Origin of the sequence: Citrobacter amalonaticus, from assembly GCF_002918555.1 — a bacterium.
In the GTDB taxonomy this organism is placed as follows: Bacteria; Pseudomonadota; Gammaproteobacteria; order Enterobacterales; family Enterobacteriaceae; genus Citrobacter_C; species Citrobacter_C amalonaticus_A.
Map to the genome: position 1 here is coordinate 115344 of NZ_PQMB01000005.1, position 57671 is coordinate 173014.

50 protein-coding genes (1 of these 50 only partly in view) are annotated in these 57671 nt (G+C 54.0%); 16 read left to right on the forward strand and 34 right to left on the reverse strand.

Features of this window, described 5'->3' with window-relative positions; all coding sequences use genetic code 11:
- Window positions 1–553 precede the first annotated feature (553 nt).
- Window positions 554–3259: an HTH-type transcriptional regulator MalT gene (gene malT / locus C3432_RS20450; RefSeq protein WP_103778376.1), complete on the forward strand. Its 2706-nt coding sequence runs from the start codon at window positions 554–556 to the stop codon at window positions 3257–3259.
- 66 nt (window positions 3260–3325) lie between these two features.
- On the opposite strand, the gene C3432_RS20455 is transcribed toward malT, so the two are convergent.
- From C3432_RS20455 to glpE, 3 genes are all read right to left on the reverse strand, one after another.
- Window positions 3326–4084: a DeoR/GlpR family transcriptional regulator gene (locus tag C3432_RS20455; RefSeq protein WP_103778377.1), complete on the reverse strand. Its 759-nt coding sequence runs from the start codon at window positions 4082–4084 to the stop codon at window positions 3326–3328.
- A gap of 15 nt (window positions 4085–4099) precedes the next feature.
- Window positions 4100–4930 (reverse strand): rhomboid family intramembrane serine protease GlpG, encoded by an 831-nt coding sequence (glpG, locus tag C3432_RS20460; protein WP_103778378.1) that lies wholly within the window; start codon window positions 4928–4930, stop codon window positions 4100–4102.
- Window positions 4931–5100: 170 nt separating this feature from the next.
- Window positions 5101–5427: a thiosulfate sulfurtransferase GlpE gene (gene glpE / locus C3432_RS20465; protein ID WP_103778379.1), complete on the reverse strand. Its 327-nt coding sequence runs from the start codon at window positions 5425–5427 to the stop codon at window positions 5101–5103.
- A gap of 188 nt (window positions 5428–5615) precedes the next feature.
- Between glpE and glpD the strand changes: the two genes are divergently transcribed.
- Window positions 5616–7124: a glycerol-3-phosphate dehydrogenase gene (gene glpD / locus C3432_RS20470; protein WP_103778380.1), complete on the forward strand. Its 1509-nt coding sequence runs from the start codon at window positions 5616–5618 to the stop codon at window positions 7122–7124.
- A gap of 91 nt (window positions 7125–7215) precedes the next feature.
- Here glpD and glgP read toward each other — a convergent pair whose 3' ends face one another.
- The 6 genes from glgP to asd all read right to left on the reverse strand — a co-directional run bounded on the left by glgP (window position 7216) and on the right by asd (window position 18004).
- Window positions 7216–9663 (reverse strand): glycogen phosphorylase, encoded by a 2448-nt coding sequence (glgP, locus tag C3432_RS20475; RefSeq protein ID WP_103778381.1) that lies wholly within the window; start codon window positions 9661–9663, stop codon window positions 7216–7218.
- Between the two features lie 19 nt (window positions 9664–9682).
- Window positions 9683–11116, reverse strand: a complete 1434-nt coding sequence (gene glgA, locus C3432_RS20480; protein ID WP_103778382.1) for a glycogen synthase GlgA — start codon at window positions 11114–11116, stop codon at window positions 9683–9685.
- Entirely contained in the window at window positions 11116–12411 is a 1296-nt protein-coding gene (gene glgC, locus C3432_RS20485; protein ID WP_103778383.1) for a glucose-1-phosphate adenylyltransferase, read from the reverse strand. The genes glgA and glgC overlap by 1 nt, the downstream gene beginning before the upstream one ends.
- A 13-nt stretch (window positions 12412–12424) precedes the next feature.
- The gene (gene glgX, locus C3432_RS20490) at window positions 12425–14404 is read right to left on the reverse strand and encodes a glycogen debranching protein GlgX (protein WP_103778384.1); all 1980 of its coding nucleotides are present in this window, start codon (window positions 14402–14404) and stop codon (window positions 12425–12427) included.
- Window positions 14401–16587 (reverse strand): 1,4-alpha-glucan branching enzyme, encoded by a 2187-nt coding sequence (gene glgB / locus C3432_RS20495; RefSeq protein ID WP_103778385.1) that lies wholly within the window; start codon window positions 16585–16587, stop codon window positions 14401–14403. Before glgB ends, glgX begins: the two co-directional genes overlap by 4 nt.
- Window positions 16588–16897: 310 nt before the next feature.
- Complete coding sequence (gene asd, locus C3432_RS20500) at window positions 16898–18004, reverse strand: aspartate-semialdehyde dehydrogenase (protein ID WP_103778386.1); 1107 nt, start codon at window positions 18002–18004, stop codon at window positions 16898–16900.
- A 190-nt stretch (window positions 18005–18194) separates the two neighbouring features.
- Between asd and yhgN the strand changes: the two genes are divergently transcribed.
- Window positions 18195–18788 carry an NAAT family transporter YhgN gene (yhgN, locus tag C3432_RS20505; protein ID WP_042998459.1) on the forward strand — a complete coding sequence of 198 codons (594 nt, stop codon included), beginning with the start codon at window positions 18195–18197 and terminating at the stop codon, window positions 18786–18788.
- A 78-nt stretch (window positions 18789–18866) separates the two neighbouring features.
- Here the strand turns inward: yhgN and gntU are convergent, their stop codons facing one another.
- The 5 genes from gntU to C3432_RS20530 all read right to left on the reverse strand — a co-directional run bounded on the left by gntU (window position 18867) and on the right by C3432_RS20530 (window position 23819).
- Window positions 18867–20207, reverse strand: a complete 1341-nt coding sequence (gntU, locus tag C3432_RS20510) for a gluconate transporter (protein WP_103778387.1) — start codon at window positions 20205–20207, stop codon at window positions 18867–18869.
- Window positions 20207–20737, reverse strand: coding sequence for a gluconokinase (gene gntK, locus C3432_RS20515; RefSeq protein ID WP_103778388.1), 531 nt, complete (start codon window positions 20735–20737; stop codon window positions 20207–20209). Before gntK ends, gntU begins: the two co-directional genes overlap by 1 nt.
- A gap of 139 nt (window positions 20738–20876) precedes the next feature.
- Window positions 20877–21872, reverse strand: a complete 996-nt coding sequence (gntR, locus tag C3432_RS20520) for a gluconate operon transcriptional repressor GntR (protein ID WP_103778389.1) — start codon at window positions 21870–21872, stop codon at window positions 20877–20879.
- Between the two features lie 92 nt (window positions 21873–21964).
- Window positions 21965–22660, reverse strand: coding sequence for a pirin family protein (locus C3432_RS20525; protein WP_103778390.1), 696 nt, complete (start codon window positions 22658–22660; stop codon window positions 21965–21967).
- 121 nt (window positions 22661–22781) lie between these two features.
- Window positions 22782–23819 (reverse strand): oxidoreductase, encoded by a 1038-nt coding sequence (locus C3432_RS20530; protein ID WP_103778391.1) that lies wholly within the window; start codon window positions 23817–23819, stop codon window positions 22782–22784.
- A gap of 461 nt (window positions 23820–24280) precedes the next feature.
- Here C3432_RS20530 and yhhY point away from each other — a divergent pair, with 461 nt between their 5' ends.
- Together yhhY and C3432_RS20540 are read left to right on the forward strand one after the other, a co-directional pair.
- The gene (gene yhhY / locus C3432_RS20535) at window positions 24281–24769 is read left to right on the forward strand and encodes an N-acetyltransferase (RefSeq protein WP_103778392.1); all 489 of its coding nucleotides are present in this window, start codon (window positions 24281–24283) and stop codon (window positions 24767–24769) included.
- A gap of 46 nt (window positions 24770–24815) precedes the next feature.
- Window positions 24816–25760 carry a hypothetical protein gene (locus tag C3432_RS20540; RefSeq protein WP_103778393.1) on the forward strand — a complete coding sequence of 315 codons (945 nt, stop codon included), beginning with the start codon at window positions 24816–24818 and terminating at the stop codon, window positions 25758–25760.
- A gap of 124 nt (window positions 25761–25884) precedes the next feature.
- Here C3432_RS20540 and ggt read toward each other — a convergent pair whose 3' ends face one another.
- On the reverse strand, window positions 25885–27621 hold the full coding sequence (ggt, locus tag C3432_RS20545) for a gamma-glutamyltransferase (protein ID WP_181012960.1): 1737 nt from the start codon (window positions 27619–27621) through the stop codon (window positions 25885–25887).
- A gap of 121 nt (window positions 27622–27742) precedes the next feature.
- On the opposite strand from ggt, the gene C3432_RS20550 reads away from it, so the two are divergent.
- Window positions 27743–28120, forward strand: coding sequence for a DUF2756 family protein (locus C3432_RS20550; protein WP_103779092.1), 378 nt, complete (start codon window positions 27743–27745; stop codon window positions 28118–28120).
- Here the strand turns inward: C3432_RS20550 and ugpQ are convergent.
- The 11 genes from ugpQ to livK all read right to left on the reverse strand — a co-directional run bounded on the left by ugpQ (window position 28104) and on the right by livK (window position 38636).
- Window positions 28104–28853: a glycerophosphodiester phosphodiesterase gene (ugpQ, locus tag C3432_RS20555; protein ID WP_103778395.1), complete on the reverse strand. Its 750-nt coding sequence runs from the start codon at window positions 28851–28853 to the stop codon at window positions 28104–28106. The two genes, C3432_RS20550 and ugpQ, sit on opposite strands and share 17 nt — an antisense overlap.
- Window positions 28850–29920: a sn-glycerol-3-phosphate import ATP-binding protein UgpC gene (locus tag C3432_RS20560; protein WP_103778396.1), complete on the reverse strand. Its 1071-nt coding sequence runs from the start codon at window positions 29918–29920 to the stop codon at window positions 28850–28852. The genes ugpQ and C3432_RS20560 overlap by 4 nt, the downstream gene beginning before the upstream one ends.
- Before the next feature lie 8 nt (window positions 29921–29928).
- Window positions 29929–30774, reverse strand: coding sequence for a sn-glycerol-3-phosphate ABC transporter permease UgpE (gene ugpE / locus C3432_RS20565; protein ID WP_103778397.1), 846 nt, complete (start codon window positions 30772–30774; stop codon window positions 29929–29931).
- Window positions 30771–31658 (reverse strand): sn-glycerol-3-phosphate ABC transporter permease UgpA, encoded by an 888-nt coding sequence (ugpA, locus tag C3432_RS20570; RefSeq protein ID WP_103778398.1) that lies wholly within the window; start codon window positions 31656–31658, stop codon window positions 30771–30773. The genes ugpE and ugpA overlap by 4 nt, the downstream gene beginning before the upstream one ends.
- A gap of 104 nt (window positions 31659–31762) precedes the next feature.
- Window positions 31763–33079, reverse strand: coding sequence for a sn-glycerol-3-phosphate ABC transporter substrate-binding protein UgpB (ugpB, locus tag C3432_RS20575; RefSeq protein WP_103778399.1), 1317 nt, complete (start codon window positions 33077–33079; stop codon window positions 31763–31765).
- Between the two features lie 189 nt (window positions 33080–33268).
- Window positions 33269–33529 carry a hypothetical protein gene (locus C3432_RS20580; RefSeq protein WP_258041636.1) on the reverse strand — a complete coding sequence of 87 codons (261 nt, stop codon included), beginning with the start codon at window positions 33527–33529 and terminating at the stop codon, window positions 33269–33271.
- A gap of 150 nt (window positions 33530–33679) precedes the next feature.
- Window positions 33680–34393 carry a high-affinity branched-chain amino acid ABC transporter ATP-binding protein LivF gene (gene livF, locus C3432_RS20585; protein WP_103778401.1) on the reverse strand — a complete coding sequence of 238 codons (714 nt, stop codon included), beginning with the start codon at window positions 34391–34393 and terminating at the stop codon, window positions 33680–33682.
- A gap of 1 nt (window position 34394) precedes the next feature.
- Window positions 34395–35162: a high-affinity branched-chain amino acid ABC transporter ATP-binding protein LivG gene (gene livG / locus C3432_RS20590; protein ID WP_103778402.1), complete on the reverse strand. Its 768-nt coding sequence runs from the start codon at window positions 35160–35162 to the stop codon at window positions 34395–34397.
- The gene (gene livM, locus C3432_RS20595) at window positions 35159–36436 is read right to left on the reverse strand and encodes a branched chain amino acid ABC transporter permease LivM (RefSeq protein WP_103778403.1); all 1278 of its coding nucleotides are present in this window, start codon (window positions 36434–36436) and stop codon (window positions 35159–35161) included. The genes livG and livM overlap by 4 nt, the downstream gene beginning before the upstream one ends.
- The gene (gene livH, locus C3432_RS20600; RefSeq protein WP_103778404.1) at window positions 36433–37359 is read right to left on the reverse strand and encodes a high-affinity branched-chain amino acid ABC transporter permease LivH; all 927 of its coding nucleotides are present in this window, start codon (window positions 37357–37359) and stop codon (window positions 36433–36435) included. The genes livM and livH overlap by 4 nt, the downstream gene beginning before the upstream one ends.
- A gap of 167 nt (window positions 37360–37526) precedes the next feature.
- On the reverse strand, window positions 37527–38636 hold the full coding sequence (gene livK / locus C3432_RS20605; RefSeq protein ID WP_103778405.1) for a high-affinity branched-chain amino acid ABC transporter substrate-binding protein LivK: 1110 nt from the start codon (window positions 38634–38636) through the stop codon (window positions 37527–37529).
- 423 nt (window positions 38637–39059) lie between these two features.
- On the opposite strand from livK, the gene panM reads away from it, so the two are divergent.
- The 3 genes from panM (at window position 39060) to C3432_RS20620 (ending at window position 42236) form a co-directional block, all read left to right on the forward strand.
- A complete protein-coding gene (panM, locus tag C3432_RS20610) occupies window positions 39060–39443 on the forward strand; it encodes an aspartate 1-decarboxylase autocleavage activator PanM (RefSeq protein WP_103779094.1) in 384 nt (127 codons plus the stop codon).
- A 197-nt stretch (window positions 39444–39640) separates the two neighbouring features.
- Window positions 39641–40183 carry a LemA family protein gene (locus C3432_RS20615; protein ID WP_103778406.1) on the forward strand — a complete coding sequence of 181 codons (543 nt, stop codon included), beginning with the start codon at window positions 39641–39643 and terminating at the stop codon, window positions 40181–40183.
- Between the two features lie 4 nt (window positions 40184–40187).
- Window positions 40188–42236: a DUF2207 domain-containing protein gene (locus C3432_RS20620; protein WP_103778407.1), complete on the forward strand. Its 2049-nt coding sequence runs from the start codon at window positions 40188–40190 to the stop codon at window positions 42234–42236.
- 196 nt (window positions 42237–42432) lie between these two features.
- Here the strand turns inward: C3432_RS20620 and livJ are convergent, their stop codons facing one another.
- The 6 genes from livJ to ftsY all read right to left on the reverse strand — a co-directional run bounded on the left by livJ (window position 42433) and on the right by ftsY (window position 49499).
- Complete coding sequence (livJ, locus tag C3432_RS20625; RefSeq protein WP_146050944.1) at window positions 42433–43536, reverse strand: branched chain amino acid ABC transporter substrate-binding protein LivJ; 1104 nt, start codon at window positions 43534–43536, stop codon at window positions 42433–42435.
- Between the two features lie 184 nt (window positions 43537–43720).
- Window positions 43721–44986, reverse strand: a complete 1266-nt coding sequence (locus C3432_RS20630; RefSeq protein WP_103779096.1) for a 4-aminobutyrate--2-oxoglutarate transaminase — start codon at window positions 44984–44986, stop codon at window positions 43721–43723.
- A gap of 223 nt (window positions 44987–45209) precedes the next feature.
- Entirely contained in the window at window positions 45210–46064 is an 855-nt protein-coding gene (rpoH, locus tag C3432_RS20635; RefSeq protein ID WP_103778409.1) for an RNA polymerase sigma factor RpoH, read from the reverse strand.
- 252 nt (window positions 46065–46316) lie between these two features.
- A complete protein-coding gene (gene ftsX / locus C3432_RS20645; RefSeq protein WP_103778410.1) occupies window positions 46317–47375 on the reverse strand; it encodes a permease-like cell division protein FtsX in 1059 nt (352 codons plus the stop codon).
- Window positions 47368–48036 carry a cell division ATP-binding protein FtsE gene (ftsE, locus tag C3432_RS20650; protein WP_103778411.1) on the reverse strand — a complete coding sequence of 223 codons (669 nt, stop codon included), beginning with the start codon at window positions 48034–48036 and terminating at the stop codon, window positions 47368–47370. Before ftsE ends, ftsX begins: the two co-directional genes overlap by 8 nt.
- A 2-nt stretch (window positions 48037–48038) precedes the next feature.
- Window positions 48039–49499: a signal recognition particle-docking protein FtsY gene (gene ftsY / locus C3432_RS20655; protein WP_103778412.1), complete on the reverse strand. Its 1461-nt coding sequence runs from the start codon at window positions 49497–49499 to the stop codon at window positions 48039–48041.
- A 449-nt stretch (window positions 49500–49948) separates the two neighbouring features.
- On the opposite strand from ftsY, the gene rsmD reads away from it, so the two are divergent.
- Together rsmD and C3432_RS20665 are read left to right on the forward strand one after the other, a co-directional pair.
- Complete coding sequence (rsmD, locus tag C3432_RS20660; RefSeq protein ID WP_103778413.1) at window positions 49949–50545, forward strand: 16S rRNA (guanine(966)-N(2))-methyltransferase; 597 nt, start codon at window positions 49949–49951, stop codon at window positions 50543–50545.
- Window positions 50535–50804 carry a DUF1145 family protein gene (locus C3432_RS20665; protein WP_103778414.1) on the forward strand — a complete coding sequence of 90 codons (270 nt, stop codon included), beginning with the start codon at window positions 50535–50537 and terminating at the stop codon, window positions 50802–50804. The genes rsmD and C3432_RS20665 overlap by 11 nt, the downstream gene beginning before the upstream one ends.
- A 65-nt stretch (window positions 50805–50869) precedes the next feature.
- Here the strand turns inward: C3432_RS20665 and C3432_RS20670 are convergent, their stop codons facing one another.
- Complete coding sequence (locus tag C3432_RS20670) at window positions 50870–51229, reverse strand: DUF2500 domain-containing protein (protein WP_103778415.1); 360 nt, start codon at window positions 51227–51229, stop codon at window positions 50870–50872.
- 279 nt (window positions 51230–51508) lie between these two features.
- Here C3432_RS20670 and C3432_RS20675 point away from each other — a divergent pair, with 279 nt between their 5' ends.
- The 3 genes from C3432_RS20675 to tcp all read left to right on the forward strand — a co-directional run bounded on the left by C3432_RS20675 (window position 51509) and on the right by tcp (window position 56293).
- A complete protein-coding gene (locus C3432_RS20675) occupies window positions 51509–52135 on the forward strand; it encodes a lysoplasmalogenase (protein ID WP_103778416.1) in 627 nt (208 codons plus the stop codon).
- Window positions 52136–52211: 76 nt separating this feature from the next.
- Window positions 52212–54410 (forward strand): Zn(II)/Cd(II)/Pb(II) translocating P-type ATPase ZntA, encoded by a 2199-nt coding sequence (zntA, locus tag C3432_RS20680; RefSeq protein WP_103778418.1) that lies wholly within the window; start codon window positions 52212–52214, stop codon window positions 54408–54410.
- Between the two features lie 239 nt (window positions 54411–54649).
- Entirely contained in the window at window positions 54650–56293 is a 1644-nt protein-coding gene (tcp, locus tag C3432_RS20685; protein WP_103778420.1) for a methyl-accepting chemotaxis citrate transducer, read from the forward strand.
- Between the two features lie 135 nt (window positions 56294–56428).
- Here tcp and tusA read toward each other — a convergent pair whose 3' ends face one another.
- Complete coding sequence (tusA, locus tag C3432_RS20690) at window positions 56429–56674, reverse strand: sulfurtransferase TusA (RefSeq protein WP_103779098.1); 246 nt, start codon at window positions 56672–56674, stop codon at window positions 56429–56431.
- A 217-nt stretch (window positions 56675–56891) separates the two neighbouring features.
- On the opposite strand from tusA, the gene C3432_RS20695 reads away from it, so the two are divergent.
- Together C3432_RS20695 and C3432_RS20700 are read left to right on the forward strand one after the other, a co-directional pair.
- Window positions 56892–57557 carry a 7-cyano-7-deazaguanine/7-aminomethyl-7-deazaguanine transporter gene (locus C3432_RS20695; protein WP_103778422.1) on the forward strand — a complete coding sequence of 222 codons (666 nt, stop codon included), beginning with the start codon at window positions 56892–56894 and terminating at the stop codon, window positions 57555–57557.
- 72 nt (window positions 57558–57629) lie between these two features.
- A protein-coding gene (locus C3432_RS20700) for a DcrB family lipoprotein (RefSeq protein WP_103778424.1) crosses the window boundary here: on the forward strand, window positions 57630–57671 show its 5' portion. It continues 516 nt past the right edge of the window; the window shows 42 of its 558 coding nt (coding positions 1–42); its start codon is at window positions 57630–57632; its stop codon lies beyond the right edge, outside the window.

Here is a 57671-nt window from a genome sequence, read left to right on the forward strand (position 1 = left end):
GTGTAAAAGTGTGATCGCTGCCACTAAAGGATAGCGTATCAGCAAATAACGGGGACCGCTTTATACTCGTCATACTTCAGGTTGCAGATACGTTGGCTTTGTTACTCGCCCCTGCGGGGCCAGCGCAAGCGCTGTTCAAAACGACTACGCGTTTTTGTCCTGCAACTCGAATTATTTAGTGTAGAGATATATGTAAACAGCGAGACAGTTTCTAACCTGAAATATTTAAGCCATGTCGGGTTATCCCTGGAAAAAAGAATATCCTCACAGAGGAACGACTCATTTTTATTATAAAAACCAATAACATTACAAAATAAAAGGTTATTTTTATCCCTCGTTAATTACGGGCTTAAGCCAGTCTTCATGCACCTTCAGTGCTGTTAAACAGCATTTTTGCAACAGATATTTGGAATTGTGACAGAGTGCAAATTCAGACACACAAAAAACCCGCTTAGCTTGCATTAAACCGGTTTCTGTCCGAACTTATAATTCATTAATTACGAAGCGCAAAAAAAATCGAAGATCCCCATTTCCCACAGTGAAGTATTTAACTATGTTGATTCCGTCTAAATTAAGTCGTCCGGTTCGACTCGACCATACGGTGGTTCGTGAGCGCCTGCTGGCTAAACTTTCCGGCGCGAACAATTTCAGGCTGGTTCTGATCACAAGTCCTGCGGGTTATGGAAAGACCACGCTCATATCACAATGGGCGGCGGGAAAAAGTGAACTGGGTTGGTACTCGCTGGATGAGGGCGATAACCAGCAGGAGCGATTCGCCAGCTACCTGATCGCCGCAGTGCAGCAGGCAACCGGGGGACACTGCACCACCAGTGAAGTGATGGTGCAAAAACGCCAGTATGTCAGCCTGACGTCGCTTTTCGCTCAGCTGTTTATTGAACTGGCGGAGTGGCATCGCCCACTGTATCTGGTTATTGACGATTATCACCTGATTACCAATCCGGTAATCCACGAGTCCATGCGCTTCTTCCTGCGCCATCAGCCGGAAAATCTCACCCTGGTCGTACTATCGCGGAATCTGCCGCAGTTGGGCATCGCCAATCTACGTGTACGCGATCAGCTGCTGGAAATCGGCAGCCAGCAGCTGGCCTTTAATCACCAGGAAGCAAAGCTGTTTTTTGACCGCCGTCTCTCGTCCCCTATCGAAGCCGCAGAGAGTAGCCGGATGTGCGACGACGTGGCCGGCTGGGCAACCGCACTTCAGCTCATCGCCCTTTCCGCTCGCCAGAACAACAATCCTGCCCATCTGTCGGCACGCCGTCTGGCAGGAATCAATGCCAGCCATCTGTCCGATTATCTGGTAGATGAAGTTCTGGACAGCGTCGATCTCAGTACCCGACATTTTCTGCTCAAGAGCGCTATTTTGCGTTCCATGAACGATGCGCTGATCGTCCGCGTGACCGGTGAAGAAAACGGGCAAATGCGTCTGGAAGAAATTGAGCGCCAGGGGCTGTTCCTGCAACGTATGGACGATACCGGCGAATGGTTCAGCTATCACCCTCTGTTTGGTAACTTCCTGCGCCAGCGCTGTCAGTGGGAACTGTCAGCCGAGCTGCCTGAGATTCATCGCGCCGCCGCGGAAAGCTGGATGGCGCAAGGCTTCCCCAGCGAAGCAATTCACCATGCGCTGGCGGCGGGCGATCCCCATATGCTGCGCGACATCCTGCTGAATCATGCCTGGGGCCTTTTTAACCACAGCGAACTGGCGCTGCTCGAGGCGTCGTTAAAGGCGCTGCCGTGGGAAAGTCTGCTGGAAAATCCGCGTCTGGTACTGCTGCAGGCCTGGCTGATGCAGAGCCAGCACCGCTATAGCGAAGTGAATACCTTGCTGGCACGCGCCGAGCAAGAGATCAATGGCGTAATGGACGGCACGCTGCATGCGGAATTTAACGCTCTGCGCGCTCAGGTGGCGATCAACGATGGCAATCCGGATGAAGCGGAGCGTCTGGCAAAACTGGCGCTGGACGAGCTGCCAATCGCCTGGTTCTACAGCCGCATTGTGGCGACCTCCGTACATGGCGAAGTGCTGCACTGTAAGGGCTACCTCTCACAATCCCTGACGCTGATGCAGCAGACCGAGCAAATGGCGCGCCATCACGACGTCTGGCACTACGCGCTCTGGAGTCTGATCCAGCAAAGTGAAATCCTGTTTGCCCAGGGTTTTTTACAAGCCGCATGGGAGATTCAGGAAAAAGCGTTCCAGTTGATTAAAGATCAGCATCTTGAACAATTGCCTATGCACGAGTTCCTGGTGCGTATCCGCGCACAGCTGCTGTGGGCCTGGTCTCGCCTGGATGAGGCGGAGTCCTCAGCGCGTAGCGGGATCGACGTGCTTTCCTCTTTTCAGCCTCAGCAGCAACTCCAGTGTCTGGCGCTGCTGGTGCAGTGTTCGCTGGCGCGCGGCGATCTGGATAATGCCCGCAGCCTGCTTAACCGTCTGGAAAACCTGCTCGGCAACGGCCAGTATCACAGCGACTGGATCTCCAATGCCGATAAAGTCCGCGTGATTTACTGGCAGATGACCGGTGACAAGAAGTCGGCAGCTAACTGGCTGCGCCACACGCCGAAACCCGAGTTTGCCAATAACCACTTCCTGCAAGGCCAGTGGCGCAATATCGCCAGGGCGCAGATCTTGCTGGGCGAATTTGAATCGGCCGAGATCGTGCTGGAAGAGCTGAATGAGAATGCGCGTAGTCTGCGCCTGATGAGCGACCTGAATCGTAACCTGTTGCTACTTAATCAGCTGTACTGGCAGGCGGGGCGGAAAAATGATGCCCAGCGCGTTCTGCTTGATGCGCTGCAGTTAGCCAATCGTACCGGTTTTATCAGCCATTTCGTCATTGAAGGCGAAGCAATGGCCCAGCAGCTGCGCCAGCTGATTCAACTTAACACGCTGCCGGAGCTGGACCAGCATCGCGCACAGCGTATTCTTCGTGAAATTAACCAGCATCATCGGCATAAGTTTGCCCATTTTGACGAAGGTTTCGTTGAGCGTCTGCTGAATCATCCGCAAGTGCCCGAACTGATCCGCACCAGCCCGCTCACCCAGCGCGAATGGCAGGTGCTGGGGCTTATCTATTCCGGGTACAGCAACGAGCAAATCGCGGGTGAGCTGGCGGTGGCGGCAACCACCATCAAAACGCATATCCGCAATTTGTATCAGAAACTCGGCGTGGCGCACCGCCAGGATGCGGTACAGCACGCGCAGCAGCTACTGAAGATGATGGGCTACGGGGTTTAACCAACCAGACGGTATCCCCTTGCAGGTCGGAAGCCGGAGAGGCAAAGCTGCTATCCGGCCATTTCCCTAGCACAATTCCAGCTGAATATGATGGTCAGCGATCACCTGCAATATCCCTGTGGGCGGCAGCGTGTCGGTATAAACCGCATCCACCATGCTGATGCTGCCCATATTAACCATCGCGTTACGACCAAACTTCGAGTGATCGACCACCAGCATGACGTGGCGAGAATTCTCGATGATGGCACGTTTGGTGCGCACTTCGTGGTAATCAAACTCCAGCAGTGAGCCGTCGGTGTCGATCCCGCTGATCCCCAGGATGCCGAAGTCCAGGCGGAACTGGGAGATAAAATCGAGCGTCGCTTCCCCAATGATGCCGCCGTCACGGCTACGAAGTTCGCCGCCCGCGAGAATAATGCGAAAATCCTCTTTTACCATCAGCGTATTTGCGACATTGAGATTGTTAGTCACAATACGCAGATTGTTGTGGTCCAGCAGCGCGTGGGCGACAGCTTCCGGCGTCGTCCCGATATCGATAAACAGCGTTGAACCGTTGGGGATCTGCGTGGCAACCTTACGCGCAATGCGCTCTTTTTCCGCCGTTTGTGTGGCTTTACGGTCGTGCCACGGCGTATTCACCGAGCTGGACGGCAACGCCGCACCGCCATGATGGCGCAAAATCATGTTTTGATCGGCGAGATCGTTAAGGTCCCGGCGAATGGTCTGCGGGCTGACGGAGAAATGTTCCACCAGCTCCTCCGTACTGACGTATCCCTGTTTTTTTACCAGTTCAATGATCGCGTCATGTCGTTGTGTTTGTTTCATTGCTGTTCCCTGGAATTATGTTCGTTTTCGCGTATTGAGCGTATCAACCCATGCCATAGCCAAACCTACACCTAATCCGGCGATATGCGCGCCGTTAGCCATAGACATCCCAAATACATCAAGCCACCCGGCAACGATCCAAACCAATGCAAAGATAATTAAACCGCGCTGGAGGTAAATACCACTTTGCGGGTCGCGCTCACCGCGCAGCCACACGTAACCCATTAGCGCGTAAACCACGCCAGAAAGCCCGCCAAACCACGGACCGCTAAATTTCTGCTGCACATAGCCGCTCAGCAAGGCGCTGATGACGGTGATAACGATCAGTTTGCCGCTGCCTAATCGTTTCTCTACCGCCCCGCCGAGATACCACCACCACAGCAGGTTAAAGAGGATATGCATCAGTGAGAAGTGCATGAAGGCGTGCGTAAAGTAACGCCAGACGTCAAATTTTAATGACGGTTCGAACGGCCAGGCCAGCCAGACCATGACGGTCTGATCGCCGACGATATTCATGATGATAAACACCAGAATGCAGGCAGTCATAACAAGCCAGGTCACCGGACCGGCACGCTCGCGCAGCGTAGCAATAAAAGGAAAACGGCGATAATGCAGCCCGCCGCCGGTATGACCGGACTGCCAGCTGGCCGCCAGATAGCGAGGGTCGCCGGGGTTCTCCAGAAAACGCGCCAGCTCAGCCTGTACGCGCGCGACCTGTGATTCATCAGCCAACCAGACATCGCTTTGATGATGTTGTTGAATCGTCAGGATAACGCCCTGCGTCGCCATGTAATCGACAAATGCCTGCGCCACGCGGGGGTTAGCAAAAGAGGTAATCATCAACATTGTTGCTGTCGCTTATTCCACACAAAAGAGGACAGTATATATACCCTTCTGACTTCGGGCTGCATCTTTGTTGGCTTTCCTGGCTCATTCCGGCCACGTACTCTTCGTACCCTCCCGGAGATGCGTGACGTCGCTGCCGTGATCCAACCCGCATTAATCCAGGCATAGCCTTATGAACCGAATGCCACTTCTGCCGGAAAATGTCGGTGCCAGGCGTCGAAGCCGCCGTCAACGCTGTAGACCGCGTCATAACCTTGTTGCAGCAGATACTGCGCCGCCCCCTTGCTGCTGTTGCCGTGATAGCACATCACCATCACCACAGTATCGAAATCATGTTCACGCATAAACGCGCCCAGCGTGTCGTTAGTCAGGTGAAACGCCTGCGGTGGGTGGCCCATCGCATAGCTTTGCGGATCGCGGATATCCACCAGCACCGCCGCGCCCTGGTGCAACTTCTGATGCGCTTCTTCGACATTAATACACTCAAACTGATCCATGAAATTCTCTTTCTCATCTGTAGATCGCCAATATTACCTTCCAGTTTACGTCTCAGACGCAGGTAAACGCCATAATGTTATATGTATCACTCTAAAATGTTTTTTCGATGTTACCAGTCGCGCGCTTTTTTGCTATTATGTTCGATAACGAACATTTATGAGCTTTAACGAAAGCGTATGAGGGCAGCATGGAAACCAAAGATCTGATTGTGATAGGCGGAGGCATCAACGGTGCCGGTATCGCGGCAGACGCCGCTGGACGCGGTTTATCCGTGCTGATGCTGGAAGCGCAGGATTTAGCCTGTGCCACCTCTTCCGCCAGTTCTAAACTCATCCACGGTGGCTTGCGCTACCTGGAACATTACGAATTCCGCCTGGTGAGCGAAGCGCTGGCCGAACGCGAAGTGCTGTTGAAAATGGCGCCGCATATCGCCTTCCCAATGCGCTTTCGTCTGCCGCATCGTCCGCATTTACGCCCGGCATGGATGATCCGTATTGGTCTGTTTATGTACGATCATCTGGGCAAACGCACCAGCCTGCCGGGTTCAACCGGTTTGCGTTTTGGCGCAGACTCCGTGATGAAACCTGAAATTGTGCGCGGTTTCGAATATTCTGACTGCTGGGTGGACGACGCGCGTCTGGTGCTGGCAAATGCCCAGATGGTGGTGCGTAAAGGTGGCGAGGTATTGACCCGCACCCGTGCGACCTCTGCACGCCGCGAAAACGGTCTGTGGATCGTCGAAGCAGAAGATATCGATACCGGTAAAAAACAGACCTGGCAGGCGCGTGGTCTGGTTAACGCCACGGGGCCGTGGGTAAAAGCGTTCTTCGACGACGGGATGCATCTGCCTTCTCCGTACGGTATTCGCCTGATCAAAGGCAGCCATATCGTGGTGCCGCGCGTGCATACCCAGAAACAAGCTTACATCCTGCAAAACGAAGACAAGCGTATCGTGTTTGTGATCCCGTGGATGGATGAGTTCTCCATCATCGGCACTACCGACGTGGAATATAAAGGCGACCCGAAAGCCGTGAAAATTGATGAAAGCGAAATCAATTACCTGCTGAAGGTCTACAACGCGCACTTTAAGAAACAGCTGGGGCGCGATGATATCGTCTGGACTTACTCCGGCGTGCGTCCGCTGTGCGATGACGAATCCGATTCACCGCAGGCCATCACGCGTGATTACACGCTGGATATCCATGACGAAAACGGCAAAGCGCCGCTGCTGTCGGTATTCGGCGGTAAGCTCACCACCTACCGTAAGCTCGCTGAACACGCGATGGAAAAACTGTCGTCTTACTACCAGGGCATTGGCCCGGCGTGGACCAAAGATTGTGTGCTGCCCGGCGGTGAGATCGGTGGCGATCGTGACGACTACGCGGCAAAACTGCGCCGTCGCTATTCGTTCCTGACGGAATCACTGGCACGCCACTACTCGCGTACCTACGGTAGCAATACCGAATGGATCCTCGGTGAAGCAACTTCCCTCGCGGACCTGGGCGAAGATTTTGGTCATGAGCTCTACGAGGCGGAGCTGAAGTATCTGGTCGATCACGAATGGGTACGCCGCACGGAGGACGCATTGTGGCGTCGTACTAAAGAAGGGATGTGGCTCAACGCTGAACAGCAGTCTCGTATCACTCAGTGGCTGGGCGAGTATATCGAAAAACACCCGCTATCGCTGGCGTCCTAGAAAAATGCCGGATGACGGCTGACGCCTTATCCGGCATGCAAATGTGCAAAAAAGCAGGCCGGGTAAGCGAAGCGCCCCCGGCCCACGTGTTCTACAACCTCACAGCATCAATATGCCAGATAGAATCGGCATATTCCTTGATGGTTCTGTCGGAGGAGAAATAACCCATGTTGGCGATATTCAGCATCGCTTTCGCGGTCCACTCTTCCGGACGACCATACAGTTCGTCCACCTTGTCCTGACAATCGATATAGCTGCGATAATCCGCCAGCACCTGATAGTGGTCGCCAAAGTTGATCAGCGAGTCTATCAGGTCACGGTAGCGTCCCGGTTCTTCCGGGCTGAACACGCCGCTCCCGATTTGCGTCAGCACCTGATGCAGTTCCTCATCCTTTTCGTAATACTCGCGCGGTTTATAGCCCTGCCTGCGCAGCTCTTCCACCTCTTCCGCCGTATTACCGAAGATAAAGATATTCTCTGCCCCCACGTGTTCCAGCATCTCGACGTTTGCCCCGTCCAGGGTACCAATAGTCAGCGCGCCGTTCAGGGCGAACTTCATATTACTGGTACCGGAGGCTTCTGTTCCCGCCAGCGAAATCTGCTCAGACAGATCGGCCGCCGGAATGATCATCTGCGCCAGACTCACGCTGTAGTTCGGGATAAACACGACCTTCAGCTTATCGCCAATCTGCGGATCGTTATTGATGACCTTCGCCACATCGTTAATCAAATGGATGATGTGTTTTGCCATGTAATAGGCCGACGCCGCCTTACCTGCAAAGATATTTACGCGCGGCACCCACTGTGCATCCGGATCGGCTTTGATACGGTTGTAGCGGGTGATGACATGCAGTACGTTCATCAACTGACGCTTGTACTCGTGAATACGTTTAATCTGCACATCAAACAGCGATTTCGGATTTACCACCACGTTAAGCTGCTGGGCGATCAAGGTAGCCAGACGCTTTTTGTTCTCCAGCTTCGCCTGGCGCACGGCGTGGTTCACCAGCGGGTAATCACAGTGCTGCTCAAGCTCGCTCAACTGGCTAAGGTCGGTACGCCAGGTGCGACCAATGTTCTCATCCAGCACGTCGGAGAGCGACGGGTTCGCCAGCGCCAGCCAGCGACGCGGCGTCACGCCGTTGGTGACGTTGCAGAAACGGGTCGGGAAGATTTTCGCAAAATCGGCAAACAGCGACTGCACCATCAGGTTAGAGTGCAGCTCAGAAACCCCGTTCACCTTATGGCTGACCACCACCGCCAGCCAGGCCATCCGCACACGGCGCCCGTTAGATTCATCGATAATCGACGCCCGTCCCAGCAGGGCGGTATCATCGGGATACTGCTCCTGTAGCGTTTTCAGGAAGTAATCGTTGATCTCGAAGATAATTTGCAGATGGCGCGGCAGGATTTTGCCCAGCATATCAACAGGCCAGGTCTCCAGCGCCTCGCTCATCAGCGTGTGGTTCGTGTAGGAGAAGACCTGACAGCAGACCTCAAACGCCTCGTCCCAGCTGAACTTATGCTCATCAATCAGCAAGCGCATCAGCTCCGGAATCGACAGCACCGGATGGGTATCGTTGAGGTGAATGGCGATTTTATCCGCCAGATTGTCGTAGGTTTTGTGCAACTGGTAGTGACGGCTCAGGATGTCCTGCACCGTTGAAGAGACCAGGAAGTATTCCTGACGCAGACGCAGCTCGCGTCCCGAATAGGTTGAGTCATCCGGATAGAGCACGCGGGAGACGTTTTCGGAGTGGTTTTTGTCCTCCACCGCCGCGAAGTAGTCGCCCTGGTTGAACTTACCGAGATTGATTTCGCTACTGGCCTGCGCGTTCCACAGGCGCAGCGTGTTGGTCGCGTCGGTGTCATAACCAGGGATAATCTGGTCATAAGCCACCGCCAGGATCTCTTCGGTCTCAATCCAGCGCGTTTTCTTGCCTTCCTGCTGAATTCGTCCGCCAAAGCGCACCTTATAGCGCGTGTTATGGCGTTTAAACTCCCACGGATTGCCGTATTCCAGCCAGTAGTCCGGGGACTCTTTCTGCCGCCCGTCGACGATGTTCTGCTTGAACATGCCGTAGTCGTAGCGGATACCGTACCCGCGCCCTGGCAGACCTAACGTCGCCAGCGAGTCGAGGAAACAGGCCGCCAGACGCCCAAGGCCACCGTTGCCGAGGCCGGGATCGTTTTCTTCGTCAATCAACTCTTCGAGGTCCAACCCCATCGCTTCCAGTGCGCCTTTGACATCGTCATAAATCCCCAACGATAACAGGGCATTGGAAAGGGTGCGGCCAATCAGGAATTCCATCGACAGATAGTAGACCTGCCGGGTTTCCTGTGACAACTGGGCACGATTAGAACGCAGCCAGCGCTCCACGAGACGATCGCGCACCGCAAACAACGTGGCGTTCAGCCATTCATGCTTATTGGCAATGACCGGATCTTTGCCAATCGTGAACATCAGCTTATAGGCGATAGAATGCTTAAGCGCCTCAACGCTGAGTGTGGGCGATGCATAAGTAAATGGAGCATTCATATAGGTGTTTCCTGAATATCTATTTCAAGCGATAGTAAAGCTCACGGTACGACTTCGCCGCGACTTGCCAGCTAAAATCCATAGCCATAGCCTGACGTTGAACGAACCGCCAGAGCGAGGGCCGGGACCACAACACGAAAGCACGCCGGATCGCCCGTAATAACGACCAGGCATTACTATCTTCAAAAACAAAACCGCTGGCGATGCCGTCCGCCAGATTCTCCAGCGAACTGTCAGACACCGTATCAGCAAGCCCACCGGTACGCCGTACCAGTGGCAACGTGCCATATTTCAGGCCATAGAGCTGGGTTAAGCCGCACGGCTCAAAGCGGCTGGGCACCAGGATAACGTCCGCCCCACCCATGATGCGGTGTGAGAACGCTTCGTGATAGCCAATCTGTACCCCAACCTGACCGGGATGCTCCGCCGCCGCTGCGAGAAACCCTTCCTGAAGCACCGGATCCCCCGCACCAAGTAGCGCCAGCTGTCCGCCCTGCTCCAGTAATCCCGGCAGCGCTTCCAGCACCAGATCGAGCCCTTTCTGACTGGTGAGGCGACTCACAACAGCAAAAAGCGGCGCTTTATCATTGACCTTTAACCCCATCGCGATCTGCAACTGGCGCTTGTTTTCCGCCTTCTCTTCCAGCGTGTCGCGGGTGTAGCGCGACGCCAGCAGCAGGTCGGTTTCCGGGCTCCAGATATTTTCATCAACACCGTTGAGCACGCCGGAAAGACGCCCCTCCCGATGACGCTGCTGTAGCAACCCTTCCATACCGTAGGCAAACTGCGGCTCGGTGATTTCACGCGCATAGGTGGGACTCACCGCCGTAATATGGTCGGCATAATAGAGTCCCGCCTTCAGGAATGAAATCTGTCCGTTGAACTCTAAACCGTGCATGTTAAAGAATGACCACGGTAACTGGATGTCATTCATATGGTGTGCATAAAACATGCCCTGATAGGCCAGGTTGTGCACGGTAAAGACCGATTTCGCCGGACGCCCGCGCGCAGCCAGATAAGCGGGGGCCAGCCCCGCATGCCAGTCGTGCGCATGCACCACATCCGGGCGCCAGAATGGATCAAGCCCACAGGCCATTTCACATCCGACCCAGCCCAGCAGGGCGAAACGCAGCACGTTATCGGTGTAGGCATAAAGATTGGTATCGTGATACGGGCTTCCCGGACGATCGTAAAGATGTGGCGCGTCGATCAGATAGATACCGACGCCATTGTAATGACCAAACAACAGGGTAATTCGCCCCGCGAAAGTATCGCGACGCGTCACCACCTGCGCATCCGCAATGCCGCGACGAATGTCAGGGAAAGCAGGCAACAATACGCGGGCATCCACGCCATCTGCGATTTGCGCTGCGGGCAACGCACCAATTACATCTGCCAGACCCCCTGTTTTCAACAGGGGGAACATCTCTGAACAAACATGTAAAACCTGCATTATCGCTCCTGTTTGACCTGCAGCTTGCGTAGCATTTCACGCGTAACCAGCACAATGCCTTCCTCTGAACGGTAGAAACGGCGCGCATCTTCTTCGGCGTTTTCACCAATCACCATTCCTTCCGGGATCACACAGGCGCGGTCGATAATGCAACGACGCAGGCGGCATGAACGCCCCACCCAGACCTCCGGTAATAACACTGCCGAATCAATGTTACAGAATGAATTCACCCTCACCCGAGGGAACAGAACAGACTGCACGACGACCGAACCGGAGATGATGCAGCCGCCGGAAACCAGCGAGTTAAGCGTCATACCGTGGCTACCGGAACGGTCCTGGACAAATTTCGCGGGCGGCAGCGATTCCATATGCGTACGAATCGGCCAGTCCTGGTCGTACATATCAAGTTCCGGCGTGACTGACGCCAGATCGAGGTTAGCCTTCCAGTACGCTTCCAGCGTGCCCACATCGCGCCAGTATGGTTCGGATTCCGGATCCGACTGTACGCAGGACAGCGGGAATGGATGTGCATAAGCCATGCCAGCCTGCGTAATTTTCGGGATGATATCTTTGCCGAAGTCATGGCTGGAAGCGTCGTTCAAATCATCTTCCTCCAGCAGTTCGTAGAGATAGTCGGCATTAAAAATATAAATCCCCATACTGGCGAGCGATTTGCCCGGATCGCCGGGCATAGCCGGGGGATTTGCCGGTTTTTCGACGAACTCGATGATCTTATCGCTGTCATCAACCGCCATCACGCCAAACGCGCTGGCCTCTTCAATCGGTACCGGCATACAGGCCACGGTGCAGCGCGCGCCTTTCTCGAAATGATCGATCAGCATGCGCGAGTAATCCTGCTTGTAGATATGATCGCCCGCGAGGATCACCACATATTCCGCTTTATAACGGCGGATAATATCCAGGTTCTGCGTCACCGCATCCGCGGTGCCGCGATACCAGTTTTCACCCTGCATCCTTTGCTGGGCAGGCAGCAGATCGACGAATTCGTTCATCTCTTCACTGAAGAACGACCAGCCGCGCTGAATATGCTGAACCAGCGTATGGGACTGATACTGCGTGATTACGCCAATACGGCGGATCCCGGAATTAAGACAGTTGGATAAGGCAAAATCGATGATACGGAACTTGCCGCCAAAGTGCACAGCAGGTTTAGCACGTTTGTTCGTTAGATCTTTCAGTCGGGTTCCACGGCCACCGGCCAGGATCAGGGCAACAGATTTCAAAGGCAGCTGGCGCGCCAACATTACACGATCGTTCTTATCTAAACTCCCCATGACTAACTCCTTTTTATCCTCTCTGGAACACACACAGTCCATGTGCAGGTCCCTGCCAGACAGCTGTTACCACCGGATTATCCTCTCCAGCGAATGGGGGAATGGCGTGCCACTCCCCGGCAGGTAAAACAATCTCTGTTACCTCAAGCGTGGCATTAATCGCGATCAAAAAACGATCGGACAGCAGGATCTGTAGCTGTTTCGGTCCGTTTTGCCACTCATCCGCACTCAAGGGTTTTGCATACCGACTTAACCAACTTACGTTGCCATCCCCCTCTTCCCACCAGCGATTTCCCACTAAAGCCGGAATTCGCTGACGTAAATGGATTAACGCCGCGGTAAACGCGGTCAAGCCACTGCTTGCCTGCGACCAGTCCAACCATGTCAACGCATTGTCCTGGCAGTAGGCGTTGTTGTTGCCATGCTGGCTATGACCTTGTTCATCACCCGCCAGCAGCATCGGCGTTCCCTGGGAGAGCAGCAGCGTGGTCAGCAAGGCATGAATGCTGTCGCGCCGCCGTTCAATGAGATCCAACGAACCGCCTAACCCTTCTTTACCATGATTGTCACTGTAGTTATTGTTGGTGCCGTCCCGATTCTCCTCACCATTTGCTTCATTGTGCTTATTTGTGAAGCAAACACAGTCACGTAGGGTAAAACCATCGTGGGCCGTCACCAGATTGACGGTCGCGCCGGGTTGGCGACCGTTACGTTTAAACACGTCACTGGAGGCCGCAAAGCGCCCGGCAAACTCGCCGAGCGACAGATCGCGCCTGAGCCAGAAGCGGCGGACTGCATCACGGAAATGGTCATTCCACTCGGCAAACAGCGGTGGAAAATTACCCACCTGATAACCGCCCTCGCCGATATCCCACGGTTCCGCAATCAGCTTGACGTTCGAAAGCAACGGACAGTTTTTGATTGCGTTAAACAGCGGCGCGTCCTGACGAAATTCCGGGGTACGTCCCATTACCGATGCCAGATCAAAACGAAAACCGTCGACGTGGCAGGTTTCAACCCAGTAGCGCAGGCACTCACAGGCATACTCCACCACGCCCGGATGGCTAAGATTCAGCGTGTTGCCGCAGCCGGTCCAGTTGTGGTAATCGCCATCGTCTCTGATCCAATAATAGCTACGGTTATCAATTCCGCGCAGGGAGAAGAGCGGACCATCGAGATCCAGTTCGGCGCTGTGGTTCAGGACGATATCGAGAATGACCTCAATACCGGCTTTGTGCAGCGCTTTCACCGCGTCGCGAAACTCATCGAGCGCGGTATCCGGCGAGCAGGCGTAAGCAGGATGCAATGCAAACATCGCAACGGGGTTGTACCCCCAGTAGTTTGACAATCCCAGCCGTTGCAAACGCGGCTCGCTGGCGAAATGCGCCACGGGCAACAGCTCCAGCGCGGTGATACCAAGATGTTTGAGATAGCCGATCATCACCGGGTGGCCCAGCGCCTTGTAAGTACCGCGAATCTCTGGCGGGATCTCCGGATGCAGATACGTTAAGCCTTTGACGTGAGCTTCATAGATAACGGTATTCCCCCACGGCGTACGCGGTGGAATATCATCTTCCCAGTCATAGCTGTCCGGCGGCACCACGATGCACTTTGGCGCGATACTGGCGTTATCCCGATAATCCGGTTCAGCGTAGCCCGCGTGAAAGAGCGGATCATCCTTAAATTCGCCCTCAACACGTCGTGCGCACGGGTCCAGCAATAACTTTGCCGGATTGAAGCAATGCCCCTGCGCGGGATCCCACGGACCATGCACGCGATATCCGTAGCGCAGCCCCGGTCTGGCCTCTGGCAGATAGCCGTGCCAGACATCACCGCTGCGCCCCGGCAGGTCATAACGATGCTCAACGCCTTGCGCATCAAATACGCACAGCTCAACGCGCCCGGCATGTGCGGAAAAGAGCGTGAAGTTGACCCCATGACCGTCATAGCTTGCGCCCTGAGGCGTGGCCTGCCCGGTAGACAGTTGCGTCATTCCCCCTCCCGAACCAGCCAGATAGTGGCCAGCGGCGGCAGCGTAAGACTCAGCGAGTTTGGTCGACCGTGGCTACCTGTTTCATCACTGTGCACCGCGCCGCCATTCCCGGCGTTACTTCCGTGATAGTGCATTGAGTCAGTGTTAAGGATCTCGCGCCATTGGCCCGGCTGGTTGATGCCAAAACGATAGTTGTAACGAGGGACGGGCGTGAAATTACTGGCGACAATAATTTCATTGCCGGCCTTATCGCGACGGACAAAAATCAATACCGAACGTTCGTTGTCATCCACCACCAGCCATTCAAAACCGTAGGAGTCGAAATCAAGCTCATGCAGCGCTTTGTGGTGACGATAAGTATGGTTAAGATCGCGCACCAGCCGCTGTACGCCGTGGTGCCAGTTATCGCCGCCCTCCAGCAGATGCCAGTCAAGGCTGGCGTCGTGATTCCACTCGCGCCCCTGAGCAAACTCGTTCCCCATAAACAGCAGCTTCTTACCGGGGAAGGCCCACATCCAGCCGTAGTAAGCGCGCAGGTTGGCAAACTTCTGCCACGCATCGCCCGGCATACGGTCGAGAATCGATTTTTTGCCGTGAACCACTTCGTCGTGCGACAGCGGGAGGACAAAGTTTTCGGTGTAGTTGTAGAGCATACCGAAGGTCAGCTTATCCTGGTGATACTTACGATGAACCGGATCGAGCTTCATGTAGTCCAGGGTGTCATGCATCCAGCCGAGGTTCCATTTGTACCAGAAACCTAACCCCCCCGTATCCTGCGGTCGGGAGACGCCCGCAAAATCAGTGGACTCTTCCGCCATGCTTACCGCCCCTGGCACCTGCTCGCCGAGGATCCGGTTGGTATTGCGTAAAAACTCGATGGCCTCGAGGTTCTCGCGCCCGCCAAACTCATTGGGGATCCACTCGCCCTGTTTCCGGCTGTAGTCGCGGTAAATCATCGACGCCACGGCATCCACGCGCAGCGCGTCAATGCCAAAACGCTCAATCCAGTACAGAGCGTTACCCACCAGATAGTTACTGACTTCACGACGACCGTAGTTGTAGATCAGCGTATTCCAGTCCTGGTGATAGCCTTCACGCGGGTCACTGTGTTCATACAAATTGGTACCGTCAAACTCTGCCAGACCGAAGTCGTCAGACGGAAAGTGCCCCGGCACCCAATCCAGAACGACGTTAAGACCAGCCTGATGAGCGGCATTGATGAAATAGCGGAAGTCATCGCGCGTACCAAAACGGCGGGTTGGCGCATACAGTCCCGTTGGCTGATAGCCCCAACTACCATCAAACGGATGCTCATTCACCGGCAGCAGCTCAAGATGGGTAAAGCCCATCCATTTGACGTAAGGGATTAATTGATCCGCCAGTTCCCGGTAGCTTAGCCAGAAGTTGTTATCCGTGTGACGACGCCATGACCCCAGATGCACTTCATAGATGGAAACAGGCGCATCAAACTGATTCGCTTTTTTACGCTCCTCCGTTTGCACCACTTTTTCCGGCAAGCCGCAGATAAGAGACGCGGTTTCCGGACGCATCTGCGCTTCAAAAGCATACGGGTCGGCTTTAACGCGCAGGTTGCCATGCGCATCGATCATCTCGTATTTATACAGCTGCCCCTGCTGCGCGCCGGGGATAAACAGCTCCCAGATCCCGCTCTCTTTACGCAGACGCATGGGATGACGCCGACCGTCCCAGTAGTTGAACTGTCCGACAACAGAGACGCGGCGGGCATTTGGCGCCCAGACGGAGAATCGCGTCCCGGTGACCCCATCCATCGTATCCGCATGCGCACCCAGCGTTTCATAGGGTCGCAAGTGGGTGCCTTCTGACAGCAGCCAGGCATCCATATCCTGGAGCAAAGGGCCAAAACGATAAGGATCATCAATGAGATTCTGCTGCCCATGCCAGACAACAGCGAGTTGATAGCGAAAGAAATTTTTACGACGGGGGAGCAGGCCACTGAAAAAACCGCGTGAATCAAGGCAGTCCAGTTTAGCGACTTTACGTCCGGTTTTTGGTTCGATCACCCACACTTCGGTGGCGTCGGGTAAAAGGGCGCGAACTTCCAGTCCCGCGGTGGTTTGGTGCATACCGAGTACGGAAAAAGGATCCGCAAAATGACCTGCAATTAGCGCATTAATCACGTCTCTATCGATACGATCGGACATGGCTGTCTTCCTGTTTTATGGCATCTCTTTCCTGATGTTTGTTGGCATCGGTGGAGACGCTTTTTAACTCTAACAGCGCAGCACAAAAGTGCATCCTCTCTGCGCCGTCCTGGCTTCAGGCAACGGTTTAATACCTCCGGTATTAAGGCCCCCTTAAAGAATAGCCAATGCTTTATTTTACCTCCGATAAAAATTGAACATCTGCGCTACTCCTGTATTACGCAAAAAAAAAGGTGACTCAGCACCCAATGTTTAAACATGACATGTGTTTGCCGGATAACAAGATAACCCCGTTATCCGGCCTGAAGTTTTATGCCAGATGACGCAGCATACGGCGTAAAGGTTCTGCCGCTCCCCAGAGCAGCTGGTCGCCAACGGTAAAGGCCGACAGGAACTCGGGCCCCATATTCAGCTTACGCAGGCGACCGACAGGCGTGGTAAGCGTACCGGTTACGGCCGCCGGGGTTAATTCCCGCAGGGTAATGTCACGATCGTTAGGGACCACTTTGGCCCACGGATTGTGTGCCGCCAGCAGCTCTTCCACGGCAGGAACAGACACATCTTTTTTCAATTTGATGGTGAACGCCTGGCTGTGGCAGCGCAGTGCGCCAACGCGCACGCACAGACCATCCACGGGGATCACAGAAGATGTGTTGAGAATTTTGTTGGTTTCCGCCTGTCCCTTCCACTCTTCGCGGCTCTGACCGTTATCGAGCTGTTTGTCGATCCACGGAATCAGACTTCCCGCCAGCGGTACGCCAAAGTTATCAACAGGCAACTCGCCGCTACGGGACAGCGCTGTAACTTTGCGCTCGATATCGAGAATAGCAGAGGAAGGTGTCGCCAGTTCATCGGCCACATGGCCATACAAATGGCCCATTTGGGACAGCAGTTCGCGCATGTGACGCGCGCCGCCGCCGGAGGCGGCCTGGTAGGTCGCCACAGAAACCCAGTCCACCAGATCGTTGGCGAACAGGCCGCCCAGCGACATCAGCATCAGGCTGACGGTACAGTTACCGCCGACAAAGGTCTTAATCCCTTTGTTCAGTCCGTCGGTAATCACATTCTGGTTCACCGGATCGAGAATAATGATGCTGTCATCTTTCATGCGCAGCGAGGAGGCCGCGTCAATCCAGTACCCCTGCCATCCGCTTTCACGAAGCTTCGGATAGATTTCGTTGGTATAATCGCCGCCCTGACAGGTCACAATGATATCGAGCGCCTTCAGCGCGTCCAGATCAAAAGCGTCCTGAAGTGTGCCGGAAGCCGTATCGCCGAACGTCGGCGCCGCCTGTCCGAGCTGGGAAGTTGAGAAGAAAACAGGGCGAATGGCGTCAAAGTCGCGCTCTTCAACCATGCGTTGCATGAGAACAGAGCCGACCATACCGCGCCAGCCGATAAAACCAACATTTTTCATAGCGTTTTTTCCTGCGAAGATGTGTGCTGTATATGTATGCCAGTGTCCTGGTGGCATCTCCTTCACCATACAAAAAGCAGCCAAAGTCGCAAGTGAAATTAATCAATGATAGTCAGGCCATCAGTAATGCGACTTATCCCGCTGCGCAAGCAAGCAGGAAATCCACAGCAATTACCAGGGAATTTGAGTTATGAACGAAATCATTTCTGCAGCCGTTTTACTGATCCTGATTATGGATCCGCTCGGAAATCTGCCCATTTTCATGTCCGTACTGAAACATACAGAGCCAAAACGGCGCCGGGCTATAATGGTGCGGGAATTATTCATCGCCCTGTTATTAATGCTGATCTTCCTGTTTGCTGGCGAGAAAATTCTGGCGTTTCTGAATCTGCGGGCGGAAACCGTGTCGATTTCCGGGGGGATAATTCTGTTCCTGATTGCGATTAAGATGATCTTCCCGAGCGCCACGGGTAACAGCGCCGGACTCCCGGCAGGCGAAGAACCCTTTATCGTGCCGCTGGCAATCCCGCTGGTTGCGGGTCCCACCATTCTGGCAACGCTGATGCTGTTGTCGCATCAGTACCCTAATCAGATGGGGCATCTGGTGATCGCCCTGTTACTGGCCTGGGGCGGTACGTTTGTGATTCTGCTACAGTCTTCACTGTTTCTGCGTCTGTTGGGTGAAAAAGGGGTTAATGCCCTGGAGCGTCTGATGGGGCTGATTCTGGTGATGATGGCAACCCAGATGTTCCTGGATGGGATCAGGATGTGGATGAAGGGATAATACAGTGTCGGGTTGCGGCGACGCCTTACCCGACCTGTGGTAGAACCCGGGAAGCGCAAGCAACACCGGGTATTTCAATTAGCTCAACAGCTGGAAGGCAATCATACCAATAATAGCGCCTACGGTGCCGAGGATGGTTTCCATCATCGTCCAGGTTTTCAGCGTTTGCGCTTCGGTTGCGCCAGTAAATTTACCAAACAGCCAGAAGCCCGCGTCATTGACGTGGCTGACCACAATCGAACCACCCGCGATGCAGATAGACAGTGCCGCCATCTGCGCGCCGGAGTAGTTTAGTTGCTCAATCACCGGCATAACAAGGCCGACAGCCGTTAAACAGGCAACCGTTGCCGAACCCTGAATGATACGGACTGCAGCAGCCAGCACGAAGCAGGTGATGGCGATCGGTAAACCCATACCGGTTAACGCTTCGCCCAGAGCCGGTCCCACGCCAGAATCAACCAGCACCTGTTTGAACACGCCGCCCGCGCCGATCACCAGCAGAATAATCCCCGCCGGCTGCAGCGCGTGACCGCAGATTTCCATAACTTTATCTTTTGGCATCCCCTGACGTATCGCCAGGCCATAAATCGCCACCAGACACGCGACCAGAATCGCGGTGAACGGGTGGCCGATAAATCCGAACCATTCGTACGCGGTTGAACCTTCAGGCACAAAGCGCGCTGCGATAGTTTTCAGCCCCACCAGCACCAGCGGTAGCAGGATCAGCGACAGGCTGAAACCGAAGGATGGCATTTTGCCTTCGCCCAGGTGTGGCTCGGTAATGTCATCCGGCACGTGCAGTTCAACGTAGCGGCTGATGAAATTCCCCCACAGCGGCCCGGCGATAATCATGCCCGGAATCGCCGCACACAGGCCAATCAGGATCATCCAGCCAAAGTCGGCGTGCATCTGCGAGGCCAGCAGCATTGGCGCAGGCCCCGGCAACAGGAATGCGGCGGCAGCTGCCACGCCTGCAAACAGCGGGATCACCAATTTAATCAGGTTCGTGCCAGTGTGGCGCGCCATCGAGAACGCAACGCTAATCAGCAGCACAACCGCGACTTCAAAGAACAGCGGTAGCGCACAGATCAGCCCCGCCAGACCAATTGCATAGTGCGCACGGCTATGACCAAAGGATTTGAGCATCCTGACGGCAATCTGATCGACCGCGCCCGTCTCATGTAAAATCTTGCCGAACATCGCTCCCAGGGCGACGACTATCGCCAGGAAGCCAAGCGTTCCCCCCATCCCTTTTTCCATTGTCGCTGCGATTTTATCAAGCGGCATACCAGAGAAGAGGCCTGCACCAACAGACACCACCATCAAAGCAAGGAAGGCGTGCATACGCGCCTTCATCACTAAAAACAACAGCAGTAAGACCGAGCCTACTGCTGTTAAAACAAGCGTTAATGTACTCACTACTTACTGCCTTTGTTGATCACTCCAATTGTGCTGGCAACAACATCTTCCAGCGGCTGATCGATATCGACCAGTAAAACGTCAGTCTCTTCAGCCGTCGGCTCTTCCAGCGTTTCAAACTGGGTGACCAGCATCTGGGTTTTGAAGAAGTGGCCTTTACGCGCTTTCAGGCGGCTTTCGATGACATCAAAGTCCCCTTTCAGGTAGATAAAGGAGAGGTTCGGGTTACCGTCGCGCAGCAGATCGCGGTAGTGTTTTTTTAGTGCGGAACAGACGATCAGCGAAACCTTGTTGGTACGCTGCATCGCAAACGCGGCGTCGTTCAGCGCCTGCAACCACGGCTTACGGTCGTCATCATTTAACGGCTTACCGGAGGCCATTTTTTCAATGTTGCAACGCGGATGAAGAAAATCGCCATCGAGAAACGCGGCATGCAGCTGATGCGCTACTTCACTTGCGACAGCGGATTTGCCACTACCTGATACGCCCATCAGAACGTAAACGTGGTTGTCGTGATTAGTCGTGCTCAAAGTGGTGCCCTCACAGTACAGGAGTCAGGAATTGTTACGGGTAACTGTTATCGGTAACATTGTCCTGCCGGACAAACCTGGAAGCAATGCCCAAACGTGCCAGAAGTGAATAAGTGTGAGCTACTTCAAACTTGTAAGACTAAATGGATCCGCCAGGTGACAAGGTGAAACCTAAATCTAACATTTTAGGTGTTACCGCTTCGCCGCGAATGCGTGCCAGCAAGCGTTCTGCACCAATGCTGCCCATTCGTTCACGCGGGGTAAGGACGCTGGCAAGACGAGGTTCCATCACCTGCCCGATATCATGGCCGTGAAAACCCGCAATCGCCATATCGTCCGGAATTTTTAACCCTAAACGCTGGCACTCAAATGCCGCCCCTACCGCCAGGTCATCGTTGGTACAGAAGATACCATCGAGCTGCGGATATTCACGCCGCGCCTGACGGATAAGCTCAATACCAGAAGAGTAAGAAGAAGACTGTTCCACCATCACACTGTAAGGCAGCAGCCCCGCATCCAGCATCGCCTGTTCATAGCCCTTCTGTTTGATGATAGTACGTTCGTCGAGACGAGCCCCCAGATAAGCAATATGCCGGTGGCCACGGGCGATAATCGCAGTGGTCATCTGTCGGGCAGCTTCGAAGTTGTCAAAACCAACGGCAATGTCGAGGCATGGTGACCTGCTGTCCATCAGCTCAACAACGGGAATACCCGCGACCTCGATCATTTTCAGGGTACGGGGCGTGTGGGTGCGCTCGGTGAGAATTAAGCCGTCGATATTCCAGGAAAGCATCGATTCCAGACGCTCCTGCTCCATCTCAGGTTTATAGCCATAGTGCGCCAGCATGGTCTGATAACCGTGAGCGTCGGTAACGGCCTCAATACCGCGTAATACTTCGGCAAAGACCTGGTTGGTCAGGGATGGCAGCAAAACACCTACCGCACGGCTGGTGGCGTTAGAAAGGATATCAGGCGCACGATTGGGAATATAACCCAGTTCATCAAGTGCAGCAGCAATCTTGCCCCGCAGCGCGACGGAGACCTGCTCCGGGTTACGCAGAAAACGGCTGACCGTCATTTTGGTCACGCCTACGCGGTCAGCTACATCCTGAAGTACGGGTCTTTTCTTTTTCATCGTCCTGAGAGAAATCGTAAGTGAGACATTCCCTCAGTTTATCACGGAGATGGCCCAACCTTCCCCGTTTAAAGGGAAGGTTGGGTAATTATTTATACCGGTGGTAAATCAAACAGCAACACTTCGCTATGGGTATCGGCATGGATGGAGATCGCCTGCTCATCCCAAATAGCCAGACCATCACTGGTGGAGGCCTTAGTACCGTTGATGGTCACGTCACCTTTCACCACCTGGATCCAGACGCGACGTTCGGCGGCAATCTGATGTACCGATTGTTCATCTTTCACCAGCGCCCAGCGGTAAAGTTCCATATCCTGATACACTTTCAACGATCCGTCACGGGCATCCGGTGAAAGCACCAGTTGTTTACCCTGCGCGGCGTCGAAACGGCGCTGCTCATAACGCGGCGTGATGCCGGTTTCTTGCGGAATGATCCAGATTTGGTACAGACGCAGACGATCGGTTTCACTCGGGTTGTATTCAGAGTGACGGATCCCGGTCCCGGCGCTCATAATCTGGAATTCACCCGCCGGAACCTGCTCTTTATTCCCCATGCTGTCTTTGTGTTCCACGGCACCTTCCAGCACGTAGGTCAGGATTTCCATGTCCTTATGCGGGTGAGTCCCAAAACCCTGGCCTGCGTCGATCACGTCATCGTTAATCACCCGCAGCGCGGAGAAGCCCATAAAGTTTGGATCGTAATAGTCGGCAAAAGAGAACGTGTGCCAGGAATCCAGCCAGCCATGATTCGCATGACCACGGTCGTTTGCTTTGCGTAAGTAGATCATTGTTCACCCCCGGATGTTTTCGATGGAGTCAGTGTGGACCCAATCGGCAAAGGATCATAGAGAGCGAAAATTGACGCCTCTGTTCAAAAAATATGAATAAGACCAGAGGAGCCAGTAACACTTATTTTGCGAGGGTTATTGTGGCAGGAGAAGCCTGCTCAAATCCCCGCTCAAGGATTTCAAGGTTGGTCAGAACTTCAGATTCCTTGACGTAATTCGGCGTGCCGTGGGTCAGGGTCTCATACAGGGCGTCATAGACGCGGCCATAATCGCCTGGCTCAGGCTTCACCTCTTCACGAACCGTCAGGCCTGCGTCGTTAACATATTCCAGCACCCCCAGGGAATCATCGGCCGCAAACCCAGGTTCCCCCGGCATGATATTCGCTTTCAGGCTGGTTTCTTGCTGGTCAATACCGTACTTCACAAACGAACCTTTGGTGCCGTGAACAATGAACTTCGGATAGTCGATTTTCACCAGATGGCTGGTTTTCACAATCGCCTTCAGATCGCCATAAAATAGCTGTGCTTCAAAAGTATCATCCGGATTGGCTTTGTTTCGCAGACTGCGGATGTCATAAGCCACACGATCGGGGCGACCGAACAGGGAGATGATTTGGTCCATGGTATGAACGCCAAGACCGTAGAACGCCCCGTCCTGCGGCAGGCCAGGTTTCGTCTCTGCCACCGGGCGGTAGTTATCAAAGTGGCTTTCCAATTCAACAATCTCGCCAAGCTTGCCGCTCTCAATGGCCTTTTTGGCGGTGAGGAAACAGGAATCAAAGCGACGATTCTGATACGGCGTGACGGTCAGCCCCTTACTCCGCGCCAGCTCAAACAACGCTTTTGCTTCTGCGAGCGTTGGGGTGAAGGGCTTCTCTACCAGGACATTCTTACCCGCTTCCAGCGCGCGTCTGGCGTAATCAAAGTGGCTGTCGGCATGGGTACAGACGATCACCAGATTGACCTGCGGATCGTCCAGTACCTCATCAAGATCGCTGGTGAAGTGAATATGTGAATAAACCGGCGCCTGCTCTTCCGGCCTGGCATGGCGACGAAAAATGTGCGCGACATGCCAGCTATTTTTGCGGTTAAGCACATACGGCAGATGGTAGCGGGTCGTGCTTTTACCAAAACCAATGAATGCGCAGCGTAAGGTCATGAGTGTGTCCTTTTTAAAGGTGATTGCATACACCATAGCGCAAAGCGGAGGGAGACTGAATGTTGGATTCTTTGCCGGATGGCGCTTGAACTGCACCACAGGGCGACAGGTTCGGCCGTCGGCGTCGCAGGCAGTTTGTTCACGGCAAGCGCGCAGGGCCCGGAGCGTACTAAATGTACGTGAGGAGCACGAGCACTTCCCGGGGACGAAATGGCAAGTAAGCCAGGCAGACACAAAACCTCAAAAAAAAAGCCAGCACCCGGCTGGCTAAAGTAATACTGGAAGCAATGTGAGCAATGTCGTGCTTTCAGGTTCTCCGCAAAGGTCTCCCTGAACGCAAAGCAATAATAATCATTCTCATTCGCACTTGTCCAACACTTTCTGCAAAAAATTTGTAGTTGACGACTTTTCCAATCTCAGCGAGTGTAAATGCACAATGACCCTTTAAAAGGAGAGAAGGAATGAGCGAGATAGTGATACGCCACGCTGAACCAAAAGATTACGACGCAATTCGTCAGATCCATGCCCAGCCAGAGGTGTATCTCAACACGCTACAGGTTCCTCATCCTTCCGTGGAGATGTGGCAGGCACGGCTAGCCGATCGACCCGGCATTAAACAGCTGGTCGCCTGCATTGATGAAATTGTCGTTGGCCATCTGTGCATCGACGTTGCCCAGCGTCCGCGGCGCAGCCACGTCGCCGATTTTGGTATCTGCGTCGGTGCGCAATGGCAGAATCGCGGGGTCGCCAGCGCGCTGATTCAGACCATGATCGACATGTGCGACAACTGGTTGCGTGTGGATCGCATTGAGCTGACGGTGTTTGTGGATAACGACCCCGCCGTGGCGGTCTATAAGAAGCATGGTTTTGAGATTGAAGGTACTGGCCGGAAATACGGCCTGCGCAACGGCGAGTACGTGGATGCGTACTTTATGGCGCGCGTGAAATAAATTTAAGGGCGAGTCTTATCGCCCTTCTTATTGAAAGGACGCAATAGTGAAAAAGCACCTTTCCCTGGTGTTGCTGGCAGCACTCTCCCCTGCTTTCGCCACTACCGTACAAAATCTCGATTCCGTACCCAGCGCCATTCAACACCCGGAAGGTAAACAGATTTTTGCTGAGCAAATGGCGGGAGCAACACCTGCCAAAGGATTTGGCGAGCTGCCACAGGGATTATCTGAGAACTCGTGGATTGCCTGGATTGCGCCGAATGAAGATCCTGACAACCTGATCCTCACGGGTGCCAAATCCTGGGGCAAAGACGGCAAATATATTGGTGTCGCCTGTTTCGCCGACAATCAGGCCGACGCCGGGCAGGCAAAGAAATACGCGGATAACAACTGCCCGGAAAACGACAGCAACGGGCACGCCAATAAATTATATCTCGGCGTTTTTTCCTGGCAGAACCAACAGCTAACGCCGATTGCACGCTCGGAAAAACCATTAAACCAACTCTCTGAGTGGAATAAAACCGCCGAAAAAGAGAGCGATGATGAGTCCGTCAGACCGCTGGCTTATTATACAAAACTGGATCTGGCACCGTACCGGATCGCACCCGATACGCTGGCGTTTGGGGTGCGCGGAGGATACTCTGATGCGTATTCCGGCGGCGGCGCATTTTATGAAGTGCTGGAGCTCTATGCGATCAAAGACAACAGGATAATCAACGTGTATTCCGACCTTGTTTATCAATATACGGACATCGCCGGAGAGTGGAATAAAGACGGTACAAGACAGCACGACATCAGCGAAAGTAAATACATCCTCAAAATGCGTTCGGCAAAAACGCATGGGTTTTATGATTTAGAACGAGTAAACCTGCAGGATAAAAGCAGCCAAATATTCCGCTGGTCTGAATCGCTGCAGCGATATGCGCCATTTATCATCGGTAAAGATAGCGGTGAAATCTTTGGTTCAGGCACTGCCTGGCCGCAGGAATAATATTTACAAGACTATGGAGAGAGCAAAAAAACACGAAGCTAAGGTTACCTGGAGACAATTAATTATAATAACTGCCATTGAGCCTTCCAAACCTGCCCTCTCCCAGCGAAGAGGGCCATTATCCTTAATATCCCGCCGTTAAATCATCCACGGCACGCGGATCAGAAGCGCCATACAGCGCGCCGTCCGGCCCTACCATGATGCTCTGCGTGCTGCCCATCGCCTCTTTCAGCGCGACTTTCTGTCCCTTCTGCTCCAGCAGTTTCAGGGTATCCGGGCTGAAGCCTTTTTCCACGCGCAGTTCATCCGGTAGCCACTGGTGATGGAAACGAGGTGCATTGGTTGCTTCCGCAACGTTCATTCCAAAGTCGATGGTGTTGACCACCATTTGTAACACGGTGGTGATAATCCGACTGCCGCCTGGGCTGCCCGTCACCAGCCAGGTTTTTCCATCTTTTACCACGATAGTCGGCGACATAGATGACAGCGGACGCTTCTTCGGTCCGACCGCGTTGGCATCGCCGCCTACCAGACCGTATACGTTCGGTACGCCCGGCTTGGCAGAGAAGTCGTCCATTTCATTATTGAGCAGAATGCCAGTATTACCCGCCACAATACCGGTCCCGAAGGTGGTATTCAGGGTATAGGTCACCGCCACGGCATTGCCGTCTTTATCCACCACCGAGAAGTGAGTGGTCTGATTGCTTTCATACGGGGCGAGCTTGCCAGGTTTAATCTCGCTGGAAGGCTTAGCCTTGTTGATATCAATCTGATCGGCAAGCGTTTTAGCATAGGCTTTGTTGGTCAATGCCTGCCATGGCACTTTCACAAAATCGGGATCGCCCAGATACTCCGAGCGGTCAGCGTAGGCATACTTCTCCGCTTCAGCCATGACCTGCATGGCGTCGGCGCTGCCAAATCCGTATTTCTTCATATCAAAGTTTTCAAGAATATTGAGGATCTGCACGATGTGAATACCGCCAGAGGACGGCGGCGGCATGGAGAAGACCTGATACCCGCGATAGTCACCGCTGATGGGGGTGCGTTCTACCGCTTTATACGCAGCCAGATCGTCTTTGGTTATCAGGCCGCCGTTTTTCTGCATTTCCTGGTAAATCTGCTCGGCTATCGGCCCCTTATAGAAAGCGTCCGGGCCATTTTCAGCAATCATCTCAAGACTCTTTGCCAGATTTTTTTGCACCAGCCTGTCGCCCTTCTTCAGCGGTTCGCCGTCCTTCCAGAATATCGCTTTGCTGTTTTCATGATTTGGAATCACTTCACTGCCGTAGGTTTTCAAATCATCGGCCAGCGCATCGTTCACGACAAACCCCTCTTCCGCCAGCTTCATCGCCGGACGGATGACTTTATTGAGCGGCATGGTGCCGTATTTTTCCAGCGCCAGCGAGAATCCGGCGACAGTCCCCGGCGTGCCGGAAGCCAGATGTGACGTCAGCGATTTTTTACCGTCCGGATCCCCCTGACTGTTGAGGAACATATCGCGCGTAGCGCTGGCAGGCGCCATCTCACGAAAATCGATAGTGGTGGTATTACCGTCTTTCGTACGCAGCAGCATAAAACCGCCGCCGCCCAGGTTACCCGCCTGCGGATGGGTCACCGCCAGCGTGTATCCCACGGCAACGGCAGCATCAACCGCATTCCCGCCCTGCTTAAGGATATCGACCCCCACCTGGGTGGCCGTCGCATCAACAGTCGCCACCATCCCCTGCTTTGCCCGTACAGGATGGAACACATCCTCCTCCACGCCATAAGAGACCGGTGGCGGTGCGGCAACGGCACTGAACCAGCTTCCTGAGAGCAGAGCAGCAATGGCTACCCGGCGCAAAAACGTCGGTTTCATCATCGTTATTCTCCAGAAATAAGGGGGGCAACTCCCCTACTAAGCCTGGTGTATAACGCTGAAATAATCATCGTTATGGCGGAAAAGGAGTAAACTTAAGAGATACCTCAGAGGAGGAAGGATGATGAAACGACTCTTGATTGTGGCAGCGCTCCTGCCGTTTGCCTGTTTCGCACAGCCGATTAACACTATGAACAACCCGAATCAGCCAGGGTATCAGATCCCCAGCCAGCAGCGGATGCAAACCCAAATGCAGACGCAGCAGATCCAGCAAAAAGGGATGCTCAACCAGCAGTTGAAAGCCCAGACCCAGGTTCAGCAGCAGCATCTGCAAACGCAGATGAGCAATAACACGCAGCGGATCCAGCAAGGCCAGGTACGTCAACAGCCGCTGCCGAATACCAGCGGCGGTATGTTAAGTGGCGGAACCGGCCAGGGCAGCACGCAACAGCACATGCTGCCCCAGCGGCAGAATGGCAATATGCTTAATCACTCGCAGTAGTAAAGTCCGGGCCTATTACATCGATCGCATCGGTACAGATACAATCTACCCCCCAGCGCAACAGTTCAGCTGCACGCTGGGGTTTATTGACGGTGTAGACCAGAATATGCAGCCCGGACTCTTTCAACATCTTCACGCGCGCTTCATCCAGCAGTTTATGATTCAAATGGATGGATACGCATTCTAAGCGGGTAGTCAGCGCCTGCCAGTCCTCCCGCCATTCATCCAGTAATAGTCCGCGCGGCAGTTCCGGCGCAACGGCCTGCGCCGCTTCAAGCGCATCGATTTCAAACGACGAGAGCAACGGCGCCGTCATCCCTTGCCATAACGCTCGTGCGGCCAGCGCCACCGCTTTCCCCGTTACCGGGCCGGTGCCGGTCGTCGGTTTAATTTCGATATTGACCATCATATTCAGCGTACGGCAGCGCTCCGCGACCTGAGAGAGCAGCGGCAGCGGTTCACCTTTAAACTCACCGCTGAACCAGCCTCCGGCGTCCACACGCAGCAGATCCTGCCAGTTGAGCTCCCCGGCGACACCCCAACCATTGCTGGTACGCTCCAGGTTGTCATCATGGAGCAGGAAAATCTCGCCATCTTTCGACAACTTAGCGTCAAACTCAATCATGGTGTGCCCATAGCGTGCGCCCACCTCGATCGCCGCCAGAGTGTTTTCCGGTGCCAGTTTGCCGCCGCCGCGATGGGCAACAATGTGCGGATAAGGCCAGTTACTCATACTCGTAGTCCTGTTTCACCATCAAAAAGATGCAAATGATTTTCGGGCAGATGCAGCCAAAGCGTACTGCCTGCCGCCGGACGCTGCTGATGCGTCAGTCGCACCACCAGTTTTTGCTCCCCCCAGCGCCCGTGCGCCAGATTATCCGCCCCTAACATCTCCAGCGTGTCTGACACCAGCGGTACGCCGCCTTCCGCCTGCGAGCTTAGCGTAATATGTTCCGGGCGGATACCCAGCGTCATTTTACGCCCGGCATAACGGCGATAGCACTCGTTGATGGGCAGCGCCATGCCGCTCTGAAGATCAAAATGCGTACCCGCTGCGCTGATGCGACCTTCCAGCAGGTTCATTGCCGGGCTGCCAATAAAGCTTGCCACAAAACGGCTGGCGGGTTTTTCGTAAACTTCCACTGGCGTGCCAATCTGTTCGGCAACGCCCTTGTTCATCACCATCACGCGCTGGGCGAGGGTCATCGCTTCAACCTGATCGTGAGTTACGTACAGCGAGGTGGTTTCCAGACGACGATGCAGATGCTGTAACTCAAGGCGCATCTGTACGCGCAGTTTGGCATCGAGGTTCGAGAGAGGCTCGTCGAACAGGAACACCGCCGGATCGCGAACGATAGCGCGTCCCATTGCCACCCGCTGACGCTGACCGCCGGAAAGCTCGCGTGGGCGACGTTTGAGTAATCCGTCCAGTTCCAGGATCCGCGCCGCCTCTTTCACCCGTTCGGCAATATGGCCTTTCCCCATTCCGCGAATTTTCAGTCCCCACGCCATATTCTCTTCCACACTCATATGCGGGTAGAGCGCATAGTTCTGGAACACCATCGCGATGCCGCGGTCTTTTGGCTCCATTTCAGTCACTCGCTGACGATCAATCCAGATATCCCCGCTCGTGACACGCTCCAGCCCGGCCACCATGCGTAACAATGTGGATTTCCCACAGCCAGACGGACCGACCATCACGATAAATTCCCCGTCAGCGACGTCCAGCGTTAACGGCTGAATGACCTGGGTTTTGCCATCCCAGCTTTTGGTTACTGCCTGTAATTTCAAACCAGCCATAAAATTTCCTACTTCTCACTGTCTACCAGGCCACGCACAAATGCACGCTGCATGGCGAGAACGATAACGACGGGCGGAATGAGGGTCAGCAGCATCGCAGCCATAACCTGGTTCCACAGCGTGGTGCCTTCCCCGGAGGCGATCATGCCCTTGATGCCCGCAACGGCGGTGCCGAGATTGACATCGGTAATAATCAACAGCGGCCAGAGATACTGGTTCCAGCCGTAGATAAAGGTGATAACAAATAGCGCTGCCAGATTGGTTTTCGACAGCGGCAGCACAATGTCGCGGAAAAAACGCATCGGCGAGGCACCATCAATGCGTGCCGCTTCAATCAGCTCGTCCGGCAGCGTCATAAAGAACTGACGGAACAGGAATGTCGCGGTAGCAGAGGCCATCAGCGGCAGCGTTAAGCCCGCATAGCTGTCGAGCATTTTAAGATTGGCGATCACCTCCACCGTCGGGAAGATACGCACTTCAACGGGCAGCATCAGAGTGATAAAGATCATCCAGAAGAACAGGTTACGCAGCGGAAAGCGAAACCAGACGATGGCAAATGCCGACAGCATGGAAACGGCGATTTTGCCCACCGTAATACCGAACGCCATGATGAAGCTGTTGAGCATCATCCGCCAGAATGGCGCGCTGTTAACCCCCACGCCGTTGACCCAGATGTGTTGCATGTTTTCCAGCAGATGCGTACCGGGGATAAGCGTCATCGGCGTTTCAAATACCGCTTTGTTGTCCAGCGTCGCGGCAACAAACGCGACGTAGAGCGGGAACAGAATCACGGCAATCCCCAGAATCAGCATGGTGTGGCTGAATATCGTCAGCCCGCGACGGTTCTCAATCATTGGTAACGCACCTTACTTTCCACGTAGCGGAACTGCACCACCGTCAGAATAATGACGAGGAACATCAGCACCACCGATTGCGCGGCAGAGGCAGAAAGATCCAGCCCGGCAAAACCTTCGCGGTAGATCTTATAAATCAGCGTGGTCGTGGCCTGTACCGGTCCACCCGCGGTGGCCGCATCGATAACCGGAAAGGTATCGAAAAAGGCATAGACCAGATTCACCACCAGCAGGAAGAAGCTCACGGGTGCGATCAGCGGCAGCGAAAGTTTGAAAAAGCGACGAACCGGACCTGCGCCATCAATCGCGGCAGCTTCAACCAGCGAACGAGGAATGGATTGCAGCGCAGCAAAGAAGAAAAGGAAGTTGTAACTAATCTGCTTCCAGACCGAAGCAAATACCACCAGGAACATCGCCTGACCGCTGTTTTGCGCATGGTTCCAGTCATAGCCAAACTGCTCAAGAAAATGCGTGATCAGCCCGCGGCCAGGGTTAAACAGAAAGATCCACAACACGGCGGCAACGGCAGGTGCTACGGCATAGGGCAGCAGCATCAGGGTTTGATACCAGCGGCTACCTCGCACCACGTAATCCACCAGCGCGGCAAAAAACAGTGATATCAGTAGGCCACTAATCGTCACCAGCGCACTGAATTTAATCGTCGTCCAGAAGGCGTCGAGATAGTAACTGTCATCAAACAGCGTGACAAAGTTATCCAGGCCGACAAACTGGCTGGACAGCCCGAACGGGTCGACGCTTTGTAGCGAATACCACAGCGCTTCACCGGCGGGCCAGATAAAGAAGATAACGGTGATGGCTAACTGCGGGGCAACCAGCAAATACGGCAACCAACGCGAGCGAAACACCGGGCGGGATGAGGACATTGAGATTCTGTTCCTGAAAGATGCCGGATGGCGCTGCTGGCACCTTATCCGGCCTACAATCACTGTAGGTCTGATAAGCGCAGCGCCATCAGGCAAGGATAAGCTTAAGACTTCGTTGATTGCTCAAAGCGACGCAGCAGCTGATTACCACGCTCGACGGCGGCGTCCAGCGCCTGTTGTGGGGTTTTCTTCCCGGTCCACACGCTTTCAAGCTCTTCATCCACAATGGTGCGGATCTGCGGCATATTGCCCAGACGCAGCCCTTTGGTGAACGACAGCGGCGGCTTGTTCAGCATCTGGCGCGTGGCGATGTCCGCGCCCGGATTTTTATCATAGAAGCCCTGCTCCCGGGTCAGGTCATAAGCCGCCTGGGTGATCGGCAGATAGCCCGTTTTCTGGTGCCATTCCGCGGCGTTTTCGGGCTTCGCCAGGAACTCAAGGAACTTCGCCACGCCGGTGTAAGTCTCTTTGTCTTTCCCCTGCATCACCCACAGGCTCGCCCCGCCGATGATGGCGTTCTGCGGCGCCCCCTTCACATCGGCATCGTACGGCATCATCCCCACGCCATAGTTGAATTTGGCGTAGTGACGGATATCCGCCAGTGAACCCGAAGAGGCGGTTGTGATAGCGCAATCGCCGCTGTAGAACTTCTCAGTGGATTCATCCTTACGTCCGAAGTAGCTGAAATCACCTTTCTTATTCAGTGCTTCCAGCAGAGCAATATGTTTCACCTGCTCCGGCTTGTTGAACTCCAGCACCGCGTCGGTACCGTCAAAGCCGTTATTTTTGGTGGCGACCGGCAGGCCATGCCAGGCGCTGAAGTTTTCAATCTGGATCCACCCCTGCCAGCCACTGGCATAGCCGCACTTCATTCCCGCCGCCTTCAGCCTGGCGGTGTATTCCGCCAGGTCCTGCCAGGTTTTCGGTGGCTGCTCCGGATCTAAACCGGCTTTTTTAAAGGCGTCTTTGTTGTAATACAGCACCGGCGTGGAGCTGTTAAACGGCTGGGAGAGCAAATGTCCCGATTTAGAATCGGTGTAATACCCGGAAACCGTCGGTACGAACTGCGACTCATCAAAGTGAATATCTGCATCTTTAAAAACTTCGTAGACGGGTTTGATGGCTTTCGACGCCATCATCGTCGCGGTGCCAACTTCATACACCTGCAACAGCGCCGGGGCGTTGCCGGTACGAAATGCCGCGATGCCTGCACTCAGACTCTGCTCGTAGTTGCCTTTGTACACTGGCGCAATCCTGTAATCCGGATTGGCCGCATTAAAACGTTGCGCCAGAGAGTCAACCTCTTTCCCCAGCTCGCCTTCCATAGAATGCCAAAACGGAATGGTGGTAACGGCCATGGCGTTTGCCACGAATGCCAGGCTTAACGCGACTCCTGATGCTGTATGTCGTAACAATGTCATTCGCTTATCTCTCTTGTTATGCCGGATGCGCGATATCACGCGTTTTATGCTCGCGAGGTAACATGACATGCGCGAATGACAGAAAAATAACTACAGGATTACAAATAGATGACAGTCAGGCGTCAGAGGGATGATGGAACGGTGACGAAAAGATGGCGAAACGCGATGTTAACGCCATCGGTTAATTGATTAATCGCGCTTAGTATGCCTTTCGTATTCGTGTTGAAAACGCTGGTGTTCCCGACGCTCGCGTTCTCGCTGGATATCCGATTTTTCATCTTCCCGGCCAGGGCAGGCTGAACTTGAAAAAACTTCGCAGGGTGAATTGGATTGTGCAGGAGAAGCGTCCGGCTTTTCCTGCCAAATGGAGGGATCGCGTGGATCAATGTTTTGCGGTTTCAATGCGTGAGCACCGACGGAAAATGCCAGTATCATGCCTCCGAGCGCCATACAGGTGACAAAACCTCTCATCCTTACTCCCTGGTTTATTGTTATTGATAACGATTCTCAATAATAACATCCCTGCATTATTTAAAAAACAAGAACTGCACTGTACTTATCGCAAGTATGAAGACAGGCCCGGTCACCGGGCCTGTCTGCTTAACCTCCCAGATAGGCGCTGCGCACCGCTTCGTTTGCCAGCAACGCGTCGCCAGTATCCTCCAGCACCACGTGACCGTTTTCCAGCACATAGCCCCGATCGGCAAGTTTCAGCGCCTGGTTGGCGTTCTGCTCCACAAGGAAGATGGTCATTCCCTGTTCGCGCAGCTGCTCAATGGTGTCGAAGATCTGCTGAATAATTATCGGCGCCAGCCCCAGCGACGGTTCATCAAGCAGCAGCAACCTGGGCTGGCTCATCAGCGCACGGCCAATGGCCAGCATCTGCTGTTCGCCGCCAGACATGGTGCCCGCCCGCTGAATACGGCGCTCAAACAGACGCGGGAACAGCTCATACACCCATTTAATACGTTCCTGAAACCGATCGCGCTCGACAAAGAAACCGCCCATCGCCAGATTCTCTTCCACCGTCATGCGAGAAAACACGCGGCGCCCTTCCGGAACAATCGCCACCGCTTCGCGCATGATTTTCGCCGTCTGCCAGTCGGTAATGTCTTTATCATCAAACACCACCCGACCACTGGTGGCTCGCGGATCGCCGCACAGGGTGCCCAGCAGCGTGGTTTTCCCCGCGCCGTTGGCACCAATCAGGGTGACGATTTCTCCCTGGTTGATATGCAGACTCACTTCGTGCAACGCCTGGATTTTGCCGTAGTGGGCGCTGACTTTGTCAAAGGACAACATCACTTTTTCCATTTTATGCCTCACCAAGGTATGCACGGATCACGTCCGGGTTATTACGAATCTGTTCCGGCGTCCCGTTTGCCAGCGGCGTCCCCTGGTTCACGACGTAAATACGATCTGAAATTCCCATCACCAGCTTCATATCGTGCTCAATCAGCAAAATGGTGGTGTTGTGATGGTTACGCAGTTCAGCAATCAGCTCGTCCAGCTCTTTGGTCTCTTTCGGGTTGAGGCCAGCCGCCGGTTCATCAAGCATCAGGATTTCCGGCTGAGTCACCATACAACGGGCAATCTCCAGACGACGCTGATCGCCGTAGGCCAGGTTACTGGCCTGACGGTTGGCGTGTTCGAGCAAACCGATACGCTCAAGCCAGGTGGCGGCGCGGTCCAGCGCTTCGCTCTGCGCGCGGCGGAACGACGGGGTTTTCAGCAGACCAGAAAAAACACCGGTTTTCAGCTGTTGATGTTGTGCCACCAGCAGGTTTTCGATCACCGTCATTTCGCGGAACAGGCGCACGTGCTGGAAGGTCCGCACCACACCCATGCGGGCAATCTGCTGGCCCGGTAACCCTTCCAGATGCTGGTCGCGTAGCTTAATGGTGCCGCCCGTCGGTTTATAAAAACCGGTCAGGCAGTTGAAGACCGTGGTTTTACCCGCACCGTTTGGCCCAATCAGCGAGACGATCTCTTGTGGATGCAGTTCCAGCGCAACGTTGTTCACCGCCAGCAGGCCGCCGAAGCGCATCATCAGACCGTTAACCGATAATAATGGCTGACTCATGCCTGCTCTCCTTTCGCTGTCCCGTTTTTCAGTTTCAACTGCGGACGGGTCATCGGCAGCAAGCCCTGCGGACGCCAGATCATCATCAGCACCATCAAACCACCCAGCATCAACATGCTGTATTCATTGAAATCGCGCATCAGCTCACGCGATACCACCAGCAGGATTGCCGCGAGAATAACCGCAAACTGCGAGCCCATGCCGCCAAGCACCACAATTGCCAGCACAAAGGCCGACTCGGCGAAGGTGAAAGATTCCGGGCTGACAAACCCCTGACGCGCAGCGAACAGCGTTCCGGCAAACCCGGCAAACGCGGCGCTGATAGTAAAAGCGGTCAGCTTGATGCGGGTCGGGCTTAAGCCCAGTGAGCGACAGGCGATCTCATCTTCACGCAGCGCTTCCCACGCGCGCCCCAGCGGCATACGCAGCAGGCGGTTGATCACAAACAGACTGAACACCACCAGCAGCAGCGCCACCAGATAGAGGAATATCACACGGTCGGACGGGTCGTATTTCACATTGAAGAAGTTACCGAAGGTATCCCAACCGCCTTCGCGAGCGGTACGGCTAAACTCCAGGCCGAACAGCGTGGGTTTAGGGATCTGGCTGATGCCGTTTGGACCACCGGTGACTTCGGTATTGTTGAGCAGCAAAATACGGACAATCTCACCAAAGCCTAAGGTGACAATCGCCAGGTAGTCACCGCGCAAACGCAGAACCGGGAAGCCGAGCAGAAAACCTGCCGCCGCGGAAACCAGGCCCGCCAGCGGCAGACAGGTCCAGAAGCCCAACCCATAGTAGTGGTTCAACAGGGCGAAGGTGTAGGCACCAATCGCATAGAAACCGCCATAACCGAGAACCAGCAGCCCGGAAAGACCGACCACGACGTTCAGCCCCAGGCCAAGGATGATGTAAATCATAGTCAGGGTGGCGATGTCCACCGTGCCACGCGACACCATGAACGGCCACGCCACCGCAATCACCAGCAGCGCAACCAGAAACAGCTTCTGCTTCACGGTTGAACCATCAATCGCCGGCAGAATAAATTTCGGTCCTGAGATACTCTTCAGCCCCTTCTGGAAAGCGGGACGTAACAACTGGAAGAAAAAGACGACCGCGGTACCGATAAAGATCCACTGCCAGCGAATATCGGCAGCGGTATCAACCACCAGTTTGGTACCATCCAGCTCCAGTTGTACGCCCATAAAGACGCCAGCCAGAATGAAGAACATCACGGCAGAGAGCAGCGCCATTGCAAAATGCATCGGTTTCATACTTTCTCTACCTCCGGACGGCCCAGAATACCGGTGGGCATCACCAGCAGCACCAGAATCAGCAGGGCGAATGACACCACATCTTTATATTCCGTACTCAGGTACGCAGAAGAGAGCGCTTCGGCAACGCCCAGAATCAGCCCCCCAATCATGGCGCCTGGAATGCTGCCGATACCGCCGAGAACCGCCGCGGTAAACGCCTTCATCCCGGCCATAAAGCCAATATACGGGTTAATGACGCCATAGAACTGGCCGAGCAGTACGCCAGCCACCGCCGCCATCGCCGCGCCAATCACAAAGGTCAGGGCAATCACGCGATCGGTGTTAATACCGAGCAGGCTGGCCATTTTCAGATCTTCAGCACAGGCGCGGCAGGCGCGTCCCATGCGGGAGTAGCGAATAAAAATGGTAAGTGCGAGCATCGCCAGGAAGGTCACAATCCAGATAACCGCCTGCATTGTGGTGATGCTCGCAGAGAAGTTTTCGCTGCTGCCGACAATCCACTGACCATTAAACAGGCTTGGCAATGCCACATCACGCGAACCTTCGGTCAGGCTAACGTAGTTTTGCAGGAAGATGGACATCCCAATTGCGGAGATAAGCGCAATCAGACGCTTAGAGTTGCGCACCGGGCGATAAGCCACCCGCTCAATGCTCCAGCCATAGGCGCTGGCAATGACAATTGCGCCAACAAATCCGGCGGCAACCAGCAGCCAGCTGGTGTCGATACCCATCATCATCAGCGCGGCGATGATCATAAAGGAGACGTAGCTACCGATCATATAAACCTCGCCGTGCGCGAAGTTAATCATGCCGATAATGCCGTAGACCATCGTATAGCCGATGGCGATGAGCGCGTAGGTGCTTCCCAGCGTGACGCCGTTAAACATCTGCTGCAAGAAATAGAGGAACTGCTCGGACATAAAATAACCTTTATAAACCCGCCCGGACGGGATATTGAATCCACTCTCCATATTCGAGTTGCAGGAAGGCGGCAAGCTCGCTCATCCCCAGGTGCATACACAAATATGTGCCAGGGTGGGCGAGCGCTGCCGACGTTTCTGCGGCCCGAAGTTGACGAGTGGTTGCCTTATTTGGCTGCCGTGGAAGACCCGTCGGCGTGCCACTGGAAGACACCAAATTCAAATCCCTTCAGATCGCCTTTTTCATCCCAGTTCAGCGGCCCAATCACGGTATCAGCGCCGTGTGCTTTCAGATCTTTCACCAAATCAAGCGGCTCTTTACTGCCGGTACGATCCATTGCGGTTGCCAGCGACTGCACCGCCGCATAGGTGATCCAGACATAAGGGCCAGAAGGATCTTTCTTCTCAGCCTTCAGCGCATCGACGATACCTTTGTTCGCCGGATCCTGATCATAGCGTTTTGGCATAGTGACCAGCATACCTTCAGCGGCATCACCCGCAATGTTGGACAGCGAAGCATTGCCCACGCCTTCTGGCCCCATAAACTGCGTTTTCAGCCCCATAGAACGCGCCTGACGCAGCATCTGTCCCATTTCCGGGTAGTAGCCGCCGTAGTAAACAAAATCGATATTCTCTTTTTGCAGACGGGCGATAAGCGCGGAGAAATCTTTTTCCCCGGCAGTAATACCATCAAAGAAAACGATATTCGCGTTGCCCGCTTTCAGCCCCTCCTGAACGGAACGCGCCAGACCTTCACCATACTGCTGCTTGTCATGGATGATGGCGATGCGCTGCGGCTTCACCTTTTCAAGAATGTATTTCGCGGCGGTCGGTCCCTGGGAGGAGTCCAGTCCCGCTGTACGCATGATGTGCGCATATCCACGCTGCGTCAGCTCCGGGTTCGTGGCGCCTGGGGAGATCATCAGAATGCCTTCGTCTTCGTAGATATCAGACGCGGGCTGGGTGGAAGAGGAGCACAGGTGACCAATAACGTACTGAATCCCATCGTTAATGACTTTGTTCGCTACCGCAACAGCCTGTTTCGGATCGCAGGCGTCGTCATACTCCACGCCGACCAGCTTGTCGCCTTTAATACCACCTTTGGCGTTGATGTCTTTAATGGCCTGACGTGCGCCGTTAAATTCCATATCGCCCCACTGTGCAACCGGCCCGGACATCGCACCGACAACGGCGACTTTAATCTCGTCCGCCATTGCCGTATGCGACATCGCCAGTGCAATCACCCCTGCGATGAGCGTCTTCGCATTCCGTTTCATTTACTGAATCCCCATTCGTGATGATGTATATATTTTGTATTTATATGGTTAAAAAGCAGACTGTGCTTTTTTTGAACTGTACTATTTTTACCAGTCTGATTAATGGTTTAGCGCAGTATTTTTGGTAAAAATCGAGTAAAATCTCTATTTTTCAGTCTATTAAGAACAGATAATATTCTGCTTTTCACTATAGATAAACAAAAAAAAGCGCGTTTGTCAGCATAAAATAACGGCACAAAGAGCGGAATAAAACGCTATATGTTAGGAGAATGTACTGCCTGGTTTTCATTCTCTGATGTTTCAAGCTGTACTTATCGTCCTCAAAAAATTAATTGCCTGGTAACTGGCAAAAAAAAGAGAACGCCTCCGGGGTAATTATTTCGGTACACTGACCGCATCTTTTGTGATTTGGACATGCTGCCGATGAAGCTGACCATCATTCGTTTAGAAAATTTTAACGCTCAGGATCACATTGATCTGGGCAAAATCTGGCCGGAGTATTCCCCCGCCTCTTTAAGCGTAGATGAAACCCACCGGATCTATGCAGCGCGCTTTAATGAACGTTTGTTAGGTGCCGTGCGGGTGACGCTGAGCGGAACACAGGGTGCGCTGGATTCTCTTCGCGTGCGCGAGGTCACACGCCGCCGCGGGGTGGGGCAATACCTGATAGAAGAGGTGATCCGCGACAACCCGGACGTCTCATCCTGGTGGATGGCGGACGTGGGCGTGGAAGACCGCAGCGTAATGGCCGCGTTTATGCAGGCGTTAGGCTTCACCGTGCAGCAGGACGGCTGGGAGAAGCGTTAGCCACGCGCGCCCTTATTTTCTTCCCCACGGGAAAGCTCACAAATGGGCTTTCCCCGCTGAACGCTGAATCAGACCATTTCGCGAACCAGATTACTTACCTGGTCGCTATGGTTAAGGTAAGATTCATTGATGCGCAAAATTGTTCAGAGAGTGTTCTGAACTCACCTTCTCATCGACAGCAATCATGGAATTAACATATGGAAATGTACATTTGGCTGGCCATTGTCGTCGTGGTGCTCCTGTGGACCATCATCACCTATAACCGTTTTATCTCACTGCGCCGTTTTAAGGACGAAGCCTGGAGCGGTATTGCCGTACAGCTCAAACGCCGCCACGATTTGGCACCCAACCTGCTGAGCCTGGTAAAACGCTATGCGCAGCACGAAAAAGAGCTGCTGGAAGAGATCGCTCGCCAGCGCAGCGTTCTGATGGGTAATCCTCAACAAATTGCTGACAGCGAGCAGCAATATTCGGGGACGCTGAGCCGCATTTTCGCCCTCGCGGAAGCGTATCCCGAACTTAAAGCCAACGAAAATTTTCTCTCGCTACAGCAATCTCTTGCCGAAATTGAAGAGCAGCTTCAGATGGCCCGCCGCTATTTCAACGGCACCGTGCGCGATTTTAATATTCTGGTGGAATCATTCCCCAGCCTGCTGCTGGCCCGCCTGTTTAATTTCAGGGCGGAAGTTTTCTTTGAACTGGACTCACCTGAAGAAGCCACACTGCCACGGATGGAGTGACCGCATGCCAACGTTATCCGCCCGCCTACTGCGAGGCTTTGGGCTGTTGTTCCTGTTGCTGGTGGGTTTTAGCTCTGTCGCGAGCGACGACATTATCATCACCGATGCCTCGCAGCTTCCCCCGAACGCCCGATTGGTTCCTGCGTATGAGCATATTATCTCTTTCGATTCCCGGGCGCGTTTTAATCCGGATGGCAGCATGGAGATGCAGGAAAACATCACCGTGCTCTCTCTTGGCAACGAGATTCGGCGGGGGATTTTTCGCACGCTGCCTCTCACCTGGAACCGACAGGATGGCAAAATCTTCAGCGTGGATTACGCAATAAAATCGGTCTTACGTGATGGATCCGCAGAGCCATACAGCCTCGATCAGGCGACAAAAACGCTGACCGTCCGTATTGGCAGCGCCGGGCAGATCCTGAAGCCCGGTATTTATCACTACGAGATCCGCTACCAGGTCAGCAATCACTTCAGCCGCTTTCCTGAGTGGGATGAGCTTTACTGGAACGTCACGGGCAACGACTGGAGCTGGCCAGTCAGCAAAGCCCGTTTTCATCTGGAGCTGCCTGACGCCATCGCTAATCTGAATGGCGAAGGTAAAGATGCCAGGTTGCGCACCATCGACGTTTACACCGGTGTGCCGGGCGCCAAAGATCATAATGCGATAATCCTGCCAGATGGCAGCATACAGACCTCACGCCCCCTCGCCACAGGAGAAGGCTTAACCGTTGTCTATACCTGGCCGCGCGACATTCTGGCTAATGCAGCCGCTCCGGAAGCGGTCTTACCGCTGGTTCATCTACTGATGCCCACGCTTGCAACCAGCCTGATCTGGCTCCCTCTGTTGCTGCTTATTGCCTACTGGTGGCTCTGGTGGCGCAAAAACGTCACGGCCACAGGGCTAAAAATGCCGCCGGTAGTGCCGCAATTCTCGCTGCCCGACACAATGTCGCCAGGCTATTTGCGTTTCATCATGCAGCGTAAGTATGACGATGTGGCGTTCAGCAGCGACCTGCTGGGGCTGGTCGCTAAACGGGCGATGACATTAACGAAAAAGAAGAGCAAGACTAAAAGTATATGGCTTTCACCCTCGGTTGATGAACAGTGGCTGTCCCGCTCGCCCGACGAGAAGAACCCACGGTTAAATGCCGCAGACAAAAAGTTGCTGAGTATACTTTTCAGCGGTAAACGCAAGAACATCAATCTCAGTCAGCCGCACCAGCCATTGATGCGAAATGCCCGTAACTGGCTGGATAAACGTTGTCAGCAGCAGAAGCCGCAGTTATGCCGAAAATGGGGTAAACCGTTTCGCCGTTGTATTTACATTGCCTTACTTGTGCCGGTCGTCTGCGGCGTCTGGTTTAGCCCGGCGGCAGCGCTTCTCACTATTCCATGTCTGATATTTGGGAGCGTGGGTGTTTCACTGCTCCTCTTTTTGCTGAAATTTTTACGCCACCCGATTAAAACATGGCGTAGCTGGGGATTCCTTCCCCTCTTAATGGCACTCATATTTGGTCCTTTTGCTACCCTGGCAGGAGGCGCTTTCCTGTTCGGTATGTTGCCCTTAACCCAGCTACCTGCCGGATACGTGGGCGCATTGTGGACCGCCATTGTGCTGTGCGCGCTCGTTGGCTGGAAAACGCCGCGCTATACGCAGAGTGGGCTGAACGATTTAGCCATAGCCAAAGGGTTAAAGCTGTACATCAAAACGGCCGAGAAACCCCGTTTTCAGGCGCTTTATCCGCCCGCTCAGGGGGTTGCGCACTTTGAAAGCCTGTTGCCGGTCGCGCTGGCGCTCGACGTAGGGAAAACGTGGGCAAATACGTTTGCCAGATACTTAGTGAGTACCGGCGCGATGTCGGAAGCGTTTGATAATGCAGACTGGGCAAGCGTGAATCATTTTTGCCACGGCTGTCATTCTGCATCCAGCCAGAAGCCAGGCCAGAGTTCAGGCAGCGGCGGTTCGTCAGGTTCAGGCTACCGCGGCTCCGGCTCCTCTGGTGGTGGATCGTCAGGTGGCGGTTCCGGTGGCGGCGGGGGCGGCGGCTGGTAAAGACCGTCGCTGCTGATGTAAAAAAGCCGGGGGGCGTCTGCGCCTTACCCGGCCTGGATTCTCCACCCTGTTTTCCCAATACTTTCGCGTGGCAAGGCGACGGCAGGTTATAAAATCCCCGGAAGCTTATATCAGTAAGTGACCGGGGTTGAATAACGCAGCTAACGCACTTGCGACGCGAAAGGCGCCGGAAAAATTATTTGGCGTCGGTCGCCGTACCGTTAGCATGCCAGGTGAAAACGCCGAACTCGAAGCCCTTCAAATCACCTTTTTCATTCCATGACAGCGGCCCCATAACGGTATCAACGGTATTCGCTTTCAGGTATTTGGCGATTTCAGCCGGATCGTCAGACTGGTTCAGGCCCGCCTGCAGAGACTGCAACGCCGCATAGGTGGTCCACACGAACGCGCCGCTCGGATCCTGTTTCTTCGCTTTAATGGCATCCACAATCGGTTTGTTTGCCGGAACCTGATCGTAGTTCTTCGGCTTAGTCACCAGCATACCTTCCGCAGATTCCCCGGCAATGTTAGACAGCGATACGTTCGCCACCCCTTCCGGCCCCATAAACTGGGTTTTCAGACCCGCAGCGCGGGACTGGCGCAGGATCTGCCCCATTTCCGGGTGATAACCGCCGTAGTAGACAAAATCGATGTTCTCTTTTTTCAGACGCGCCACCAGCGTGGAGAAATCTTTCTCCCCGGCGGTAATACCGTCAAAGAACACCACGTCAGCGTTGCCTTTTTTCAGCCCATCCTGCACCGCACGCGCCAGACCTTCGCCGTACTGCTGCTTATCATGGATGATAGCGATGCGCTTAGGCTTCACGCTATCCAGAATATATTTTGCCGCCGTTGGCCCCTGGTCAGAGTCGAGACCGGTAGTACGCAGAATCAGGTCATAACCGCGCGCCGTCAGCTCCGGAGCCGTTGCCGCAGGCGTAATCATCAGGATGCCCTCGTCTTCATAGATATCAGACGCGGGTTGTGTGGATGAAGAACACAGGTGACCGATAACATATTTAATGCCGTCGTTGACCACTTTGTTCGCGACCGCTACCGCCTGTTTTGGGTCACAGGCATCGTCATATTTTACGGCAACCAGTTTGTCGCCCTTGATGCCGCCTTTCGCGTTGATATCGGCAATCGCCTGCTCCGCACCGGTAAATTCCTGATCGCCATACTGCGCAACCGGACCTGACATCGCGCCGACCACGGCGATTTTAATATCCTTAGCAAACGCCATATTGCTCAAAGACAGGGCGATACATCCTGCCAATAACGCTTTACCCTTCATATTCATCCTGCTAATCCCCATTTTTGTGGTTATTACGTGTGTTGTGATGTTGTTAATTCAGCGCTTTATTTCAATTATTGGTCAGCCACCCGCGCTTTTGCAGCATACTCTGCTAAAACATACCCGATTTTGATTATTTTGGAATAGCTAATTTGAAAGCAAGATAACAAGTTGAAGCATGACGGGGGGTTTATTGCGTCAGTGAGTGGATAATGATATCGAGCGCTTTGCGAAACTGCGCCTCAGGAATAGTGAGTGGATAAAGGAATCGAATCACGTTGCCCTGAACGCCGCAGCTCAGTAATAACAATCCCTGTTCCAGCGCCCTGGCCTGCACCTGCCGGGTAAATTCCGGCGAAGGTAGCCCCGTACCGGGATCGTTAAACTCAACGGCAACCATTGAACCCAGCGCACGAACATCGACGATCTGCGGGCAATTCTCGCAGGCGTTCTTCAGCACGGCAACCAGCTGCTGGCCGAGCACAGACGCCCGCACGCAGAGTTTTTCGTCATCGATCACATCCAGCACCGCATGTGCGGCAGCAACCGCCAGCGGGTTCCCGGCATAAGTCCCGCCAAGCCCGCCTGGTGCCGGTGCATCCATCACCTCCGCACGCCCGGCAACAGCCGATAACGGCATCCCACCGGCAAGGCTTTTCGCCATCGTCATGAGATCCGGCTGCACGTTATGGTGCTCCATCGCAAACAGCTTGCCGGTACGGGCAAATCCGGTCTGCACTTCATCAGCAATCAGCAAAATACCATGGGTATCGCACAGCGTGCGTAATGCCTGCATAAACTCAACGGGCGCGATGTTAAAACCCCCTTCTCCCTGAACCGGCTCAAGAATGATGGCCGCCACCTGATCCGGTGCAATATCCGCTTTAAAAATTCGCTCCAGGCTTCGCAAGGCTTCGTCAGTGCTGACACCATGCCGCGCGTCGGGGTACTGGGCGTGATAAACCGATCCGGGAAAGGGACCAAAGCCGATTTTATACGGCGCGACCTTGCCGGTCAGCGCCATCGTCATAAAGGTGCGACCATGAAACGCGCCGCCAAAGGTAATCAGGCCGGGTCGTCTGGTATAAGCCCGGGCAATTTTCACCGCGTTTTCGACCGCTTCAGCCCCCGTTGAGAAGAAGGCCGTTTTCGCCGGGCCGCGAATCGGCACACGTTCGTTAATACGCTCAGCCAGTGTGATATAGCTTGCATAAGGGACAATTTGATAGGCGGTATGGGTAAATGACTGAAGCTGTTTTTCGATGGCGGCGACAATTTTAGGATGACGATGTCCGGTATTCAGCACTGCAATACCCGCGGCGAAATCAATCACCTCCCGGCCTTCCACATCCCACAACGTGGCGTTCTCTGCTCTTTCGGCATAAAAACCACACATCACGCTGATACCGCGCGGCGTGGCCTGTAAACGCCGTTCATTGAGTTCGTTATTGTTCACTTTCACCCCCTAAGATGCGCACAACCCATCGATAAGTGTTTGCCAGGGGGGAAAAATTCGCCAGATCGGCAGATAAAAAAAACTAACCTGCAGGCCCGAAAGCGGCGCGCTATCGGCCATCTGCGCCTGCCAGTTTACCGGATGACGACGACACGTTCTCCGGCCTGAAAAAACAAAAACCCCCGAATTCACATTCGAGGGTTTATGGGGCACTTCGCAGAAATTACGCTTCGATAGCGGCGCGAAGTTTTTTCATGGCGTTCTTTTCAAGCTGACGCACACGTTCCGCAGAGACGCCGTATCGATCGGCCAGTTCCTGTAGCGTGGACTTATTGTCTTCGTCCAGCCAGCGGGCGCGGATGATATCCTGGCTACGCTCGTCAAGACCTTCCATTGCGTGAGTGAGTTTGTTTGCGGCCTGATCTTCCCAGTTATCCTCTTCAATACCATCAGCAAAGTTAGAGGACTTATCCTGCAAATACAGCACCGGAGCCATTGGCTGGCTGTCCGATTCGTCGTCAGACGACATGTCAAACGTCATATCCTGCGCCGCCATACGCGATTCCATCTCGCGAACGTCTTTGCTGGAGACACCCAGCTCGCGCGCAACCATCTCCACTTCATCCTGGTTAAACCAGCCCAGACGCTGCTTGGTTTTACGCAGGTTAAAGAACAGTTTACGCTGTGCTTTGGTGGTCGCCACTTTAACGATACGCCAGTTACGCAATACGTATTCGTGGATCTCAGCTTTAATCCAGTGCACGGCGAAAGAAACCAGGCGCACACCCACTTCCGGGTTAAAACGGCGCACGGCTTTCATCAGGCCGATGTTACCTTCCTGAATCAGATCCGCCTGCGGCAGGCCATAGCCCGCATAGTTACGAGCAATATGAACAACAAAGCGCAGGTGAGACAGGATCAGCGTTTTAGCTGATTCCAGGCAACCCTGGTAATGCAGCTTTTCAGCAAGTCGCCTCTCCTCGTCAGCCGATAACATCGGCCACGCGTTCGCAGCCCGGATATAAGATTCCAGGTTACCAACAGGGGCTAAAGCTAAATTTTGCATTTCTTTGGTCATTCAAATCCTCTCAATTTTTATCGTCTGGCACCGGCCAATAGCCGTCAGCAATTCGCGTGCCAGCGTTAATGAGCAACGAGATTATCATTCACTCTTGTATCAGACCGTGATTTTATCCACAAGTTCAATGCAACGTTGTGAATACATTACGCACAAATTGTGACATGAAGATGAAATGCGGGGAAGAGACAACGGGGACTCTTTCCCTGCTAACGGAAACCCATTGCAGGGAAAGATTATACCAGAGATTTTTTAATCGGGGGTAAAGTGACGTAAATGTTGAACCGTGGCAAGCCACGCTGCCACCCAGCCGATCATCGAACAAACCAGCAATAACAACAGGCACTCATCGAACGATAACCCGTTGATATCAAACTTAGTTCCGAAGACCTGCGCCACTTCCGTTACTGCCGATGACAGACGCATCACCAAAATTTCTGACAAAATCAGTGACAAAAATGCGCCGGAAAAACCGAGCAGCGCCCCGCCATAGAGGAACGGACGCAGGATAAATCCATCCGTCGCGCCAATCAGTTTCTGTACGTTAATGGTGTCGCGACGAGCAAAAATGCTCAGGCGGACGCTGTTACCAATCACGAGGAAAACCGCCGCTACCATCAGCACACCGATCATTGCAGAAACACGCCCTACCAGCCCGGTCAACGACGCCAGACGGGCAAACCAGCTGTCATCCATGCGTACTTCGTCAATACCGTTAATTTGCGAAATGCGATCGCGCAGCGTATTCAGCGACGCGGTTCCCTGAAAATCCAGTTTCGGAATCACCACCGCCACTGCCGGTAACGGGTTTTCCTCCAGCATATCCAGCGCACCGCCAAAGCCGGACCAGTTGCGGAATTCACCGAGCGCATCGTCGCGGGAAAGATAGTTGACCTTCTCCACGCCCTGCTCAGCCTGCAATTGCGCGACCACCCCCGCCGCCGCGTCATCATCCAGCGTTTTTTGCAAATAAACGGTGATTTGTGGGGAAGGATAATACTGGGTCGCCGCCTGATTTACGTTCTTGTAAACCATGTAGCAAACGCTCGGCAGCGTCAGAGAGATGGCGATAACCATCACCGTCAGGAACGTCGCCAGCGGCTTGCTCTTCAGATCCTGTAATGCTCCCTGAAACGCATAGCGCACCTGCTCGTTAAACACGTTGGTCTTGCGCGAATTAGGCTTCGGCGACGATTTTGCGCGTTTGGGCGCGTTACGCCCGCCATCGCCGGACGAGCCGCCCGATTTACGCAGGCGATCCAGTCGGCCGCCAAACTGCCTGATTTGATTGATAGCATCGCGCTTATTCATTCGCCAGGCCTCCATGCAGGTGTCCATCGCTCAGGACAAGCTGACGATAAGAACGACGGGAAATCAGCCCGATATCGTGCGTCGCCATCAATACCGTCACCCCGACGCGGTTAAACTCTTCAAACAGCCGTAAAATGCCTTCCGACAGGGCGTCATCAAGGTTACCGGTCGGTTCATCCGCCAGCAGCACTGCCGGTTTGTTCACCACCGCACGGGCAATCCCCACGCGTTGCTGTTCACCACCGGAGAGTTGAATAGGGAAATTCCTCGCTTTGTCCAGCAGCCCGACCTTATCCAGCGCCGCCGACACGCGACGGCGAATGTCATCCCCGCTGGCGCCCGCAATGATCAGCGGAATCGCCACGTTGTCATAGACCGTGCGATCCATCAGCAGGTGGTGATCCTGGAAAATCATCCCGATCTGACGACGCAGAAATGGTACTTCACGGTTTTTCAGGCGACTAATATCGTGCCCGCTGAAAAAGATTTTCCCAGCGCTCGGCCGCTCGATCCCACAGATAAGCTTCAGCAGGGTACTTTTCCCCGCGCCTGAGTGACCGGTCAGAAACGCCATCTCGCCTGGCTGCATATGGAAGGTAACCCCCTGCAGCGCTTGTCTCCCACCGAGATAGGCCTTGCTGACATGTTCAAAGCGAATCATTGTTAATCCTCTCGGGCAAAAAGTGCCTCTATAAAATCATCCGCCTTAAACGGACGTAAATCCTCGATACGTTCACCCACACCGATATAGCGGATAGGGATGCCAAACTGATCGGCAACCGAGAATATAACCCCACCTTTCGCCGTTCCATCCAGCTTGGTCAGGGTGATACCGGTCAACCCCACCGCTTCATGGAACAGTCTGGCCTGGCTTATCGCATTTTGCCCGGTGCTGGCGTCGATAGTCAGCATAACTTCATGCGGTGCGTCTTCGTCGAGTTTCTTCATCACGCGAACGATTTTTTTCAGTTCTTCCATCAGGTGCGATTTGTTCTGCAAACGACCTGCGGTATCAGCAATCAGCACATCAATGTTGCGCGCCTTCGCCGCCTGAATGGCATCGAAGATAACGGATGCGGAGTCTGCGCCGGTATGCTGGGCAATCACCGGAATATTGTTACGCTGCCCCCAGACCTGCAACTGCTCCACTGCCGCCGCCCGGAAGGTATCTCCCGCCGCCAGCATCACCGATTTGCCCTGCTGCTCGAACTGACGCGCCAGCTTGCCGATGGTCGTGGTTTTACCCACTCCGTTGACGCCAACCATCAGAATAACAAATGGCGTCCTGCCTTCAACGTTGAGCGGCTCATCGACTTTCGCCAGAATTTCGCTCATCTCATCTTTCAGCAGACCGTACAGCGCTTCTGCGTCTTTGAGCTGCTTGCGGCTGGCACCTTCAGTCAGGTTAGCGATGATTTTCCGCGAGGTTTCCACCCCCACGTCGGCGATAAGCAACTGCTCTTCCAGCTCCTCAAACAGATCATCGTCGATTTTCTTGCCACGGAACAGGCTGATAAATCCGGAACCCAGATTTTCTTTGGTTTTCAGCAAGCTACGTTTCAGTCGTGCGAAGAAACCTTCTTTGGTCGGTTTTTCCTGCTCTTGCGCAATGTCCTCAACCGGCGTTTTTTCTTCCGGCACCACAACCGCGGCCTCTTCCGCTGCTTCAGCGGCCAGTGCCTGCGCTTCCCGTTCTTCATCGGTCAGCTGCGGTTCGTTTTGCGCCTCTTCTTCCACCGCTTCCACGATTTCTACCGTTTCCGCTTCGGCCTGCCACTCTTCAGGCGAAGTTTGTTCGACTTTCACCTCTTCCGGCTGCGCTTCATGCGCGATCGCGTTCTGCGGTTCAATAATATCTTCAGCGACTTCAGCAGCAACAGGCTCTGGCTTTTCGCTTTCCTGAACCTGCTCAGTGACCTCGACAACCTCTTCTGCGAAGGCTTCCGTCTCCACCTGGCTGTGGGCGTGCTCTGCCGCTTCTGATTCAGCAGCCGTCTCAACAGGCGTTTCTGGCGTTAATTGTTCTTCAACAACCTGCTGTTCTTCGGTTTTTTGTTCTTGTTCCTGTTCTTTCTCACCAAAGCCCAGCCAGGAAAAGAAGCCACGTTTTTTCTGTTTTGTCATCTGCGGTTACACCCCTCGCGGCCCTATATATATACACTTCATCCTTCAGGCTGCCTCTTTGTCGGCTGCTGAGCTACTCGTCTCAGTCACGTACTACTCGTACGCTCAGTGACGCATTCTCCTGCCGCCCCGATGCATCCTGAATGATTTTGTGTATAGACGCTAAAAAAAATGATGAAATAGTCTATCACTTATACCCAATGAATTTCGAGTTACGTCAAGGCAGCAAGGGAGTGACAAATTCGTCAGGAACGAATTTGAACAGCCAGAGGCTGCCCTCAGTGAGGGACCAGGATGCCCCTCATTCATCCCGATGAGCTTACATGAGTAAGTGATTCAGGTGAGCAGGCGCAGCCAACGCAGAGGTAACCTGAAAAGCGATGGGCTAACTTAATTCACATCACCGCCAGGCCAGGAATGACTTGCCACGGGCGGTTTGAGTATTTGAAATGAAAAAACCGAATCATTCAGGCAGCGGCCAAATCCGCATTATTGGCGGACAATGGCGGGGCCGCAAACTTCCGGTGCCAGACAGTCCCGGTTTACGTCCGACCACTGACCGCGTCCGGGAAACGCTGTTTAACTGGCTGGCCCCGGTCATGGTGGACGCAGCCTGTCTGGACTGTTTCGCGGGGAGCGGTGCATTGGGGCTGGAAGCGCTGTCTCGCTATGCGGCAGGCGCGACGCTTCTGGAGATGGATCGGGCCGTCTCACAGCAGTTACAAAAGAACCTTGCTACGCTGAAAGCTCCCCACGGGAAGGTGATCAATACCAATACGCTGGCTTTTCTGGCGCAGACAGGTACGCCGCACAATGTGGTATTTGTCGATCCGCCGTTTCGTAAAGGTCTGCTGGAAGAGACGCTTAATCTGCTGGAAACTCAGGGCTGGCTTGCTGATGAAGCCTATATTTACGTTGAAAGCGAGGTCGAAAATGGCCTGCCGCCTGTACCGATAAACTGGTCGTTATATCGGGAAAAAGTCGCCGGACAGGTCGCGTACCGTCTGTATCAACGTGAAGCACAAGGAGAAAGGGATGCTAATTAATCTGGGTCGATTACTGATGCTTTGCGTCTGGGCATTTTTGCTGCTTAACCTGGTGCAGCCCTTCCCGCGCCCGCTCAATATTTTCGTTAACGTCGCACTGGTGTTTATGGCGCTGATGCACGGTATGCAGCTGGCGCTGTTGAAATCCACCATGCCAAAAGACGGGCCACAGATGACCGCCGGGGAAAAAATCCGCATTTTCCTGTTTGGCGTGTTTGAGCTGCTGGTCTGGCAGAAGAAGTTAAACGTCAAAAAATAACGCGGCATGAGAGTGCCGGATGACGCTTCGCTTATCCGGCCTGCAAACGCGAGCGGCTTTCCACTTTATTGCTGAGCAACAAAATCGACAAACCGCGTTCCCTTGTAGCTCAGCGTACCTTTATCGCCCACCGTCAGAGCATGATATTGCTGCGCATCGAGACGAAAGGTCTGCTCCAGGCCACCGTTCTGCGGTTTGAAACTGGCCTCATACCGCATACTGGTACCCGCCGGGGTGACCTGCTGTTGACGCGAACGCCGGTCATTGATCGGCTTTTCACGCTTATTGCTCACCACCACCTGCTTTTGCTGTAACGGTGCGGCATCGTTATCGGCTTTTTCCCGCCGCTGCGAGACATAGCGAAACGACGCGGCAACAACAATTAAGACGATGATAACAATAAAAAAAAGAGGCGGCTTGCTCATAATTTCATACCCTAAATGATGCGCAGTGCAGGAAGGCGGAAAGTGAGTGACAAATCTGCAGAAGCAGATTTGAACGCGCTGGCAGCGGCCCCCAGGGGGCGAGTCACAAAGCCAACGCACATGCAACCTAAGTACGACGGGTATAACCCATCAGAAAATGCGCAAATAAGCATACCCTGCCTGTTAATGTGTTGTCATCAGGCCGTCGCCCCCTCTACACTGAATATCATTACCGTAAGCATACTGCTTGCGAAAAAATAACGAATTCAAGGAACTAAGATGCTTTGGTCGTTTATCGCTGTCTGTCTTTCCGCATGGCTATTTGTGGATGCTTCATATCGTGGGCCTGCCTGGCAACGCTGGGTATTTAAGCCCGTCACCTTATTACTCCTGCTCCTGCTGGCGTGGCAAGCGCCAATGTTTAATGCCATTTGCTATCTGGTACTGGCGGGCCTGTGCGCCTCGTTGGTTGGTGATGCCCTGACGCTGCTGCCGCGCCAGCGCCTGCTGTACGCCATTGGCGCATTTTTCCTTTCGCACCTGCTGTACACCATATACTTCGCCAGCCAGATGACGCTGTCATTCTTCTGGCCATTACCGCTGGTGCTGCTGGTTCTGGGCGGGCTGCTGATAGCCGTCATCTGGACGCGCCTGGAAGATCTTCGTTGGCCGATATGTACTTTTATCGGTATGACGCTGGTGATGGTCTGGCTGGCCGGTGAACTGTGGTTCTTCCGCCCAACGTCGCCAGCTCTCTCCGCCTTCACCGGTGCGACGTTGTTGTTCATCGGGAATATCGTCTGGCTGGGCAGCCACTACCGCTATCGCTTCCGTGCAGACAACGCGATTGCCGCCGCCTGCTACTTCGCCGGACACTTCCTGATCGTCCGTTCACTTTATCTCTGATAATGCTTGACTCTGGAGTCGACTCCAGAGTGTATCCTTCGGTTAATGAGAAAATTATCATCAACCGGAGGATGTTATGTCGACACCCGATACCGCTGGTAAAAAAGCCCCACAATTTTCATCCTTCAGGCTTGCCCCTGCGCCGCAGAAGGCCGATGACTGCTGCTGTGAAGGCAGCTGCGCGACGCCGGCTCCGGTTTCCGATACGGTTGAAGGTACCCGTTACACATGGTTCGTTTCAGGGATGGACTGCGCCGCCTGCGCCCGTAAAGTTGAAAACGCGGTACGTCAGCTCAAGGGGATTAATCAGGTTCAGGTACTGTTTGCCACCGGGAAGCTGGTGGTCGACGCAGAGTCTGACCTTCGCCCGCAAATTGAAAGTGCCGTGCAAAAAGCGGGCTATTCCCTGCGCGACGCCCGGACCCAGGAACAGGAACCTGAATCCCGTCTGAAAGAGAACCTGCCGCTGATTACACTGATCGTGATGATGGCGATCAGCTGGGGTCTGGAGCAGTTCAACCATCCCTTTGGTCAACTGGCGTTTATCGCCACCACGCTGGTCGGGTTATATCCCGTTGCCCGCCAGGCGCTACGCCTGATTAAAACCGGCAGCTATTTTGCTATTGAGACGTTGATGAGTATCGCCGCTATCGGCGCATTGTTTATTGGCGCGACCGCTGAAGCGGCGATGGTCCTGCTGCTGTTCCTGATTGGTGAACGTCTGGAAGGTTGGGCCGCCAGCCGTGCCCGCAAAGGGGTCAGTGCGCTGATGGCGCTTAAGCCGGAAACCGCGACCCGCCTTCGCAACGGCGTGCGTGAAGATGTCGCCATTAAATCCCTGCAACCTGGCGACATTATTGAAGTCGCCGCAGGTGGACGCCTGCCCGCAGACGGCAAGCTGGTTTCCGGGTTTGCCAGTTTTGATGAGAGCGCACTAACCGGAGAGTCCATCCCGGTGGAACGCACAGCTGGCGAGAAAGTTCCGGCTGGCGCCACCAGCGTTGACCGGCTCGTCACCCTGGAGGTGCTGTCGGAACCCGGCGCCAGCGCTATTGACCGTATCCTGAAGCTGATAGAAGAAGCCGAAGAGCGTCGTGCGCCAATCGAGCGCTTTATCGACCGCTTCAGCCGTATTTATACCCCGGCAATTATGGCCGTCGCGCTGCTGGTCACGCTCGTTCCGCCGTTGCTCTTTGCCGCCTCCTGGGAGGTGTGGATTTATAAGGGACTAACGCTGCTGTTAATTGGTTGTCCGTGTGCGCTGGTGATCTCCACACCTGCGGCGATTACCTCCGGCCTGGCCGCAGCGGCACGCCGCGGGGCGTTAATTAAAGGCGGTGCGGCGCTGGAACAGCTGGGCCGTATTACCCAGGTGGCGTTTGACAAAACCGGTACGCTGACCGTCGGTAAACCACGCGTGACCGCCATCCATCCGGCCACGGGGGTCAGTGAATCAGAGCTACTGGCGCTGGCAGCGGCGGTGGAACAAGGGGCAACGCATCCGCTGGCGCAGGCTGTGGTGCGCGAAGCCCAGGAAAAAGCGTTGGCAATTCCAGCCGCCGAGGGCCAACGAGTGCTGCCGGGTACGGGCATCGAGGCACAGATTAACGGCGAGCACGTGCTGATTTGCGCCGCAGGTAAAAAGCCAGCCGACACCTTTGCCGAAAAAATTAATGAACTGGAAAACACCGGACAGACCGTGGTTCTGGTGCTGCGTAATGATGCCATACTTGGCGTCATTGCCCTGCAGGATACCCTACGCGACGACGCGCGCATCGCTATCAGCGAGCTTAGCGATCTGGGTGTACAAGGCGTTATCCTGACTGGCGACAACCCGCGTGCGGCGGCAGCGATCGCCGGAAAACTGGGGCTGGAGTTTAAAGCCGGGCTGCTGCCGGAAGATAAGGTAAAAGCGGTTACCACGCTTAACCAGCATTCGCCGCTTGCCATGGTCGGCGACGGCATCAACGATGCTCCGGCGATGAAAGCCGCCGCTATCGGTATCGCAATGGGTAGCGGCACCGACGTGGCGCTGGAGACGGCAGATGCGGCATTGACCCATAACCGTCTGCGCGGCCTGGTACAAATGATTCAGCTGGCACGCGCCACTCATGCCAATATCCGCCAGAACATCACCATTGCACTGGGTCTGAAGGGGATTTTCCTTGTGACTACGCTGCTCGGGATCACCGGACTGTGGCTGGCGGTACTGGCGGACACCGGAGCGACGGTGTTGGTTACCGCCAATGCGCTGCGGTTGTTGCGTAAAAGATAATACCAGCGCACCGTCAGGACATTGTTTTTTTCGCTAACTAAAAATAAATTTCTGAATTTTCACGTCATCATACTGGCATGCAAGAGAATATTTGCATGCCAGTTTCTGTATATTCCGCCACTAAAAATTTCCTTATTTATATCAAAATCTTAACAAAATAAAACAACATTAACCATAAGGTTAACATTTATCCTACCGATAAAGAAATTATCCATCCCCATAAAGGACAGTAAGACCTTATGAAAAATATCAAAGTCATAACTGGAATTATTACAACACTGGGAATATTTTGCGGACTATTACTGGTGACAGGAATATTCTTCTATTCAGCGGTGAGTCACGATCGGCTTAATTTTCACAAAACCAGCGTGCTCAACTACCAGCAGCAGCAACTCGGCGGGAGTTATCAGACCCTTATCGAAACCCGGGTGACCATTACCCGTGTTGCTATTCGAATGTTGAAAAATCAACAGGACTCTGCAGCACAAGCAGCAATGGCCCAGCTGTTGACGAATGCCAGCGTTTCCCTTGCTGAGGCAGATAAACATTTCACGAACTTTATCAATACGAAAGATATTGCAGGCGAAGACCCCGCCATTGATAACAAAGCAAAAGCCAGTTTCAGGCACATGCATGACGTCCTGCAACAGTCTATCCAGTTTCTCAGCGCGAATAACTATGAAGATTATGGCAACCTGGATGCCCAGAAGGCGCAGGATGAGATGAGGGAAGTTTATAAGGAGTGGCTGGAACAGAATAATCATCTGTTAATACTGGCTGGCGAGGAAAACCAGAACAGCTTTAATCAAATGCTCTGGACGCTGGGTATCATTTTTGCGATCGCAATAACCCTGCTGGTCCTGATTTGGCTTGGATTACAGCGCGTATTATTGCGCCCATTACAATATGTGATTGATCAAATTCATGCCATCTCAGAGGGTGATTTAACCCAACATATTGATGCGCAAGGACGTAGTGAAATGAGCCTGCTTGCGGCTGGCTTAAAAACGATGCAGCAATCGCTGGTTCGTACCGTGGGTGTGGTTCGTGACAATGCAGATTCAATCTATACCGGGGCAGGCGAAATTTCTGCGGGCAGCACCGATCTCTCTTCCCGTACCGAGCAACAAGCCGCTGCACTTGAAGAAACGGCGGCAAGTATGGAACAGCTGACGGCAACCGTAAGGGAAAATACCAGCAACGCACGTCACGCTACGAGCCTGGCAAAGACCGCATCAGAAACAGCGTTAACCGGTGGGCGCGTCGTTCATGAAGTGGTCAATACGATGAATGATATTGCGAGCAGCTCCGAAAAAATTATGGATATCACCAGCGTGATAGATGGTATTGCTTTTCAGACGAACATCCTGGCGCTAAACGCCGCAGTAGAAGCCGCACGGGCCGGAGAGCAAGGACGGGGATTCGCTGTCGTGGCAGGTGAAGTTCGCACCCTGGCAAGCCGCAGCGCGCAGGCAGCCAAGGAGATCAAAGTGTTAATTGAAAGCTCAGTCTCACGTATCAATACCGGTGCAGGCCAGGTGCATGAAGCCGGAGAAACAATGAAGGCAATCGTGACCGCGGTGACCCAGGTAACCAGCATTATGGATGAGATTGCCAACGCATCCGACGAACAAAGTAAAGGTATCGAACAGGTAGCGCAGGCTGTATCAGAAATGGATAGCGTGACGCAGCAGAATGCTTCTCTGGTGGAGGAATCCGCGAGCGCAGCCGCGGCGCTGGAAGAACAGGCCAGCGCGCTACGTCTGGCCGTCGCCGCATTTCGGATTGAGCACGCCGTCGACCAGGGAACAATACGCTCCCCGCTGAGCAGAGAAATAAAGCCACAGCCCGTTCCCGCTGAGGGCAATTGGGAAAGTTTTTAAAGTACAGAGAAAAGCCCGGTACAGGTGCTCTGCCGGGCCATTTTTTACTGTACGTCGGCAACCGCTTTATCAAATTCTGGCGCTTTTCACCCTATCGGCGCGAACCGGTGCCGTGGATTTAGCATGCCGGGGCGGTTACTGGCCTTTACGGATCAGATAACGGTATGGCAACGACCCCGTCTCCTGCGCGACCAGCTCATGTTCCATAAAAGTACAGAAACCGGGGATATCGCGGGTGGTGGCCGGATCGTCCGCCACAATCAGCAGCGTTTCACCCGCCAGCATGTTGCGTACGGTTTTACGCACCATCATTACCGGTTCCGGGCAACGCAGTCCCTGGGCATCAAGGGTATGGTCGGGGGAGGAAAACAGCTCGCTCATCTTAATCTCATTCACGAAAAAACGGCGGTATTTTACGCCCATAATGATCAGTAAGCCAGACAGGTTAACGATTGCGTAAAAATTAGCCATTGCATTACGCTTTTAAAGCAGTATCATGCGGCGGCTTAAAAATGTTAAGACGCGTTATTGGCGCGGACAAATAGCATGCAGCACGAATTGGGTTCCCTCACCCCAAATATCCATAAAAAGGTACAATATGACTCCGTTCACACAAACACAGCGCGTAAAAGCGTTGTTCTGGCTATCGCTATTCCACCTGCTGGTGATCACCTCCAGTAACTATCTGGTACAGCTTCCGGTCTCCATTTTGGGTTTCCACACCACCTGGGGCGCGTTTAGCTTTCCCTTTATTTTTCTCGCTACCGATCTGACCGTGCGCATTTTTGGCGCGCCGCTGGCGCGTCGTATTATCTTCGCCGTGATGATCCCGGCGCTGCTGATCTCCTATGTCATCTCATCGCTGTTTTATATGGGATCCTGGCAGGGATTTGGCGCGCTGCTGCACTTCAACCTGTTTGTCGCCCGTATCGCCGCAGCCAGCTTTATGGCCTACGCGCTGGGGCAGATTCTGGATGTCCACGTCTTCAATCGCCTGCGTCAGAATCGCCGCTGGTGGATGGCGCCAACGGCCTCAACGCTGTTTGGCAACGTCAGCGACACCCTGGCGTTCTTCTTTATCGCCTTCTGGCGTAGCCCGGATGCTTTTATGGCCGAGCACTGGATGGAAATCGCTCTGGTCGATTACGGTTTCAAGGTGTTGATCAGCATTATTTTCTTCCTGCCGATGTATGGCGTATTGCTGAATATGTTGCTGAAAAGACTGGCAGATAAATCTGAAATCTCTGCATTGCAGACGAGTTAAAGGTTCATTTTCCGAGTTGTGATAAGATGAACGAATGAGCCGTTATGGCCGTTTATCGAAAGGAAGAAGTCAATGCGCAATCTGGTTAAATATGTCGGTATTGGCCTGCTGGTT

Excerpts from the sequence above, each read along its gene's own strand:
- malT (WP_103778376.1), top strand. The coding sequence starts at position 554 with ATGTTGATTCCGTCTAAATTAAGTCGTCCGGTTCGACTCGACCATACG.
- C3432_RS20455 (WP_103778377.1), bottom strand. The coding sequence starts at position 4,084 with ATGAAACAAACACAACGACATGACGCGATCATTGAACTGGTAAAAAAA.
- glpG (WP_103778378.1), bottom strand. The coding sequence starts at position 4,930 with ATGTTGATGATTACCTCTTTTGCTAACCCCCGCGTGGCGCAGGCATTT.
- glpE (WP_103778379.1), bottom strand. The coding sequence starts at position 5,427 with ATGGATCAGTTTGAGTGTATTAATGTCGAAGAAGCGCATCAGAAGTTG.
- glpD (WP_103778380.1), top strand. The coding sequence starts at position 5,616 with ATGGAAACCAAAGATCTGATTGTGATAGGCGGAGGCATCAACGGTGCC.
- glgP (WP_103778381.1), bottom strand. The coding sequence starts at position 9,663 with ATGAATGCTCCATTTACTTATGCATCGCCCACACTCAGCGTTGAGGCG.
- glgA (WP_103778382.1), bottom strand. The coding sequence starts at position 11,116 with ATGCAGGTTTTACATGTTTGTTCAGAGATGTTCCCCCTGTTGAAAACA.
- glgC (WP_103778383.1), bottom strand. The coding sequence starts at position 12,411 with ATGGGGAGTTTAGATAAGAACGATCGTGTAATGTTGGCGCGCCAGCTG.
- glgX (WP_103778384.1), bottom strand. The coding sequence starts at position 14,404 with ATGACGCAACTGTCTACCGGGCAGGCCACGCCTCAGGGCGCAAGCTAT.
- glgB (WP_103778385.1), bottom strand. The coding sequence starts at position 16,587 with ATGTCCGATCGTATCGATAGAGACGTGATTAATGCGCTAATTGCAGGT.
- asd (WP_103778386.1), bottom strand. The coding sequence starts at position 18,004 with ATGAAAAATGTTGGTTTTATCGGCTGGCGCGGTATGGTCGGCTCTGTT.
- yhgN (WP_042998459.1), top strand. The coding sequence starts at position 18,195 with ATGAACGAAATCATTTCTGCAGCCGTTTTACTGATCCTGATTATGGAT.
- gntR (WP_103778389.1), bottom strand. The coding sequence starts at position 21,872 with ATGAAAAAGAAAAGACCCGTACTTCAGGATGTAGCTGACCGCGTAGGC.
- C3432_RS20525 (WP_103778390.1), bottom strand. The coding sequence starts at position 22,660 with ATGATCTACTTACGCAAAGCAAACGACCGTGGTCATGCGAATCATGGC.
- C3432_RS20530 (WP_103778391.1), bottom strand. The coding sequence starts at position 23,819 with ATGACCTTACGCTGCGCATTCATTGGTTTTGGTAAAAGCACGACCCGC.
- yhhY (WP_103778392.1), top strand. The coding sequence starts at position 24,281 with ATGAGCGAGATAGTGATACGCCACGCTGAACCAAAAGATTACGACGCA.
- ggt (WP_181012960.1), bottom strand. The coding sequence starts at position 27,621 with ATGATGAAACCGACGTTTTTGCGCCGGGTAGCCATTGCTGCTCTGCTC.
- C3432_RS20550 (WP_103779092.1), top strand. The coding sequence starts at position 27,743 with ATGAAACGACTCTTGATTGTGGCAGCGCTCCTGCCGTTTGCCTGTTTC.
- ugpQ (WP_103778395.1), bottom strand. The coding sequence starts at position 28,853 with ATGAGTAACTGGCCTTATCCGCACATTGTTGCCCATCGCGGCGGCGGC.
- C3432_RS20560 (WP_103778396.1), bottom strand. The coding sequence starts at position 29,920 with ATGGCTGGTTTGAAATTACAGGCAGTAACCAAAAGCTGGGATGGCAAA.
- ugpE (WP_103778397.1), bottom strand. The coding sequence starts at position 30,774 with ATGATTGAGAACCGTCGCGGGCTGACGATATTCAGCCACACCATGCTG.
- ugpA (WP_103778398.1), bottom strand. The coding sequence starts at position 31,658 with ATGTCCTCATCCCGCCCGGTGTTTCGCTCGCGTTGGTTGCCGTATTTG.
- ugpB (WP_103778399.1), bottom strand. The coding sequence starts at position 33,079 with ATGACATTGTTACGACATACAGCATCAGGAGTCGCGTTAAGCCTGGCA.
- C3432_RS20580 (WP_258041636.1), bottom strand. The coding sequence starts at position 33,529 with ATGGCGCTCGGAGGCATGATACTGGCATTTTCCGTCGGTGCTCACGCA.
- livF (WP_103778401.1), bottom strand. The coding sequence starts at position 34,393 with ATGGAAAAAGTGATGTTGTCCTTTGACAAAGTCAGCGCCCACTACGGC.
- livG (WP_103778402.1), bottom strand. The coding sequence starts at position 35,162 with ATGAGTCAGCCATTATTATCGGTTAACGGTCTGATGATGCGCTTCGGC.
- livM (WP_103778403.1), bottom strand. The coding sequence starts at position 36,436 with ATGAAACCGATGCATTTTGCAATGGCGCTGCTCTCTGCCGTGATGTTC.
- livH (WP_103778404.1), bottom strand. The coding sequence starts at position 37,359 with ATGTCCGAGCAGTTCCTCTATTTCTTGCAGCAGATGTTTAACGGCGTC.
- livK (WP_103778405.1), bottom strand. The coding sequence starts at position 38,636 with ATGAAACGGAATGCGAAGACGCTCATCGCAGGGGTGATTGCACTGGCG.
- panM (WP_103779094.1), top strand. The coding sequence starts at position 39,060 with ATGAAGCTGACCATCATTCGTTTAGAAAATTTTAACGCTCAGGATCAC.
- C3432_RS20615 (WP_103778406.1), top strand. The coding sequence starts at position 39,641 with ATGGAAATGTACATTTGGCTGGCCATTGTCGTCGTGGTGCTCCTGTGG.
- C3432_RS20620 (WP_103778407.1), top strand. The coding sequence starts at position 40,188 with ATGCCAACGTTATCCGCCCGCCTACTGCGAGGCTTTGGGCTGTTGTTC.
- livJ (WP_146050944.1), bottom strand. The coding sequence starts at position 43,536 with ATGAATATGAAGGGTAAAGCGTTATTGGCAGGATGTATCGCCCTGTCT.
- rpoH (WP_103778409.1), bottom strand. The coding sequence starts at position 46,064 with ATGACCAAAGAAATGCAAAATTTAGCTTTAGCCCCTGTTGGTAACCTG.
- ftsX (WP_103778410.1), bottom strand. The coding sequence starts at position 47,375 with ATGAATAAGCGCGATGCTATCAATCAAATCAGGCAGTTTGGCGGCCGA.
- ftsE (WP_103778411.1), bottom strand. The coding sequence starts at position 48,036 with ATGATTCGCTTTGAACATGTCAGCAAGGCCTATCTCGGTGGGAGACAA.
- ftsY (WP_103778412.1), bottom strand. The coding sequence starts at position 49,499 with ATGACAAAACAGAAAAAACGTGGCTTCTTTTCCTGGCTGGGCTTTGGT.
- rsmD (WP_103778413.1), top strand. The coding sequence starts at position 49,949 with ATGAAAAAACCGAATCATTCAGGCAGCGGCCAAATCCGCATTATTGGC.
- C3432_RS20665 (WP_103778414.1), top strand. The coding sequence starts at position 50,535 with ATGCTAATTAATCTGGGTCGATTACTGATGCTTTGCGTCTGGGCATTT.
- C3432_RS20670 (WP_103778415.1), bottom strand. The coding sequence starts at position 51,229 with ATGAGCAAGCCGCCTCTTTTTTTTATTGTTATCATCGTCTTAATTGTT.
- C3432_RS20675 (WP_103778416.1), top strand. The coding sequence starts at position 51,509 with ATGCTTTGGTCGTTTATCGCTGTCTGTCTTTCCGCATGGCTATTTGTG.
- zntA (WP_103778418.1), top strand. The coding sequence starts at position 52,212 with ATGTCGACACCCGATACCGCTGGTAAAAAAGCCCCACAATTTTCATCC.
- tcp (WP_103778420.1), top strand. The coding sequence starts at position 54,650 with ATGAAAAATATCAAAGTCATAACTGGAATTATTACAACACTGGGAATA.
- tusA (WP_103779098.1), bottom strand. The coding sequence starts at position 56,674 with ATGAGCGAGCTGTTTTCCTCCCCCGACCATACCCTTGATGCCCAGGGA.
- C3432_RS20695 (WP_103778422.1), top strand. The coding sequence starts at position 56,892 with ATGACTCCGTTCACACAAACACAGCGCGTAAAAGCGTTGTTCTGGCTA.